General features: G+C 64.7%; 35 protein-coding genes and 1 tRNA gene. 19 read left to right on the top strand and 17 right to left on the bottom strand.

The annotated features are described in order from the left end of the window. Positions 1-93: 93 nt before the first annotated feature. The gene (locus tag GXY33_17750) at positions 94-825 is read left to right on the top strand and encodes a hypothetical protein (protein ID NLX06985.1); all 732 of its coding nucleotides are present in this window, start codon (positions 94-96) and stop codon (positions 823-825) included. Positions 826-902: 77 nt separating this feature from the next. Here the strand turns inward: GXY33_17750 and GXY33_17745 are convergent, their stop codons facing one another. Both GXY33_17745 and GXY33_17740 read right to left on the bottom strand, forming a co-directional pair. Further along, positions 903-1,946, bottom strand: a complete 1,044-nt coding sequence (locus GXY33_17745; protein NLX06984.1) for a phosphotransferase — start codon at positions 1,944-1,946, stop codon at positions 903-905. A 20-nt stretch (positions 1,947-1,966) separates the two neighbouring features. Next, positions 1,967-3,328: an aspartate kinase gene (locus GXY33_17740; protein ID NLX06983.1), complete on the bottom strand. Its 1,362-nt coding sequence runs from the start codon at positions 3,326-3,328 to the stop codon at positions 1,967-1,969. Between the two features lie 435 nt (positions 3,329-3,763). On the opposite strand from GXY33_17740, the gene GXY33_17735 reads away from it, so the two are divergent. Then, complete coding sequence (locus GXY33_17735; protein NLX06982.1) at positions 3,764-4,393, top strand: DUF502 domain-containing protein; 630 nt, start codon at positions 3,764-3,766, stop codon at positions 4,391-4,393. A gap of 9 nt (positions 4,394-4,402) precedes the next feature. Here the strand turns inward: GXY33_17735 and GXY33_17730 are convergent, their stop codons facing one another. The 6 genes from GXY33_17730 to GXY33_17705 form a co-directional block, all read right to left on the bottom strand. Continuing rightward, positions 4,403-5,440 carry a thiamine phosphate synthase gene (locus GXY33_17730; GenBank protein NLX06981.1) on the bottom strand — a complete coding sequence of 346 codons (1,038 nt, stop codon included), beginning with the start codon at positions 5,438-5,440 and terminating at the stop codon, positions 4,403-4,405. Positions 5,441-5,452: 12 nt separating this feature from the next. After that, positions 5,453-6,649, bottom strand: a complete 1,197-nt coding sequence (locus GXY33_17725; protein ID NLX06980.1) for a hypothetical protein — start codon at positions 6,647-6,649, stop codon at positions 5,453-5,455. Continuing rightward, positions 6,646-8,208 (bottom strand): xylulokinase, encoded by a 1,563-nt coding sequence (xylB, locus tag GXY33_17720; GenBank protein ID NLX06979.1) that lies wholly within the window; start codon positions 8,206-8,208, stop codon positions 6,646-6,648. Before xylB ends, GXY33_17725 begins: the two co-directional genes overlap by 4 nt. Before the next feature lie 119 nt (positions 8,209-8,327). Continuing rightward, entirely contained in the window at positions 8,328-8,864 is a 537-nt protein-coding gene (locus GXY33_17715) for a hypothetical protein (protein ID NLX06978.1), read from the bottom strand. 25 nt (positions 8,865-8,889) lie between these two features. Continuing rightward, positions 8,890-9,474, bottom strand: a complete 585-nt coding sequence (amrA, locus tag GXY33_17710; protein NLX06977.1) for an AmmeMemoRadiSam system protein A — start codon at positions 9,472-9,474, stop codon at positions 8,890-8,892. 61 nt (positions 9,475-9,535) lie between these two features. Further along, positions 9,536-12,268 carry an NTP transferase domain-containing protein gene (locus GXY33_17705; GenBank protein NLX06976.1) on the bottom strand — a complete coding sequence of 911 codons (2,733 nt, stop codon included), beginning with the start codon at positions 12,266-12,268 and terminating at the stop codon, positions 9,536-9,538. 252 nt (positions 12,269-12,520) lie between these two features. Here GXY33_17705 and GXY33_17700 point away from each other — a divergent pair, with 252 nt between their 5' ends. From GXY33_17700 to dinB, 3 genes are all read left to right on the top strand, one after another. Next, positions 12,521-12,955 (top strand): hypothetical protein, encoded by a 435-nt coding sequence (locus GXY33_17700; protein NLX06975.1) that lies wholly within the window; start codon positions 12,521-12,523, stop codon positions 12,953-12,955. Between the two features lie 188 nt (positions 12,956-13,143). Continuing rightward, the gene (locus GXY33_17695; GenBank protein NLX06974.1) at positions 13,144-14,493 is read left to right on the top strand and encodes a beta-glucosidase; all 1,350 of its coding nucleotides are present in this window, start codon (positions 13,144-13,146) and stop codon (positions 14,491-14,493) included. Positions 14,494-14,724: 231 nt separating this feature from the next. Continuing rightward, a complete protein-coding gene (gene dinB, locus GXY33_17690; protein ID NLX06973.1) occupies positions 14,725-15,939 on the top strand; it encodes a DNA polymerase IV in 1,215 nt (404 codons plus the stop codon). Positions 15,940-15,962: 23 nt separating this feature from the next. On the opposite strand, the gene GXY33_17685 is transcribed toward dinB, so the two are convergent. Further along, positions 15,963-16,841, bottom strand: a complete 879-nt coding sequence (locus GXY33_17685; GenBank protein NLX06972.1) for a DUF4097 domain-containing protein — start codon at positions 16,839-16,841, stop codon at positions 15,963-15,965. Between the two features lie 423 nt (positions 16,842-17,264). Here GXY33_17685 and GXY33_17680 point away from each other — a divergent pair, with 423 nt between their 5' ends. From GXY33_17680 to GXY33_17640, 9 genes are all read left to right on the top strand, one after another. Beyond that, entirely contained in the window at positions 17,265-19,664 is a 2,400-nt protein-coding gene (locus GXY33_17680) for a PAS domain S-box protein (protein NLX06971.1), read from the top strand. Between the two features lie 120 nt (positions 19,665-19,784). Then, entirely contained in the window at positions 19,785-21,293 is a 1,509-nt protein-coding gene (locus GXY33_17675; protein ID NLX06970.1) for a hypothetical protein, read from the top strand. 35 nt (positions 21,294-21,328) lie between these two features. Next, a complete protein-coding gene (locus GXY33_17670; protein NLX06969.1) occupies positions 21,329-22,702 on the top strand; it encodes a M20 family dipeptidase in 1,374 nt (457 codons plus the stop codon). Positions 22,703-23,079: 377 nt separating this feature from the next. Then, positions 23,080-27,798, top strand: coding sequence for a hypothetical protein (locus tag GXY33_17665; protein ID NLX06968.1), 4,719 nt, complete (start codon positions 23,080-23,082; stop codon positions 27,796-27,798). Positions 27,799-27,998: 200 nt separating this feature from the next. Continuing rightward, positions 27,999-28,964 (top strand): 4Fe-4S binding protein, encoded by a 966-nt coding sequence (locus tag GXY33_17660; protein NLX06967.1) that lies wholly within the window; start codon positions 27,999-28,001, stop codon positions 28,962-28,964. Continuing rightward, the gene (locus GXY33_17655; protein ID NLX06966.1) at positions 28,965-30,755 is read left to right on the top strand and encodes a hypothetical protein; all 1,791 of its coding nucleotides are present in this window, start codon (positions 28,965-28,967) and stop codon (positions 30,753-30,755) included. It begins immediately after the preceding gene. Between the two features lie 53 nt (positions 30,756-30,808). After that, positions 30,809-31,732 (top strand): ABC transporter permease, encoded by a 924-nt coding sequence (locus tag GXY33_17650; GenBank protein ID NLX06965.1) that lies wholly within the window; start codon positions 30,809-30,811, stop codon positions 31,730-31,732. Positions 31,733-31,852: 120 nt separating this feature from the next. After that, entirely contained in the window at positions 31,853-32,923 is a 1,071-nt protein-coding gene (locus GXY33_17645) for a Gfo/Idh/MocA family oxidoreductase (GenBank protein NLX06964.1), read from the top strand. 30 nt (positions 32,924-32,953) lie between these two features. Then, complete coding sequence (locus GXY33_17640; GenBank protein ID NLX06963.1) at positions 32,954-33,793, top strand: RNA methyltransferase; 840 nt, start codon at positions 32,954-32,956, stop codon at positions 33,791-33,793. 66 nt (positions 33,794-33,859) lie between these two features. Here GXY33_17640 and GXY33_17635 read toward each other — a convergent pair. Next, positions 33,860-33,942: transfer RNA gene (locus GXY33_17635), tRNA-Tyr, on the bottom strand. 154 nt (positions 33,943-34,096) lie between these two features. On the opposite strand from GXY33_17635, the gene GXY33_17630 reads away from it, so the two are divergent. The 3 genes from GXY33_17630 to GXY33_17620 all read left to right on the top strand — a co-directional run bounded on the left by GXY33_17630 (position 34,097) and on the right by GXY33_17620 (position 37,032). Continuing rightward, positions 34,097-34,588, top strand: a complete 492-nt coding sequence (locus tag GXY33_17630) for an NYN domain-containing protein (protein ID NLX06962.1) — start codon at positions 34,097-34,099, stop codon at positions 34,586-34,588. A 98-nt stretch (positions 34,589-34,686) separates the two neighbouring features. Continuing rightward, positions 34,687-35,859, top strand: a complete 1,173-nt coding sequence (locus tag GXY33_17625) for an amidohydrolase (protein ID NLX06961.1) — start codon at positions 34,687-34,689, stop codon at positions 35,857-35,859. A gap of 45 nt (positions 35,860-35,904) precedes the next feature. Continuing rightward, the gene (locus GXY33_17620; protein NLX06960.1) at positions 35,905-37,032 is read left to right on the top strand and encodes a YbdK family carboxylate-amine ligase; all 1,128 of its coding nucleotides are present in this window, start codon (positions 35,905-35,907) and stop codon (positions 37,030-37,032) included. 194 nt (positions 37,033-37,226) lie between these two features. On the opposite strand, the gene GXY33_17615 is transcribed toward GXY33_17620, so the two are convergent. The 7 genes from GXY33_17615 to GXY33_17585 form a co-directional block, all read right to left on the bottom strand. Continuing rightward, the gene (locus tag GXY33_17615; GenBank protein ID NLX06959.1) at positions 37,227-38,486 is read right to left on the bottom strand and encodes an ABC transporter permease; all 1,260 of its coding nucleotides are present in this window, start codon (positions 38,484-38,486) and stop codon (positions 37,227-37,229) included. Beyond that, complete coding sequence (locus GXY33_17610) at positions 38,479-39,453, bottom strand: ATP-binding cassette domain-containing protein (GenBank protein ID NLX06958.1); 975 nt, start codon at positions 39,451-39,453, stop codon at positions 38,479-38,481. The genes GXY33_17615 and GXY33_17610 overlap by 8 nt, the downstream gene beginning before the upstream one ends. 23 nt (positions 39,454-39,476) lie before the next feature. Further along, on the bottom strand, positions 39,477-40,946 hold the full coding sequence (locus GXY33_17605; GenBank protein NLX06957.1) for a radical SAM protein: 1,470 nt from the start codon (positions 40,944-40,946) through the stop codon (positions 39,477-39,479). Between the two features lie 160 nt (positions 40,947-41,106). After that, a complete protein-coding gene (locus tag GXY33_17600; protein ID NLX06956.1) occupies positions 41,107-41,646 on the bottom strand; it encodes a hypothetical protein in 540 nt (179 codons plus the stop codon). 22 nt (positions 41,647-41,668) lie between these two features. Continuing rightward, the gene (locus GXY33_17595) at positions 41,669-42,352 is read right to left on the bottom strand and encodes a hypothetical protein (protein NLX06955.1); all 684 of its coding nucleotides are present in this window, start codon (positions 42,350-42,352) and stop codon (positions 41,669-41,671) included. A gap of 174 nt (positions 42,353-42,526) precedes the next feature. After that, complete coding sequence (locus GXY33_17590) at positions 42,527-43,447, bottom strand: class II fructose-bisphosphate aldolase (GenBank protein ID NLX06954.1); 921 nt, start codon at positions 43,445-43,447, stop codon at positions 42,527-42,529. A gap of 26 nt (positions 43,448-43,473) precedes the next feature. Next, the gene (locus GXY33_17585) at positions 43,474-44,553 is read right to left on the bottom strand and encodes a hypothetical protein (protein NLX06953.1); all 1,080 of its coding nucleotides are present in this window, start codon (positions 44,551-44,553) and stop codon (positions 43,474-43,476) included. Positions 44,554-44,725: 172 nt separating this feature from the next. Between GXY33_17585 and GXY33_17580 the strand changes: the two genes are divergently transcribed. Then, positions 44,726-45,874, top strand: a complete 1,149-nt coding sequence (locus GXY33_17580; GenBank protein ID NLX06952.1) for a GntR family transcriptional regulator — start codon at positions 44,726-44,728, stop codon at positions 45,872-45,874. Positions 45,875-45,884: 10 nt separating this feature from the next. Beyond that, on the top strand, positions 45,885-47,864 hold a 1,980-nt coding region (locus GXY33_17575; protein NLX06951.1), incomplete at its 3' end, for a hypothetical protein.

The raw sequence follows: 47,864 nt of genomic DNA, 5'->3' as shown, positions 1-47,864 counted from the left end.
TCGCAGAAGGAGATCGCGGATTTTCTGGAAGTGCCGGTGACCACAGTGAACAACCGTCTTCACGCGGCAAGGGTGCAACTGAAGGAAAGGATGATGACGATGGTGGAAAAGACGATCAAAGACAACGCGCCGGACGAACGGTTCTCCAAACGGGTGATCGAGCAGTTGCTCGCTCGCCCTCGGCCGCTGGAGATTCCGGGCCATCCGGTGCGCGAGGCGTGGGACCTGATCCGCCGTGCGCTACCGGATTATGAGGTGATCGAAGGATCGGAGGTAGTCGATCGGTCCGAACTGGCGGTGGTGCGCGAGGACCTGGACCGGACGTACCATCTGGACGATCAGACGGCGCTTCGAACGCAAATGACGGTGACGACGCTGGCGGCGGTCCGCAGCCGTCAGGCTCCGGTCCGATTGATGGCGGCGGGACGGGTCTTCCGCCCGGATCCTGAGGACGCCACGCATTTGAAGATGCACCACCAGGTCGACGGTATCCGGATCGAAGCGGGTGTGAATGTGCGGCAGCTCAAGGAAACCCTGGAACGGGTGGTGGCGGCGTCGGTCGGGCCGACGGAACTGCGTTGGACCGAGTGCACGTTCGGCGGGTTCGTGCAGGAAGGATATGAGGTGTTCGTGAAGGTGGCGGGAACGTGGCGTGACATCGCCGGCTGCGGACTGCTTCAACCGCAGACGTTGAGGGCGGTTGGATTCGACCCCGGGCGGGTGAACGGTGTGGCCTTCGGCATCGGCTTGGAGCGTCTGGCCATGATCCGGCACAGCATCGACGATATCCGCAAGCTGTACGAGCCGCCGTATGTGGCTGGCTGATTCTCGTTGCAGGAAGTGGACATTTCTGAGCACTTGTTGCCACGGAATGGATGAGCGATGCCCGTGGTTGAGGCTGGTCACTCGGTTGGGTACCAGGTCAGGTCGGACCAGGATTGGGCGGCGATGAGTCTGGGCCACTGGGTGTCGAACCAGAGGTGGTCGGGGATGCGGCGGCCGGGTGGACGGGTGCGGTAGGACAGGAGGGCGTCGGCGATCAGTTGCATCTTGAACGCCTGCAGCGGCGGCCAGCCGCCGTAGCCTTCGTAAAAGGGCTTGCGCCAGGCGAAGGATCGCAGACGCGGAGCGAGGGTGTCCTCGATACCGACCAAGTCCATCAGCGGATTGCCGGCGCGGGCGCCTTCGAAGTCGTAGAAACCGCGAACGCTCCAGCCGGCGGCGGTGCGCTCGACGTGGAAATGGTGGACATGGCAGTTGCCGACGGCAAAGTGCGGCGGGTGGTAGAAGGGTCGGACGATCTGGGCCATGTCGGCCAGCAGGCGTTTCAGACTTGCGGCGGTTTCGGCGGTGAGGGCGCCGGCGGTCTGGGCTTCCGGGACCTTCTGCAGGGCGTCGGCTTGGTCGGCTGCGGCGGGATCGGCGAGAAACGGCCAGGCGTAAACGGGCGGAACGGGTTGGCCCGGCTGGGCGAATTCGGCGTGGGCAGGTTCGATCAGGCCGGGCAGCGAGAATTCGATGGAGTGGAGGCGGCGAAGGTATCGGCCGAGGGCCCGGAGGATGTCGTCGGCCTGGTCGGGATGGGCGAGGATGGCGTCGGGCGCAGCCGTACCGCCCAGATCGCCGCAGAGGAAGACGGATCGCGGCACGATGCCGCGGGTGTACTCACCCCAGCTTGGGTACGGCAGGGCGAGGCCGAACTTCCGCAGCAGGGCGGGCACGGCGCACTCGCGATTGACGACGAAGAACGTGTCCGGCTGATCGGCGTACCAGCGGGCGGTGTGGAACTTGGCGTAGTAGACGCCGTGACCGGCGGTGGCGATGCGGAAGACGGTGTTGATCGATTCGAGGCGTTCGATGGATTCGATCGCGACCGCTCCGATCGGCGCGAGCAGTCTGCGTGCCTGTTCGGCGTTCAGTTCGGCTTTCGTCGTTTCCGCGGCCACGCGGCCTCCCGCAACGTCGGCTAACGGTGATTCTCGAAGAACTCCTGATAGAGGGCGCGGACGGCGTTGTCGGCTTCGTCGGCTTTGACGCCGAACATCATGGAGACCTCGGAGGAGCCCTGGTTGATCATCTCGATGTTGACCTTGGCGCGGGCGAAGGCGGCGGTGGCGCGGTCGGCCACGCCGACGCGGCGCCGCATGCCCTCGCCGACTACCATAATCAGGGCCAGGCCGCGTTCGACGGACACCTCGTCGGCTCCGAGCTCGCCGCGGATGCGGGCAACGACGCGGGCCTCCTTCTCAGCGGTGAACTGCTTCTCGCCGAGGATCACAGAGATGTTGTCGATGCCCGAAGGGGTGTGCTCATAGGAGAGTCGCTCCTCTTCGAGGATCTGGAGGAGCTTTCGGCCGAAGCCGACCTCGCGGTTCATCAGGTACTTGCTGACGAAGATGGAGCAGAAGCCGCGGTCGGCGGCGATGCCGACGGCGGGGCCGTTGCCGTTGTCGCGCTGAGGGACGATCATGGTGCCGGGAGCGGAGGGGTTGTTGGTGTTCTTGATGCAGACGGGAATGCCCGCCTTTACCACCGGCGCGAGGGCCTCGGCGTGGAAGACGCCGAAACCGGCGTACGACAGTTCGCGCATCTCGCGGTACGAGACCTTGGTGATGGCTCTGGGATTATCGACGACGACGGGACTTGCGGAGAACACCGAGTCGACGTCGGTGAAGTTTTCGTAAAGGTCGGCGTTGACCGCCGCGGCCAGGATCGCCCCGGTGATATCGGACCCGCCGCGCGGGAAGGTGACCAGATCGCCGGCGGGCGAATAGCCGAAAAAGCCCGGGAAGATCGTGATGCCCGGCGCGCCGACGAGGGCCTTGCGGAGGTTCTCGTAGGATTGCGGGAGAACCTGGGCGTTGCCGTACTCGTCGGAGAGCAGGAGCCCGGCGTCTTTGGGGCTGACGTAGTGGGCGTCGGTCCCGCGGGAGCGGAGGTAGGCCGCGACCAGACGGGCGGCGTGGTCTTCGCCGGCGGCTTTGAGCTGGTCGGTAAACTTCTCGGGCGAGGAGACGTCGGCGGCGATCCGCTGCCGCAGGTCGGCGGCGATCTCGCCGACGACCGCGTCGTCCATCCGCAGACCCTCGACGATCTCGCGATAGCGGGCGACCAGGTCGTTGAATTCCTTCTCAGCCGATCCGGCGGTCAGTTGGCCCTGGGCGCAGGCGATCAGCAGGTCGGTGACCTTGACGTCGGTCTTCGTGCGTTTGCCCGGGGCCGAGACGACGATCAGCCGCCGCTGGGGATCGGCGACGACGATGTCGCAGACCTTCCGGATCATCTCAGCGGTGGCCAGAGAGGTGCCGCCGAACTTCGAGACCTTCAAACCGTTTGCCCGGGACTGCACGTTCATGTCGTTCTCCTCGATATACCCAAGAAAAAAGCCCAGGGCGAATGTCGCACCTGGGCCTGATCTGCTTTTCGGTTCGTTCGCGGTCTAGGAAGGCCGCAGAGCCGAGCCGGTCGCAGACCAGGCCCGATCCGTCGTCGTTTTCATGCCCGACGTGGTCGATTTGCCCGTCTGTTTGTTCCGGCTCCGCATGGACTTCTCCGAACGCGTATGGATTTACTATATGTTTTTTCGGCAAATCCGTCAAGGAAAACTTAGGCGGATCAGGTGGCGGGAAGGCGGCGGCGCGGGCTGCCATGGCGGGGTGTCCGGATTTGCGATTGAAACGGGGCCTTGGGCGGAGGAAGATTACACGTGGGGCCCGGCTGAGGGTGACAGACGGGGCCGGGCGAATCGGGAAAGGACCGGGTCATGAAAAAGCTCAGCCGTATCTTCATTCGCGGGTTGGTGGCGGTGGTGCCGCTGGCGGTGACGGTGGCGGTGCTGTACTGGCTGGCGGTCAAGGCGGAGTCTTTGTTAGGAGGGTTCCTGCTCCAGGCTCTGGGAGAGAGGTTCTACGTGCGGGGGATGGGGCTGGTGGCGGGGGTGGTGCTGATCCTGCTGGTGGGGCTGCTGCTGCAGGCGTGGATCGTCCAGCGGATGTTCCGGGTGGGCGAGCGGACGTTTCAGCGGATCCCGCTGGTCAAGTCGCTGTACGGGTCGGTGCGGGACCTGATGACGTTCTTCGATTCGTCGAAGAAGAAGGAGTTCAACCGGGTGGTGATGGTGGATTTCGAGAACGGCCGGGCGAGCCTGGTCGGGATGGTCACGCGGGAGGACTTCTCGGACGTGCCGGCGGGGGTGGGCGGCGAGGACACGATCGCGGTGTATCTGCCCATGAGCTACCAGATGGGAGGGTATACCGTGATGGTGCCGCGGTCGGCGGTGCGCGAGGTGGACATGACGATCGAGGATGCAATGCGGTTCACCTTGACCGCGGCGATGTCGAGCAAGAAGGAGCCGACGAATCCGGTACTGCCGGCGGAGCGGGAGCGCCGCTGAGGCGGACGGTCAACCGAGGGCGGCGGCCAGCCGGCGGGCGGCGTCGACGGGATCGGGCGACTTGAGGACGGCGGCGGCCACGGCGATGCGTCGGACGCCGGCGGCCCGAAGCTGATCGAGGTTCTCGAGGGTGATCCCGCCGATGGCGACATGGTCGATGCCCGCGGCGTCGAGACGTTCGACGGCTTGACGAATGAACGCGAGCCCGGCGACTGGTTCGTGGGGTTTGGTGGCGGTGGCGAAGGCGGGCCCGACGGCGATGTAGTCCGGCCGCTGGTCGATCGCGGCGGCGACCTGGTCGAGGTTGTGCGTGCTCAGTCCGATAATCGCGTTCGGGCAAAGCGTTCGGGCGGTCTTCAGCGGCAGATCGTCCTGGCCCAGGTGCAGGCCGTCGGCGCCGACGGCGGCGGCCAGATCGGCCCGGTCGTTGACAATGAACAGTTCGCCCGCGGCGTGGCAGTGTTCGGCGAGGCGTTGGGACAGGTCGTAAGTCTGACGATCCGAAAGGTGCTTTTCGCGAAGCTGGAGGCAATCGACGCCCGCCGCCAGCAGTTCCGGAACCAGCGCGATCATCCGCGGCGGCGGGCAGAGGTCCGATCCGATCAGCAGATAGAGCCGGACGGCTCCGAACCTCGCGGCGGCGGCGGCGGTCATGATCTGCTTTTCCAGGTCGTAGGCCTCAAAACGCAAGCGCGCAGCGATGGCGGAAATCTGCGGATCGATCGGCGCGGCGTATTCCTCGATGGCGCGAAGCGCCTCCTGGAGGCGCTTGAACGAGGCGGCGGCCACCGGGCGCGGCCCGGTGCGCCCGTCGAGACTCGGGCTGGGAATGTCGCGGCCGACGTCGGCCAGCGAGTCGCGGGCGGCCAGCAGTTTCTCACGGCCCACCCGATCGGCGATTTCGTTGAGGGCGTGACGAAGTTGCTTCACGCGGATGGAAACCTCGCGGTCGTCGCGGACGAACCGGAAGAACTCCTCAATGACCCGCAACGCCTCGCGGGCCCGGTTCAGGTTCGCGTCCAGAATGCGGTAGAGCCGCTGTTGCATCCGTCCGTCCGCCTAGTTCCTGGTGGTCGCGCCGGCCGGCGCGGTCGTCGCGGACGGCGGAGGCACCGGCCACTGCGGCAATGCGATGCCGTAGTCCGGCATGGTCAGCGGCAGGAGCTGGAGCCACGCCATCAGGGCCTCGTAACGCGGGTCCTCGGCGCTCTTGAAGAAGGCCGGAACGGGCGTGGCGGTCGGCGGATGGGCCAGCTCGGGCCCGACCTCCGCGGGCGGCAGCGTATAGGTGGCCAGCAGCGAACGTTTGGGATTCGTGTGGTCCAGCAGCCGTCCCGCCTTGGCTGGGTAGGTCTCGAGAACGATGAAATTCTCGTAGATCTGATCGGTCTCGCGCATCGGCGTCACGAGTTTGAACGCCGACGGCCCTTCGCCGCCGTGGCAGGCGGGCGTGGCGCAGGTGCGAGTGAGGATCGGCACCACGATGCTGCGGAAGCCCATGATCAGCGGCGGGTCGTTGACGATCTCGATATCGCCCTGGTACTTGTCGCCCGTGCGAGCCTTGATCACCTGGAGCTGCTCGGCCGGCGTCGAGCGGAGGAACTGGCGGCGGTCCTGATCGGAAAACACCCCCTGCTGGACCATCTCCTCGAGGAAGCGCTCGCGGACCTCATTGCGGAAATTGGCGCGCAGGCGCTCGATCCGCCCCTCGATCGGGATCAGGGCGAATCGGATCTTCTGGATATCCCCCTCGCTGAGTTGGAAGCCCTCCTCGGCGCCGTCGCCGCGGAGGGTGCGGTTCATCTGTTGAATCCTCTCCTGGGCCCACGCCCGGGCGGCGATGGCCTCGCGGGAGGGATTGTCGGGGCTTCGGGCCGCCAGCTTCTCAGCCAGCTTCAGGACCTCTTCATAGAGCTGTTTGTTCTTGGCGTCCGGAAAGAGCTTGACGTATTCGGAGGTCTTGTCGTCCTCCTCGGTCTTGACGTCGCGCATCGCCTTTCGGAATTCAGCTTCGAGCTCAGCCACCTTGAAGACGTTGACGTTCTTGCGGCTGAAGGTGTGCTGTTCGCCTTCGATGTCGATCAGTTCGACCTGGTCGCCCTGGATCTGGGCCCAACCGCGGAGGTACGCCCCGGACTGGTCCTGGACGACGGTCATGGGCTTGCCCCGCATGTACTTGGGCTTGGCCGCGTCGGCGGCAACGGGAAGCACGGTCAGCACAGCCAGTGAGACGGTGATGAGCTTGAAGGCTTTCATGATGGGCTCCTTTTCAAACCGGTCCAGGCCAGCTTTGCCATATCGGGGAAGGCGGGCCTCAGGCATCCGTAGAGCCGGCCGAACATGGCATGATGGTCATTATACAATCTTACCAGGTCCCGTCGCGGTTTTGAAGTATCGACGCTCTTGACGATGGCCTTGCACGCGGCGGGCACCGACTTGTAGGCCCCGGTCCCGACGGCGGCGAGGATGGCCACGCCGAGGGCGGCCCCTTCGGTGACGTTGAGGGTGACCACCGGGGCGTCATACATGTCGGCTTGGAGCTGCCGCCAGAACTCGCTTCGGGCGCCTCCGCCGGAGGCACGGACCTGTTTGACGGGGATTCCCATTTCGCGCATGATCGTGACCTGGTCCTTCATGCCGAACGTCACGCCCTCCAGGACGGAACGGATGACCGCGGCCCGGTCGGTGCGGGCGGTCAGGCCGATGAAGCAGCCGCGGGCGTACGGGTCGGCGTGCGGCGTGCGCTCGCCGGTCAGGTAGGGCAGGAAGAAGAGGCCTTCGCACCCGGCCGGAGCCTGGCGGGCCTGGTCGATCAGGAGCGTGTATGGATCGACGCCGGCTTCCGCGGCCTGGCGGACCTCCTGCTGACCGAGCTGGTTGCGGAACCACTGGAGCGAACCGCCGGCGGCGAGCATGCAGCCGAAAACGCACCAGGCGCCGGGTACGGCATGGCACATGGTGTGGACTCGTCCGAGGGGGTCATAGGCGGGTTTGCTCGCATAGGCGAAAACGACGCCGGAGGTTCCGAGGGTGGCTGAGACGATGCCGCGGTCGACGATGCCGTTGCCGACCGCTCCGGCCGCCTGGTCGCCGGCCCCGCCGACGACGGGAATTCCCTCAGCCAGGCCGGTGGCCTTGGCCGCCACCGCGCTGAGCCGGCCGGTGACCTCGACCGACTCGTGGCACGGCGGGAACCAGCCTGCGTTCAGGTCGAGCTTCCTCATGAGTTTCTCGTGCCATTTGCGCTTGCTCACGTCCAGCAGGAGCGTGCCGGAGGCGTCGGAGACTTCGGTGGCGTAGACACCGGTCAGGCAGAGGCGGATGAAGTCCTTCGGCAGAAGGACGTGAGCGACCTTGCGGTAAGTCTTGGGCTCATGGTCGCGAAGCCAGATAATCTTCGGCGCGGTAAAACCGGTGAGGGCGGGGTTGGCGACCATGGCGATCAGCTTCTTGCGGCCGCCGGCCTTCTTCTCGATGTAGGCGCACTGGTCAGCCGTCCGCTGATCGTTCCACAGGATGGCCGGTCGCAGCGGCTCGATGCCGTCGGCGGGCAGGAAGACCGACCCGTGCATCTGGCCCGAAAGCCCGATCCCGCCGATCCGGTCGCCGGAGATGCCGCTCTGCGTCAGGACGGCGGCGATGCCGGCCACGGCGGCTTTCCACCAGTCCTGCGGGTTCTGCTCAGACCAGCCGGGTCTCGGCGAGGCGATCGGGTATTCCTGCGTGTCGCTGGCGGCAACCGCGCCGTCGCGGGCCATCAGGATCGTCTTGAGTCCGGAAGTGCCGACGTCGATGCCCAGATAGTACGTCTCCATCAGAAAGCTCCTGTGCCCACAATTGCGGAACCTTCCCACGATCTTGGATCGCGGAGTATGCGGGTATTATAAATCCGGCCTGGGGCGGCGACAACGACCTTTCCCGTCCGCGCGTGGCGCTAGTCGGGCAGGTCTTCGGGCTTCAGACGCGGGACGGAAATGAAGGGGCCGAGCGACACGGCGTCGCCCAGGGCCTGCTGGAAGCGCGCCTCATCAAGCCAGAGGACGACGATCCGGCGCTGGTGAAAGACCAGGACGTGGCGGCCCGGATCATGGAGCAGGCCCGTGTGAGACTGGGCGCAGTACGCGACAATGCTCCCTTCGGGAAGCATGGGGCTGCCGCCGAAACCGGCCAGCGGGTACTCGTAGTGGTCGGACCTGTATCGCCCGGAACGCAGGTCCAGAACGTCCAGCAGCGACGGGAGGCGATTCTCCCTGACCCCGTACTGCTCGAGGGCGATCGCCAGACGCACAGCGGCGCGGCGGCAATCGAGCTTCTGCGGCCACGATTTGTACCAGACTACAAAGAAGAGCATGACCGCGGAGACCACCATGACCGCCAGTACGCCGCGATACAGGTTGGTCCGCCGCTGTCGGAGGGTGGTCGGAAGGGTCTCGGGAGCTTTGGCGGTTTCGCTGCTGTTGTCTTGTATCATGGGGTTTTCCGTCGGTCCGGCCGGGCTATTCCTTTCCGAGTTGGCCCTCGGAGAACACCTCGGCGGTGAACAGGTAGACTTCCGTGTCGCGGTCCTTCCAGGCCCCAGCGGCCAGACCGGCCTTGTGCGAGCAGCAGTAGGACAGATACTGCTCGCGGTCCCAGCCGGTTTCGGTGGCGACCTGGGGCAGGAAGCATCCGGTGCGATAGCCGCGGCGGATGTAGATGCCGTGTTTACCCAACTCCAGAGACATCGGATCATCCGTCTTCTCCAGGGGCGAGAGCACCGAGATCTCGATGTCCAGCTCATCCAACTCGACGGTCCGCAGCCGCTGGTGCGTGAACCGCGGATCGGCCAGGGCGGCCTGGGCCATCTCGGCGACCGTCCGGTGCAGCGGCGCGTTGGCCTGGAAGGTGCCGATGCAGCCGCGCAACTGCCCAGCCACGTGCAGCGTCACAAAGCATCCGCACGGCAGATTTAGGACCGGGTCGCCGGGAGGTTCGGCGGGCGCCGGGTCGGTTCCGGCGACCTCGGCATTCACCACGCGCCGGGCCAGAGCCAGGAGCGTCCGCTTCTGCTCGTCGCTCAGTTGCAGTTCCTGATTCGTCATTGTCGCCATCCTGTCGGCCGCACGGGGCAGCCATCAGACGCTGGTCCGATTTCCTGACCAATTATACCGCAATCAGACCCGATCCCGCCACCGGCTGGCAGACGTGGATGAAGGGGTCGGATTTCATCTGGCTGTAGTATTCGCGTTTGAGGGTCTCGACGACCCCAGCGACCGCGTCGGGGCGCGCCAGGATCATGATGCATCCGCCGAGTCCCGCTCCCCCGAGCTGGGCCCCGTGGACCCCATCGATCGGTCGGACCGCGTCGATCATCTTGTCGATCTGCGGCGTCGAACACTCGTAGGCCCCGCCCTGCATGTAGAGCTGGGCGGCCAAAACCCGCTGAGGGTTCTCGCTGGCCAGGTCCTCGCAGAGACGGGCCAAAGCCGGATCGCCGCAGTCGTAGCGAAAGCGGCTGGTCCGCCATCGGCCGTTGGACGACTTCCTGTGAGACGCCACGCGGTCGCCGTCGTGGCTGACCCGCATCAGCCGGCCGAACTCCGCCGTCCGTCCCTGCTCGAGCAGTTCCGGAGCCAGCAGGCTGCGCTCGCACTCGGCGATCCCGTAAAGCAGGACGCCGCGCAGGTCGTAGCACTCCGGGTTGCGGTGCGACCCGAAGACCCGCTCCAGTCGCGGCTGGTGACGCTCCGAGAGCGTCTCGCGGATCGTCTTGGCCGGCATGTACTCGGGCACGGTCAGCAGGTGGCGGTAGATCTGGCTGATCGGGCAGTGAAGCCGCCGAGGATTGATGTCGCGAACGTGCGCCAGCAGATGGTCGAGCTGCGGAACGCGGTCCTTCAGAAGCATCAAGCTCAACTCGTAACTGGCCACCTTCTGATTGAACTTGTCCTTCGCCGTCGCGCTCTTCTTGGCGTCGATCCCGCTGTGGGCGATGATCACGCGGCAGTCGGACGGAAAGTCGTAGATCTTCTCGATCTGGAAGGGCAGGAACCGCACGTGGGCGAGCTGGCCGCGCCGCCCCATGCTGATCGCGGTGTGGTCGGCGGCTCCGCCGCGCGAACCGACGAACCACTCGCCCTCGCCGCACAAATCCACCAGCTCGGTCGGATTGACGTTCAAACCGTTGAAGGCGACCGCGGCCTCAGCCGAGGCCACCACCATCGCCGAACTGCTCGACAAACCCGCCGCCATCGGAATGTCGCCCGCCACCGCGGCGTCAAACCCGGCGATCCGAATCGTCGTGAACTGCTGCTGGAGCCGGACCATCGACGCCTTCACGTAATTGCTCCAGTCGCCCTGCGTCCGCGAAAGAATCGAGCGGACGTGGTCGCTGTTGACGTAGCTGAGCCAGTCCTGCCACTCGATGTCCCCCAGAAGCTCGCGAAGCGAAAACTCGCGGTCGGGGAACTGTTGCGGTTTGTCGTTGCAGAGGGTGACGGTGTCATCCTCGCGAGGAGCGGTGACGAACACCACGTCGCGGTCGATCGCCATGACGTTGACCGCGCCGCCGCGGTGGTCCACGTGCCGGCCCAACAGGTTGATCCGGCCCGGCGCCCGCACGACGATCGCCTTACGCTCGACTCCGAAGCGGCAGATAAACAGCTTGATCGCCCGAACAAAAAGCTTGCGACGGTCGTGAATCAGACCGGCGTCGGGACCGTAGATCTCCGCGAAGCGGCGATTCAAACCCGCAGGCCAGCTCTCAAAAAGCTCGAGCCACTTGCCCGCCGGACGGTACGACCCAGCGGGCAGCTTCGCCACCGCCGCCGACAAAACGCCCGGTGCCTCGTCCTTCTCGGACATCGCCATGCGCCGAAGCGTGTCCTCGACGATCAGCAGCTCGTCCGGCGAATTGAACGCCATCACGTCCGACGGGTCGGACAGCTTGTGCTGCGAGAGCTTCCACGTGCGGTCCGACGCCTCCGCCACCAGTTGGATCGCGTCCGTCAGATAGTACTCCCGCTGGGCGTTCTCGTTGCTCAGAACGGGCAGGAAGCGATACCAGAATTCGCTCCCGCCCAAGTAGACCGAAAGGTTCACGGTCTTGCTCTGACGCTCGATCTGGTCGGCGGCCAGCCGCTTGCCGCCCAGCGAAAGGCTTCCGCCGTGCGGGCCGAACAACTCAATGAGCTTCCGCCCGGTGACCGAACCCGCCTCCTTGATCGCCTGGCCCGCCGGACCGAGGGCCTTGGCCAGCTTGCCCTCGTCGGCGATGTGTTGGCGGCCGGCCCGGATGATCTGCTGATAGCTGAACTGGGCCGACGGCCGGCGGCCCGCCTGTTTGAGCAACGCCTCGACCACCCGGCCCCGCTGAATGTCGCGAAGCTCCACATTGCCGAGAATGCGGCCGACGCCGTTGGTCATGATCCGCCCAGCCGTGCTGACCTGGCCGCCCTGCCGCTTGGCCGAGGTGACGAACGCCATGTCGGACCGCGAACGAAGATACTCCTCCGCCAGCTCGTGAATCACGTGCGGCTGGATGACCTTGTCGCCCGCGGTAATCAAAATCGGCCCGCGGTGATCCAGGTTGCGCAGGGCCTCAGCTGCGATCTGCGCCGCGTGCCCCGTCCCAAGCTGCTCGCCTTGGTAGACGTACAACACGTGCGGAAACTCCCGGCTGACCGTGGCGATCACGTTCTCCGCCATCGCGCCGACCACCAGGACCATCCGCCGCACGCCAAGCCGGTGGAACATCCGCAGCGTCCGCACGATCGCCGGCACGCCGTCGATCGGAAAACAGACCTTGTGGCGGTCCGCCGACCGCATCCGCGTCCCCCGCCCTCCGCACAAGATCGCCACCGCCGTCTCACTCAGAAGATTCTTCGTCTTACCCATGTCCAACCGGTCTCCCAGGATGAGTGCTACTCGGAAATGTAATTATAAATAATGATACAGCCTCCGGCGAAGGTGATTTTCAGCGAAAGCACTAAGCACGTTCTGCTCTGGCATTCTGGAGCCCTCAACCGTCTTCCTGTGATACGATAGCGATCAGGAACTCGTTCAGGACACTCTTGAGGGCGATACCGTGCGGCGGTAGGATGGTCGACGGCAGGGGTGTGGGGGTTTGAATCTATGAGAGGAGCGGTCATGGCGCAGGTTCTTTTGGCGGCTATCGTGGGGCTGATGGCGGTGGGGATCGGGATGACGTTCTATGTCGGATCGGAACTGAAGCAATTCCTGAGCCGAGTGCCGCAGTTGCGGTCGCAAGAAGATTTGGATGAATACCGCCGAATGGCCGGACGGCAGATGTACGCCGCCCTGATCCAGATCGTGGTACTGGGCACGCCCTTTATCCTGTTCATGTACGGCGTATTCAAGGGTTACTTCAACTGCATCCACGTTCTGCTCTACCTCGCTTTAAACGGGGCGCTGTTCATGGTCAGCATGATGATCAAACAGATCGAATTGCAGGTGCGTCAGCTTCCCGCAGCCAATGAGGCCATCGCGGCTGAGCGGGACCGGATCGTGCATATCTGGCGGACCAAAGCCCTGCCGAACTGGAAGACGGATCGCGGGGCGTAAAAGCGGCGTCTGATGGCTTGACGGGCGGTCGAAGCGGGCGTAGCATCATAGACGCCCGATCGCGGGAGGTTAGGGCCGGTGCGGCCGAAAAGGCCGCTTTTTCGATGGAGGCGATGATGACCAAGGGATTGAACTGGGATGTGACGTTTCCGCATGCCGAGCTGCGCCCGGACAAGGCGCCGGCGGGCATGCCGCTGCGATACCGCTTCAGCGACGATTTCCTCTGGGGGGTGGCGGCGGCGGCGGCCCAGATCGAAGGGGCGTGGAACGAGGACGGCAAGGGCGAGAGCATCTGGGACCGCTTCTCGCACACGCCGGGCCGCATCAAAACGGGCGAGACCGGCGACGTGGCCGCCGACCACTACCACCGCTGGAAGGAAGACATCGAGTTGATGAAGGCGTTGCACCTTTCGGCGTATCGCCTGAGCCTCTCATGGCCGCGAATCCTGCCCGAAGGGCGAGGACGTGTGAATGCCGCCGGTCTGGATTTCTACGACCGGCTCATCGATGAACTGCTCCAGGCCCGAATCACGCCCTTTATCACCCTCTACCACTGGGACCTGCCGCAGGCGTTGCAGGACCAGGGCGGCTGGGTCAACCGCCAAACCTGCCAGGCGTATGCCGAGTACGCCCAAACCGTCTTCGACCGCCTGGGCGACCGGGTCGAATCGTGGATCACGTTCAACGAGCCGTTCTGCACGGCGTTCCTTGGCTACGGGTGCGGCGTCCACGCACCGGGCCAGAAGAACATGGCCGATGCGTTCCAGGTCACTCATCACCTCAACGTCGCCCACGGCATGGCGGTGGGCCTGGCCCGCGAGCTGATGCCGGACGCCCAGATCGGCACCACCCTCAACGTCTGGAAGAATCATCCGGCCGACGACTCGCCGGAGGCGGTCGAGGCGGCTCGCATCTACAACCAGCTCTACACCTACTGGTACCTCGAACCGATCTTCAAGGGCGAGTATCCGCCGGACATCATGCGAATCATCGAGCAGAAGGGATGGGCCCCCAAATTCGAAGTCGACGACTCGGAGCTCATCAGCCGCAAGATCGACTTCCTGGGCCTCAACTACTACTGGATCGACTACATCACGCCGCGCGGAAACGACCCGGTAATCGGCACCGGCAAACTCGATCTGCACCACCTGCCCAAAAGCGAGATGGGATGGCCGGTCGTTCCCGAAGGACTCTACGAGACCATCGAGGACATCAACCGCTACTACGGGTCGATCCCCATCTACATCACCGAAAACGGCTACGCCGAAGCCGACAAACCGGATGACAAACAGTTCGTCGCCGACGACCTGCGGATCGGGTACCTGCGAGACCACCTGATCCAACTGAACCGGGCCATCGCCAGCGGCTTCGACGTGCGAGGCTATTTCCTCTGGACGCTCTACGACAACTTCGAATGGGCCGAAGGCTACGCCAAGAAACTCGGCATCGTCCGCCTCGTCCCGCAATCCCTCGACCGGGTGGCCAAGAAATCCGCCCTCTGGTACAGCGCCGCCACCCGCGACGGCGGCTTTGTCTAGTCCGGAACCGGACATTCCGGCAAGATCAAGGGGGCATTTCAAGTGTCCCCTTTTTTTGTTGGTGAAACTCCTAACGCGGTGGGCGGGGCCTTGACGATATGCCTAACAGTTGTTAGGATGACATTGGATGGAAAAGAGGGATCGGAGGCTTGGTCCTGTCGGCTTGGATGCCGGAGTTGGGTGTGACGCCGCAGGTGCGCGCGGAGTGGGACCGATTGGAGGCCAACGTCTGTGGCTCGGGTGATTTTTCACATCGATCTGGATGCGTTTTTCGCATCGGTCGAGCAGCTCTTGAATCCCGGACTTCGGGGCAAGGCGGTGGTCGTCAAGGGGCCGGGCGAGCACCGGACGGTGGTGGCGGCGGCTTCGTACGAGGCGCGGCCGTTCGGCGTGAAGGCGGGCATGCCCGTAACCCAGGCCCGTCGGCTCTGCCCGCACGGGTTGTTCGTGACCGGACGGGCGGGCGTCTACGCCGATTTCTCGGAGCGGGTCTTCTCGGTGTGCCGGAAGTTTTCGCCGTTGGTCGAGCCGGCGAGCATCGACGAGGGGTACATCGACATGACGGGCACGGACCGGCGCTACGACGGCCCGCCGTCGAGTCGTTTTTGGCCGGTGCAAGCGGCCCAGGGGCTGAAGCTGACGATTCGCAGGCGGATCGGGCTCAACTGCTCGATCGGGATCGGGTCGAACAAGCTGATCGCCAAGATCGCCTCAAGCTACGCCAAGCCCAACGGGATCGCCATGGTGCTCGAAGGATTCGAGAAGCGTTTTTTGACTCCGCTGCCGGTCGAGACGCTGCCGGGGATCGGAAAAAAGTCGCTGGCGTGCCTGGCCGCGCTGGACGTGCGGACGGTGGGCGATATGCAGGCCCTTCCGGTCAACCTGCTCAAGGGAATTTTCGGAGCGGTCGGCGAGGACTTCTACTACCTGGCCCATGGTTTGGGATCGGATCGCATCGAGGAACCGGAAGACCCCAAAAGCGTTTCGCGCGGCACCACACTCCAGCGGGACACATACGATATCGCACTGGTCAAACGGGTGATGCGGGAGTTGGTGGAGGACGTCGGCCGCCAGCTTCGGGCTTTGGGATTTTGGGGACGGCTGGTGACCCTGCAGATCCGCTACGGCGATTTCACCACGGTCGGGCATCAGGGTCCGCTGGCGAATCTGACCAACCTGGACCACGAGATCTACCCAGCGGTGTGCCGCCTCTTCGACCGCCTCTACGACCGTCGCCGATCCATCCGCCTCGTGTGCGTGGGAGTAAGCCGTTTGGCCCGCCAGCCGATCCGGCAGATGGAACTGTGGACGCCGGACCGCCACGACAAATACCAGAACGTCTACCAGGCCTTCGACCGCATCCGCAGCCGCTACGGCGAAAAGGCCATCGGTTTCGGCAAAGAAACGGACGAGGCGAAATGCTCCCCCTCGTCCGTCGGTGATTGAGAATAGCTCGCTTCTCGATCTGTCTACATTCCGCTGAAGGTGATCCAGCCGTTGGAGCTTCGCGCCTTGATCAGGCCGCCGCCGCCGTTGAGCGTGGCGGTGACGGACCGCGTGGCGGTCTCCAGGTTGGTGATGGTAAAGTCCTGCAGTTCGGTGACCACGCGGCCGAGCTTGGTGCTCAGGTCCAGATCGGCCTTGGTCGTGGCCGCGGGCACTTCAATGTCGATCGCCCCGTTGGAGGTCTGGACGTCGACGGCCTCGGTTCCGGCGATGGCCGCTTCGACCGTGATCTTGCCGTTGGAGGTCACACCCTTGACCGCTCCGACGATCCCCGTCAACACCAGCTCGCCGTTGGACGAGGTTACGTCGATCGCACCCGTGTTGTCGGTGACGGTGATCTTGCCGTTGGAGGTGACAGCGGCGACCTGGCCCTCATTATCAATGACGGTGATGGCTCCGTTGTCCGTCTCCAGTTCCAGGTCGGCGCCCGCGGGCAGGGTGATCGCAAAATCGACCTCGTCGCGGATCTGGCCGGAGACTTCTTCGAGCAGAGCTTCGATTTCCAGTACGGTGTTGCCTTCGCCGCTGGTCGCAATCCGGATCTCGATGTCGTCCAGCCGCGTCTGGGCGGCGGCGTCGTCCTCGCCGCGGGCGGTCTTGGTGCCGGCGACCAGCACCTCGGTGGCGTTCGGGTCGACGGTCACGCGGATCTCGCCGTTGGCGGTGCCGACCCGGACGGTCTCGACGCCGTCAAAGGCGTAGGTTTCCGAGATCGACTCGCTGGCTTTGCCCAGCCACAGCTCCACGTCAACCACAAAGGTCAGGTCGCATCCGACCAGCGCCGCGGTCAGCACCGCGACCGTCGCCATCCACCGTTTCGCGCTCATCCGCTTGGTCCGCATCTTTGGGTCTCCACAACGCACTTTCGGCCTGGTTGGAAATCGCTATCGGTGATAATCGATTGAGGGCCGGGGCTGCCCGGCCAACCGCCTGGGCCAGACTGCTCCGCATTATAAATCGGGCCGGCTGATCGATCAATCCTTTTGATTCGGCGTCTGCACAGCAACTGACCTACGACCGCATCCATCGGCAGGACAGGCCGGATCGCAACAGGCGGTCCCGAATTTGACATCGTCACACTTAGCCTATAAGATATTTTAAAGGACGTTCGGGGGCGGCCCATGCCGACGGACGGCGATGACAGGGGTGGGAAGTTTCTCTATCAAGCCGATCAGCATCCATCCTGCGATTTCAGGGAACGATCCGACAATCAATCCGGTTGCCGAACCAACGGGCCGACTTGCAGTTCTTAAGGGATGCATCTCATGTCGCCGGTTCGCGGGTCGAGTTGGCCCAGGGGAATACTGGAAATGCTGCTGGTCGCGGTTGCATTCTACGCGGCGGCCAGCGTGGGATATCTTGCCGCCATTCCTCCCGGCAACGTCTCGCCGGTGTGGCTGCCTTCGGGAATCGCCTTGGCGGCCATTTTGTTGTGCGGCTACGTCGTCGCTCCGGGGATATGGCTGGGGGCTTTTGCCGCCCACGCTCAGGCCCTGTGCGGCGGGGGTGCTGAACTATCAGTGGCTTTACTCGCCGGCGGCACGATCGCGGTCGGGGCCACCCTGCAGGCGGTTTTCGGGGCGTTTCTGATCCGGCGTCTGACCGGGACGGCCAATCCATTCGACCGTATCGGCGACGTTTTCGCCTTCGTGGTCGCCGCCATGGTCAGCGTGCTGGTCAGCCCTACCGTCGGGGTTACCAGCACCATGCTGGCCGGTTCTGTCGTGCCGGCACAGTACCTGTACACGTGGTGGACGTGGTGGTTGGGCGATCTGGTCGGCGTCATCATCGTCGCGCCGATAGTCGTCCTGTGGCGTCCGTCGCACCAGCGGTTGCTCTTCGAGCGTCCAGCGGAGTTGGCGCTGGTCCTGCTGCTGATCCTGCTCGTGGGCGATCTGATCTTCGGCGCGCCCTTTCTCGTTCTGGAATCACGCTACCCGATCGGGTTTCTCGTCATCCCGCTGATCCTGTGGGCGGCGTTCCGGTTGGACCAGGGCGGAGTGGTGCTGGCGATGCTGTTGACCACACTGCTGGCGGTCTGGGGCACCTACGAGGGGCGAGGGCCGTTCCGCGGCTGGTCGCTCAACGAATCGCTGTTGCTCCTTCAAACGTTCCTGGCGGTGGTGATGGTGATGGGGTTGGCGCTGGGCGCCAGCCTGTTCGAGCGCAAGCGGGCCGCCGACGCGGCGCGGTACCGGGCGCTGTTCGAGAATTCCCGCGATATCATTCTCCTGGTCAACCCGGATGACGGCCGGATCATCGACGCCAACACCGCCGCGGTCGAGGCCTACGGCTACGACCGCGAAGAGCTGTTTCTACGAACGATCTTCGATCTGCGGACGCAGGCGACGTCGCCTCCGATCGAAACACAGATGCAGACCGCCGACCACGACGGGCTGCTGTTCGAAACGGTCCACCGGCGCAAGGACGGCTCCGAGTTCCCCGTCGAGGTCGGTTCGCAGGGCCAGACGTTCGGCCACCAGCGGATCCTGCTGAGCATCATCCGCGACATCAGCCAGCGACAGGACGCCGAGCGCGAGCTTCGCGAAAGTGAGGAACGGTTTCGGCGGTTTTCCCAAGCGTCGTTCGAGGGGATCGTGGTGTCCCGGGACGGAGTGATCATCGACGCCAACGAGCACCTGTCGAACATCCTCGGCTACTCCATGGACGAACTGCGCGGGATGGAGATCCGCCGGTTCATCCATCCGGAGGACTGGCCGTGGGTGGTGGCCAGCCTCACGGAGAAACCCGGCCTGCCCTACGAGGTCCGGACGATCCATAAGGACGGCCACGTGGGAGTGGCCGAGGTGAGAGGCCTGGATGCCCCGGCTTCCGGCGGCGCCGTCCGCATCACCGCCGTTCACGACATCTCGCACCTGAAGCGCGCGGAGGCCGAACTCCGCCGCCATCGCGAGCATCTCGAGGAACTGGTCGAGGAGCGGACCGCCCAGCTCCAGGCCCTGAACCAGGAACTGGCCTCCTTCTCCTATTCGGTCGCCCACGACCTGCGGGCCCCGCTGCGGTCCATCACCGGCTTCAGCCAGATCCTGCTGAAGGACTACACCGAACGCCTCGACGATCGCGGCCGCGACTTCCTCCAACGCTCGGTCAACGCCGGACTGCGAATGGCCGAAATCATCGACGCCATGCTCGCCCTCTTCCAGCTCAGCCGGGCGGAGATGCAGCGGCGGGAGGTGGACCTCTCAGCGATCGCCGAGCAAATCATCGAAGACCTGGCCAGCCAGGCGCCGGATCGCCGCGCGGAGTTGGTCATCGAGCCGAACGTGACCGCTGAGGGCGACCGGTCCCTCCTGCGGACGGTGCTCGAGAACCTGCTGGGCAACGCTTGGAAGTTCACCGCGGGGCGCGAGCCGGCCCGGATCGAGTTCGGCGCGCTGCGCGGGGCGAGACCGACCGTCTATTTCGTCAGGGACAACGGCGCCGGGTTCGACATGGCCTACGCGGACAAGCTGTTCAAGCCGTTTTCGCGCCTGCACGGCCAGCAGGAATTCTCTGGCGTGGGGATTGGACTGGTCACCGTCGAACGGATCGTTCAGCGGCACGGCGGACGGATTTGGGCGGAAGGCGAACTCGATCGCGGAGCGACGTTCTATTTCACCCTGGCCCCTGAACCGCTTGGCGATGACACGCCGGGGGACGACTAGATCCCCCGATGGATCGTTCGTCGATTGCCAATCGTTTTGGGTGAAACGATCTGGTATAGTGACTCCGTACGTGATGATTCTGGTCCTGGTACGTGAATGTGTGGTAAGGATGCAGGTGCGATGCACGATGGTGGATCTGGATCGGTTGAAGGTTTGCGGATCGGCTGGGCGGAGGCGGACCTGACGCCGGATCAGCCGGTGCTGGTGTCGGGACAGTTTCACGCGCGGGTTTCGGAGGCGGTGGCCGATCCGGTCACCGCGACCGCTCTGGCGATCGAGTCGCGCCGGCCCGATGGGCCGCCGGCCCAGGCGGTGCTGGTTGGTTGCGATTTCGTGTCGATCCCGGATGCGCTTCGCGACGACGTGCGCAGCCGCCTGCGGAGCGTCCTGCCGGACCTGGACCCGATGGCGGTGTTCCTGAACGCCACGCACACGCACACCGGTCCCGAACCGCGGGTGCACGATGACGTGCTGCAAGCCGGTGGCGGTACGGTTGCCGGCTGGACGGGACTCGATCTGCCCGTGATGCCGCCGGCGCAGTACGCCGCGATGGCCGCCGAACGTATCGCCACCGCGGTGATCCGGGCGTGGCAAAGTCGCGAGCCGGGCCGGATCGGCTTTGGCTTGGGTCAGGCGGTGATCGGCTACAACCGGCGGATGTGCTATCGGGGCGGTGAGGCCCGGATGTACGGCGATCCGAACGATCCGGACTTTACCCACATCGAGGGCGCGACGGACCCGAGCGTCAACGTGTTGTACACGCAGGATCGCGCCGGCCGTCTGACCGGCGTGGTGGTCAACGTGGCCTGCCCGGCCCAGGTCGGCGAGATGGACTTCCAGATCAGCGCGGACTACTGGCACGAGACGCGGCGGGAACTGCGCGGGCGGCTGGGCGCCGATCTGCACGTTCTGCCGCAATGCAGCGCCGCCGGCGACCAGGTGACCGCCAAGAGCATGATCCTGATCGGTTGGCCGGCCCAGGAACGGATGTGGCGGTTGTTGGGCCGGACGCAGCGGCAGGACATCGCCGCGCGGATCGCCGATGCGGTGGCCGCCGCCCTGCCGTGCGCGGAAAAGGAGATGGCGGACAATCCGCTCGTCGTGCACCGCCTCGTCACCGTCGAACTGCCGCGACGGATGGTCACCCAGGACGAGGCCAACGAGGCGACGGCGGCGGCCGAAAACTGCCGCCGACAGTACGAGTCGTTGCTGGCCGACCTGGATGCCCATCCGAAAAAACGAAATGAACCGCGATGGTACGTGCCGATCACCAAGGCCTATCGACAGATGCGATGGAACCAGCGGGTGGTGGAACGGTTCAACACGGAGCGGGACCAGCCGCGGGTGCCGATCGAGGCGCACGTGCTGCGGCTGGGCGACGTGGCGATCGCGACCAATCCCTTCGAATACTATCTGGACTACGGCCTGCGGATCAAAGCCCGCAGCCCCGCCATCCAGACTTTCCTGGTCCAACTGACCGGCTCCGGCACGTACGTACCCACCGAACGGGCGGTCGCGGGCAAGGGCTACGGCGCCGTCCCAGCCAGCAGCCCAGTCGGTCCCGAAGGCGGAGCCGAACTGGCGGACCGGACGGTGGCGATGATCCGGGAACTGTGGGGACTCTCGTAACATGCAGAAACACCTGTAGCGTGGAGGAACGAGCGATGACCGATTTTGCCCAACAGGTAAATCAGCGGTTTGAAGAATTCCAAGCGAGACTTCTTGAATTCTTGCGGTTCCGGTCGGTCAGCGCCGACCGGGCCCTGCACGGAGAAGTCGCCGCGGCGGCCAGGTGGCTCGCCGACTACCTGCACGAGTTGCTGGGACATGCGGAGATCCACGATGGGCTGGGGCTGCCGCTGATCTACGCCCAGACGGAGCAGGACCCCGACAAGCCGACGGTGCTTTTCTACGGACACTATGATGTTCAGCCGGCCCACCGTGAGGACGGCTGGGCCACCGAACCGTTCGAACCGACGATGGTGGACGGCCGGATCGTCGGCCGAGGCACAGCGGACGACAAAGCACCGATTATTCTTTATCTTTCAGCAGTCCAACTTCTAAGGGAACAGGGGGCGTTGCCCGTAAACCTCAAGGTGATCTTTGAAGGTGAAGAGGAGTCGACAGGCGAGGCGATCTTCAAGTTTGTCGAGGGCCGACGCGATCATCTGGCCTGCGACCTTCTGATCAGCACGGACGCCGGGGGATTTGCCCCGGGCCGGCCCGCCATCACCTACGGGACGAGGGGAATCGTCTACAAGCAGATCGATGTGACCGGTCCTAATCAGGACTTACATTCAGGTACGTTCGGCGGGCTGGTGCCCGATCCGGGGGCGGCCCTGGTGAGCGTCCTGGGCCGACTGATCGGGCCGGACGGCAGGATCGACGTGCCGGGGCTGTACGATAGGGTCCGGCCGATCGCCTCGGAAGAGCACGAGCAGTTCCTCTCGCTGGATTTCGGGGAGGAGGACCTGTGTCGGCGGCTGGAGGTCGAGGGTCTGGCCGGGGAGCCGGAGTTCCTGCCGGTCGAGCGTCTCTGGTGCCGCCCGAGCCTGACGATCAACGGCCTGGTGGGGGGGTATACGGGTGAAGGGCCCAAGACGGTGCTGCCGTCGAAGGCCTCAGCCAAACTGTCGGTGCGGATCGTGCCCGACCAGACCCCGCAGGAGATATCCGCGCTGCTGGACCGCCGCATCCTGGACCTGGCGGACCGGCGGGTCAGGACGACGGTTCAGACGCTGGGACTCGCTGAGCCGTACCTGGGTCCGCGGACCGGCCCAGCGGTGGCCGCCACGTTCAAGGCGGTACTCGGGGCGTTCGGGATCGAACCAGCCATGGTCCGAGAAGGCGGGACGCTCCCGATCATGCCGTTTTTCGCCCGGAAACTGACCGAACGGATCCTGCTGCTGGGCTTTACCCGGCCGGATTGTGGGGCCCACGGGCCCAACGAATACTTCCACATTGACGACTTCCGCCGAGGAATCCACGCGGTGGCCCTGTTGCTTGAGGAACTGGGGCGAGGCGGGGTGCTTCGATGAGCGGGGGGACGGGTTTTTACCCCTTGGCGACCGGGCCGGAGCATGATATAATGTATTTCAGCCAAAGCTGTTAGCGACAGGCCCCGGCGGAGAGAGAGCGACGAGCATCGCCGCCACAAACGCCCCATAGTGTGCAGGTTGACTCCGGATACCCGATGAGCACCCAGCGAAAACGCCTTCACCTGACGACCCTCAGATGCGGACAGGACCGGTTTTGAGCGTTGAGTTCGCCCGGGTTCCAGTTGCAGCGACAGAATCGCGATCTGGAACCATGCCGGACACGCGGTTCGGCAGTGGCGGTCTCGTTGACGTGCCATTGCTGATGCCAGTATAATGAAAAGGATAGATAGGCCCAGCGAAGATAGGAGAAGCAGGCTATGGTAAGAGGAAGGTCTTGCGCCGAGGCGTTGACCAACACGCATGCCGCCAACCACTTGGGGATTGTTCTTACTGTAGCCTTTCTGGTGGGGAGTTTGCTCGGGCTGGCGATGCTGGTTTCCCTTCCCGGCTGCGGAGGGCCGTTCGACCCCAACACGATCGACCCGAACGTGACTCCCACTCCGACCCCGCCGCCCGAGGGTTACAAGCTGACGGTGGCGACCACGGGCGTGGGCTCGGTAACTCGGACTCCCGACTCCGACGGTTATCAGGTCAATGAGCAGGTGCGCCTGCTGGCAACGCCGGGCGAGGGGTGGATGTTCGTGGGGTGGTCCGGAGCGGTCTACGGGAGCAACAACCCGGAAAACCTGGTGATGAACGCGAACAAGGAAGTGACCGCGATCTTCCAGGAACTGCCGCCGGCCGAGCGGACGCTGACGGTGAACGTGGAAGGCCAGGGCATGGTGGTTCGCGACCCAGCCGGCACCAGCTATCCATTGAACACCGAGGTGACGTTAACCGCGGTGGCGGCCCAGAACTGGACGTTCAGCCACTGGGAAGGCGACCCGGTGGACGGGAACACCAACGCTGAGGTCACCGTTCTGATCGATGAGAACAAGTCGGTGACGGCGGTGTTCCGCGCCAAGCCGCGACTCCTGGTTACGGTGCTGGGCGAGGGCACGGTGGATCCCACCGGCGGCTACTACAACCTCAACGCCCAGGTGACGCTGACGGCGACGCCAGCCAGCGGCTGGCGGTTCGACCATTGGGAAGATGACGCGACGGGCACGTCGGCGACCACCGCGCTGACGATGGATGACGACAAATCGGTCACGGCCGTATTCGTGCGGCAGTACACGCTGACGGTCGAGGTGACCGGCGAGGGCACGGTCGATCCGTCGAGCGGGCCGTATGACGAGGACGATGAGGTGACGCTGACCGCGACGGCGGCCAGCGGATGGGTCTTCGACCATTGGGAAGGCGACCTGTCGGGGACGACGAATCCGGCCACCATCGTCATTGACACGGGCAAGACGGTCCGCGCGGTCTTCAAGGAGCTGTTCTCGCTGACCGTGATGTACGTGGGCCAGGGCACGGTCGATCCCAACGGCGGAACCTACGCCGACGGAACGGAGCTGTCGCTCAGCGCAGCCGGCGCGGTCGGCTGGCGGTTTGACCATTGGGAAGACGACCTTTCGGGCACCGACAATCCCGAGACGCTGACGATCGACGCGGACAAGCTGGTGACCGCGGTGTTCGTCGAGCAGATGACGCTGACGATCACGGTGGTGGGTCAGGGCAGCGTGGAGACCAACCCCTCGGGCACCCAGTTCGACGAAGGGGCCGAGGTGGAGCTGACCGCGGTGCCGGATGAAGGCTGGCAGTTCAGCCACTGGGAGGGCGACCTGACCGGCATCACGAATCCCGAGACGCTCTACATGGATGCGGACCGGGAAGTGACGGCGGTCTTCACCGAGCGTCCGCAGTTGACGGTGATCATCGAAGGGCAGGGAACGGTCGCCCCGCCGAGCGGGTTCTACGACTGGGATGAGACGCTGGAGATGACCGCGACGCCGGCCAGCGGCTGGGTGTTCGACCACTGGGAGGGCGACCTGACCGGGACGGACAACCCGCAGGACCTGGTCATGGACGAGGACAAGACGGTGACCGCGGTGTTCCTGGGCACCTACACCCTGACCACCAGCGTGGTTGGGGATGGCGACGTGGACCTGGATCCCACCGGCGGCACCTACGCCTCCGGAACGACCGTGACGGTGACCGCGGTGCCCGCCTACGGGCGGCAATTCAGCCACTGGGAAAGCGACGACGACGAAGACATCGATGGTAGCGAGACGAACCCCGAAACGGTCACGATGACCGAGGACAAGGCGATCACCGCCGTGTTCATCGAGCCTCCATCGCTGCGGATGAGCATGGAAGGCCAGGGCACGGTGACCATCGTCAACGTGACCACCCCGGACGACCCGAACAGCCCGTACGTGCTGGACAACCCGGACGACGAGCTGGAGATCGAGTTCCCGTTGAACACCGTGCTGCAGATTACGCCGACCGGTGGAGGCGGACTGTGGGTCTTCGACCACTGGTATGACTGGTACCGGCAGAATAGGATTCCGACTCCCACAGCCGACTGGCCGGCGGGCGAGACGGTGCCGGGCCACGAGGAAGCGGACCCGGAAGGCAGCTACTACCTGACGATCGACGGCCGCAAGGATCTGACCGCCCACTTCATCCAGATCACGGGCGATGCCATCACCAGCGTCACCAATTCGGTCGAGTCCACCACGGACGCCCTGATCTTCCGCGACAGCCTCATGGTTAAGGTGGGCATATCCGAATTCTACGGCGGCCTGCCCTACTACGAGTACTACTACACGACCAACGGCTACGAGCCGGACCAGGGCGATACGTTCTACCTCGAGCCGCCGGAGCCGATCGAGATAACCAAAACGACGACGGTGCGGAGCCGGGTCTACGATCCGGTGAACCAGCGCCGCGACGGGCACTCCGTGCAGTTCGTCAAGATCGGGGACGGCGGAGGCCTGCCGGACGACGGTTACGGCGACCCGAACGATCCGAATACCCTGGTCGTCGCGCCGGTGCATATCCCGCCGGCGGACGCCGGGTGGTACCACACGATCGAGGTCCGCGAGGACCGCACGGTCTGGGCCTGCGGCGACAACCAGTGGGGCCAGATCGGCCAGGGCCACCTCGAGGGCATTCCGCTGTTCGGAAGCAACCACTCCAGCCAGATGTTCCCCGAGATGACGCAGGTCAAGGGCGAAGGCGGAGTGGGATTCCTGACCGGCGTGCTCGCCGCGGCGGCCGGTGGGTTCCACAACGTGGCGGTCGATGCCGACGGGAACGTCTGGTGCTGGGGCCTGAACGACTACGGTCAGTGCGGCGACGGGACGTTTACCACGCGTCCATCGCCGGTCCAGGTGATCCGCGAGGACACCGGTCAGCCGCTGACGAACGTCGTGATCGTCGGCGCCGGCGCTTGGCACTCGTTCGCCGTCGATACGGCGGGACGGGTCTGGAGTTGGGGCCGCAACGACCGGGGCCAGCTTGGCGACGGCGGGACCGTCCAGCACTACGGAGCCGTCTGGGTCCGCGATCCGGGCGGTCTGACCAACCTCGGATCGCTGGGCGTGGTGACGTACATCACCGGCGGCTGGTACCACAGCATGGCCATCATCGAGGGCGCCCTGTACACGTGGGGCGGGAACTCGAAGGGTCAGTTGGGCCTGGGCTTCACCAGTCCCGAGTTTCTGCCGGGCAGCAAGTTGCCGCGGCTGGTCAACACCGGCGGACAGGCGGTCGTGTCGGTCGACGGCGGCAACACCCACACGGTGGCCGCCCTGGCGGACGGCACGGTCTGGGCGTGTGGCAACAATGAGCAGGGCCAGTTGGGCGTGTTCGGCCCTGAGCATGAGCCCCCCGGCATTGCCCTGAGCTCAATTCCGGTGCCGGTGACGCAGCACTACAAGTACGATCCGAACGATCCGGATGCTTTAGTGGACCCCCAGACGGGCGATTTCGCCAGTCGGTTCATCGTGCAGGTGGCGGCGGGCAGTTTCCACTCGCTGGCCCTGGAGTCCGTCGGCAGCGGCGCCGCGGAAGAGTACCAGCTCTGGAGCTGGGGGGCCGGGAGTAAGGGTCAGCTCGGCTTCGTTCACACGTACACCGGGCCTTCGGAGTTTGACGCGTTGATCGCGGTGGCGCCGAATGTCAGCACGTTCTACCTGCCGGATGAAGCGGCAAGCCGCTCTCTGCGGGTGTACGAGTTGGGAAGTCATCACCTGGCGTACACGGCGGAAATCGTCTGGCCGGGCGGCACCGCCGAAGAGGACAAATGGGTGCAGATCACCTCGGGCGCGGAAGGCTCGACGCCCGGAATCATCACGTTGGGATTTGCCGCGAACGACCAGCCCAACGATCCGGAGAATCCGGGCGAGATCATCGCCCGCTCCGATGCGACGCTGTCGATCAGCGCGGCGGACGCCGCGAACTCGCCCCAGGAGATCGCGCTCCTGCAGGCCGCTCCCACCGACGATCCCAGAGTCTATGCCGAATGGCAGATCGAATCGTACGAATCCAAGCTGTCCAAGCTTGTCACCCAGGAGATCGTCGGGGCGCCGGTGACCACGTCGCGGAATCTCTACATCTGGAACAACGGTGGCGAGGATCTGAACTGGACCGCCTCGTCGGCCAGTCCCTGGATCAGCATCGGTACGGCGAGCGGGACCAACGGCGCCACGGTCGTCGTGCAGGCCGCCGCCACGGATCTCCTGTCCGACAGCCGGACCGCCACCATCACGCTCGGCGGAAACGGCGGATCGCAGATCCTCGGGCTCAGACAGGGCCGGTGGCTCTCGCCGGCGTCCCTGTCGGGCGGCGGCGGGTCGCGGGATCTGCCGGTTGCGGTCACTCCGTTCGGCGTCTATGATCCCGAAAGTGACAATGCGCTGGCCGGGGTGCTGAGCATTGCCGCCGGCTACGAGCACAGCCTGGCCGTTCATGTCTCGCGCCGCCTGTTGGTCTGGGGCAATGGCAACTACGGCCAACTCGGGAACTGGTCGCGCGACATCAAGAGCCTCCGGGACTGGGCCTACTGGGCGACGGACGCCGAACACGAGGCCAACGAGTGGAACTTCAACGGCAACCGGTGGAGCGACCTCGACTTCTTCCTGTGGTGACCGTCCGGTTGGTCGGCGCTTGAGGAAACCTACGGGACTTGCGGCCGGCACCGCAAGTCCCGTTTGTCTTGCCGCTGGCGGTTATCCGGCCGACGTCAGGAGTCCGGCCGGTTGTTGATCGGCGGTCCGTTGCCTATAATTGCCCTTGCGAACGCGGGAACTGAAAGCGGGAGTTGGGTCCGCATCGATTTCGAGGAGCCATGAACGTACTGAAGCGCAACACGCTGGGTCGAACCGGCCTCGAGGTCAGCGAGCTGTGCCTCGGGACGCTGACCATGAGCTATCTTCAGGCGGGCATCCCGCCGGAGTCAACCGAGCCGGTGTTCCAGAAGGCCCTGGCGATGGGAATCGACTTCTTCGATACGGCCCATCGGTACCGGACGGACGAGCACGTCCGGCTGGGCTTGGGTCAGCGCCTCGCCGACGTGACGATCGCCACCAAGATCTCCGCTGCGACGATCGAGGAGGCCGAGCCCCAGCTTGCCGAGACCTTCACCGGGCTGGGCCGGCAGACCGTCGAGATCATGCTGATGCACCAGGTCGAAAGCGCCGACGCCTTCGAGGCCCGGCGGCCGGTCCTGGATCGGCTGCTGGAACTGAAGCGGGACGGGCGGATCCGGGCGGTGGGTTTTTCGACCCACACCATCGCCGGCTGCGAAGCGGCCCTGGCCAACGCGGACCGGATCGACGTGCTGATGCCGGTGATCAATCGCCGCGGCCTGGGCATCGCCGACGGGTCGCTGAGCCGCCAATCCGAGGTGCTGGCCGAAGTGCACCGGGCGGGCGTCGGAATCTACGCGATGAAGCCGCTGGCCGGCGGCCTGCTGCGCAAGGAAGCGGTCGAGGCCCTCAACTTCGTGCGAGGTCTGGAGTTCGTCGACAGCGTGTGCGTCGGAGTCAAGACGGTGCAGGAGGTGGAACTCAACGCCGCCATCTTCTCCGACGGACAACTGGAGATCAGCCGGCAGGCCCTCGATGAGGCCGCCCACCGCGACCGCCGGGTCTTCGTGAACTTCATGTGCAAACGGTGCGGGGCGTGCGCCGAACGGTGCGATCAGGGCGCGATGACGATGGGCGGGCAGCGGGCTGAAGTCGACCCAAAACGGTGCATCCTGTGCGGGTATTGCGCCGAGGTGTGTCCACAGTTTGCGATAAGGGTGATATAGATGAAGCAGTGGATCGGGATATTCGGCGTCGCCGTTTCTGCCGCATTGATGTTGGGCGGCTGCGGACGTGGCAGGTCGGACGATATTGACGGGCCGGGCAAGAAGGTCCGGTACCTGGCGCTGGGCGCGAAGGTGCGCGGGCTGGACCCGGGCGACATCGGCGATACCACCAGTTCGGCGGTCGGCAGCCAGTGCTACGAGTGCCTCTATCAGTACAGCTACCTGAAACGGCCGTACGAGCTGGAGCCGGGCCTGGCCGCGGCGATGCCGGAAATCAGCGAGGACCGGCTGACCTACACGATCAGGCTCCGTCCGGACGTGCGGTTCGTCGACGACCCGTGCTTTCCCGGCGGCAAGGGCCGGCTCCTGACCGCCCACGACTTCGTCTACGCCTGGAAGCGGATTGCCAACGTTAAATACCTCAGCCGCAACTGGCCGTTCCTCGAGGACAAGATCGTCGGCCTCGACGAGTTCCGCCAGTACACCCAGACCGTCGCGTCGGCCGACCAGGTGGACTACTCGCAGCCGGTCGAAGGCCTCAAGGCCGTCGACGACCATACGCTGCGGATCACCCTCAAGCGTCCGTGTCCGTATTTTCTCTACACCCTCGCCCACCTGCCGTCGGCCCCGATGGCCCGCGAAGCCGTCGAGTTCTACGGCGACCAGATCCAGAACGTCACCGTCGGAACGGGGGCGTTCACCCTCAAGAGCTGGAAGCGGGGCTCCAAGATCGTCCTGGTCCGCAACCCCAACTACCGCGAGGAATTCTATCCCACCGAGGGCGAGCCGGGCGACGATGAAGCGGGCCTGCTCGAGGACGCGGGCAAACCGCTGCCGCTGGTCGACGCGCTGGTCTACACGATTATCGAAGAGGATCAGCCGCTGTGGCTCTCGTTCATGAAGGGCAAGATCGACTCGGCGGGCATTCCCAAGGACTTCTTCAACCAGGCGATCACGCCGGAACGCAAGCTCAGCCCCGAACTGGCTCGGAAGGGAATCGAACTGGTCGTCCAGGAGCAGCCGGACAACTACTGGTTCGGGTTCAACATGGAAGACCCGGTGGTGGGCAAGAACCGGCCGCTGCGCCGGGCGATGAGCTGCGCGTGGAACCGCCAGGAGTACATCGACGTCTTCAACAACGGCCGAGGCTACCCGGCCAAGGGCATCTTCCCGCGCATGTTCAAGGAATACGATCCGGCCATGGAGAACCCGTGGACGGAGTTCAATCTGGACCGGGCCCGCGAGCAGATGAAGGAGGCCGAGGCGATCCACGGCGGGCCGATCACCGTCACGCTCTCGCTGCCCGGCACCGACACCACGGTGCGGCAGTACGGCGGGTACTTCCAGCGGTCGATGGAGAAGATCGGCCTTAACGTGGTGCTCGACTACATGGACTGGCCGACGTTCCAGGACAAGGTGCACCACAAGTCGGTCCAGATCTTCTCGATGGGCTGGGTCGCCGATTTCCCCGACGCCCAGAACTTCCTGTTCCTCTTCTACGGGGCCAACGTCTCGCCGGGCCCCAACAACTTCAACTATCGGAACCCCGAATTCGACGAATTGTACAGCCGGTTCGACACCATGGACCCTGGTCCGGAGCGAGTCGAACTGGCCCGGAAACTGGAGCGGATCGTGGTTGACGACGTGCCGTGCATCTTCAGCGCCCATCGCGTGGCCTTCGTGCCTTACTACAAGTACGTGCGGAACTACAAGCCGCACGCGTTCGGATGGGGCGCGGCGAAGTACTCGGACCTCGATCTTGAGCTGCGCAAGGAGCTGGTGGGCCGGTGAAGGCGTACATCATTCGTCGGCTGCTGAACGTGATCCCGATCGTCTTCGGGGTGATGGTGATTCTGTTCATCCTGTTTCACCTGGTCGGAGGCGATCCGGCGATCGAGATGGCGGGCAAGGGCGCCTCCGCTGAGACGCTCGAACAGGTCCGGCGGGAGTACGGCTTCGACAAGCCGCTGCTGGTGAACCTGCACGCCTTCGAGGATCGCGGGCTTGCCGGCCTGGTCGACTCGCAGTTCTTCCACCACATATGGGACTCCGTAACGTTCGATTTCGGCAAGTCCTACCGCAGCCGACGGGACATCACCGAGATCATCAGGGAAGGCGCGATCCCCAGCCTGAGCCTGACCGTGCCGATCCTGCTGTTGGGGCTGCCGACTGCCCTGGCCGTCTCGCTGATGGTGGCCTACGTGCGCGGGACGCTGGCGGACCGCGGGCTGGTGGTCCTGTGCGTGCTGGCCATGAGCATGCCGTACCTTTCGTACATCCTGTTCGCCCAGTGGTTCTTCGCCTACAGGCTGGACCGGTTTCCGGTCTTCGGCTACGAGGAGGGCTGGGCCAAGATCGAATACCTGATCCTGCCCGTGCTGATCGGCGTGGTCAGTGGCCTCGGCGCCGAGGTGCGGTTCTACCGGACGGTGATCCTCGACGAGGTCCACGCCGACTACGTGCGGACCGCCCGGGCCAAGGGGGCTTCGGCCCACCGGGTGCTCTTCAAGCACGTGCTCAAGAACGCGATGATCCCGGTGATCACGCGGGTGGTCCTGGCCATCCCGTTCCTGTTCCTCGGCTCGCTGCTGCTCGAACGGTTCTTCGGCATTCCCGGACTGGGCTACCTGACCATCGAGGCGATCCACTCACGCGACTACCCCGTCATCAGCGCGATGACCTTCATCGGCGCCCTGCTCTACGTGTTCGGCCTGATCGTCACCGACATCTGCTACGCCCTGGTCGATCCGCGGGTCGAGCTGCGCTAGGCGCTCGAGGGGAACTCGGAATCTCCTTGGTTGACACATCCCACAGTTGGCGATACCTTGACGCGCCGATTGGGTTTCTGCCTGTGATCCAGTTTGGGAAGGGTCTGGAGGAGAAAAGGCATGGCTATTCGTTTCGGCGCTGCGGGACTGCGTCGCGGCAGAGGATTTGCCACGCTGATCAACGTCCGCCGCGATTGCGAACTCGTGGCCGTCTGCGATCTGAACCGCGAGCGGGCCGAACAGGTCGCCCGCGAAGTCGGGTGCAAAGCCTTCGACGACTACGACGCATTCTGCGCGGCCGACCTGGACGCGGTCGTCATCGTCACGCCGCCGTCCACGCACCTTGCGTGCACGCGAAAGGCGATGGCGGCGGGCAAGCACGTGCTCTGCGAGATTCCTGTGGTGATGAGCCTGGAGGAGGCCGACGACCTGCTCGAAACCGTCCGCCGCAGCGGCCGGATTTACATGGCGGCTGAGAACGTCAACTACTTCCCGATCGTCCAGGAAATGCACCGGCTGGTTCGCGAGGGTCGCATCGGCCGGATCGCCTTCGCCGAGGGCGAATACATCCACGACTGCCGGCACATCGTCTTCGACCGCGACGACGGCCTCGGCGGCGGGACGCACGACGCGCCCAGTTGGCGGGGCGAGTTCGAGGACATCCGCTACTGCACCCACGAACTGGGACCGCTGCTGCTGATGATCGACGAGCCGATCGCCTCAGCCGTCTGCAGCATCGGCGCAGCCCCCGCCCAGCGATATCCCGGCGAAGTCCGCGCCGCCGCGGCCACCTTCCAAACCTCCGGCGGGCGGGTCATCCGCGAACTGCGGGCCTCGAGCATCGCCAAACAGCCGGAGTTCCACTTCCTCGGCGTCTACGGAACCGTCGGAGCCATCGAAACCAACCGCTACCGCTGGTACGAGGAGCTGATGCTCTACACCGAAGCCGAAGGCAAGACGCAGACGATCCCGTGCAGCCTGACCCACGCCGACGCTCCGCCCGAAGCAAGCGCCGGCGGGCACGGCACCAGCGAATACTACATGATCGGCGATTTCATCCAGGCTATCATCAACAACGAGCCGCCGTACCTCGACGTGGTCCGAGGCCTGGAAATGACCGTCCCCGGCATCTGCGCCGCCGAATCCGGCCGCCGCGGCGGAATCAAGATCAACGTGCCGACCTACCGCTGATACAGAGCTGACAAACAGGAAGAACTGGACATGGCATCGCAGCCGCCGACTCGAATCGACAGCCGACACAACCCGCTGATCCGCCGCGTCAAGCGGCTTCAGGAGCAAAGCCGGGCGCGCCGCAAGCAGAACGCCTTCGTCATCGAGGGCGCCGTCTTCATCTCGCGCGCGATGGCGGGCCATCGAGGAATCGAAACGCTCCTGTTTTGCGACACGCTGCTCGACGAGGCCGGCCGATCCCTCGTCCGGCAACTGCGGACCGACGGCGTCTCCTGCGTGGCCCTGACCCAGCCGGTGTTCGAGCACGTCAGCGAACTCAACAACCCCGACGGCTTGGCCGCGATCGTCACCGGCGGCCGGACCGACCTGGACTCGCTGGAGGTCAGCGAGGCGGACGTCTTCGTGTGCCTCAGCGATATCTCCGATCCCGGCAACCTGGGGACCATTCTGCGGACCATCGACTCCGCCGGAGCGTCCGGCTGCATCCTCGTCGGGGAAAGCACCGACCCTTACCATCCGCGAGCCATCCGGGCCGGTCGAGGCGCGCTCTTCTCGGTCCGCGTGGTTCACGCCGCCGACATGGACGCGGTCTGGACGTGGGCCCGCCGGCGCCACGTGCAGACGGTTGCCACCTCAGCCAGGGCTGAACGGTCCATCTGGCAGGCCGAACTTCCGCTCCCGCTGCTGTTCATTTTGGGCAACGAACACGAGGGCCTGCCCCAGTCCGCCATCGACGCCGCGGACCAGCGCGTCACGATCCCGATGCGGGGCAGTATGTCCTCGCTCAACGTCGCGGTCGCTGCCGCCCTGCTCCTCTACGAAGTCAGACGTCGCCAAGCCTCCGGCCCCGACGAGCGGGAATCGAACTGATCCCGACCGCTGGTTTTGACCTTGGACGGAAGGCGGCCTCGGACGAGACCGCCGTGTGGATGTGAATGGGCGCGGGTGGATTCGAACCACCGAAGGCTCACGCCAACGGGTTTACAGCCCGTCCCCTTTGGCCGCTCGGGCACACGCCCAGTCCACTGCTACCCGCCTATGGTAGCGATTTCGGCCCGTTTGACAAGAGCCTTTGGCCGAAAATTCTACTGCAATTATAGGGCCGGGGTCGATAATTGCAAGTGTCTGGCCGAAAACTGGTTACAGAATTCTCCAGCCGATGCCAGGAGGCCCGTGAAGGTTCTGATCGACGCCTACAACCTGTTCCACGCCGCCAAGCGCCAGGTCGAGGCCCCGGAGCGCCTGACCGTCGCCGCGCTGATCGCGACGCTGGACGCCTGGACCCGCCAGACGCGCCACGAGGTGCTGCTGGTCTTCGATGGCAAGCCGCCGCCCACGCTCCATGAGGCCGGCGCGCTGTGCCGGCGACTGGGACTTCAATTCGTCGGACCCAAGCTCACCGCTGATGCGGCGATCATCGAGTTTCTCACCACCTACAGCGCTCCGCGCACGCTGCTGATCGTCTCATCCGACCGCCAGATCCGCCGGGCCGCCAAAAAACGCGGCTCTAAAATGATGCCCAGCGACGAATTCTGGACCGAAGTCAGCCGGAAACTCAGCCGCCGGCGCCCGCCGCGGGAACCCATGGAGAAACGCCGCGGCCTCGCCGGCGATCAGAGCATCGACGACTGGATCCGCGAATTCGGCCTTGATGAGCAGCCGTGAAGCTCCGGATTCGCCGATTTCGGTATCCGGAAAAGGGGGGTTTCAGTAAAATAACGAACGAATGACGTAGCGCAGGCACTATAACATAATTATGAATTATGCTTAATAAGCATCAATTTCTTGAGGCGGTCGAGACGTGCTGGGAGCGTGCGGTGGTGCTGCGGCACCGGCTGCATCGGGTTCCCGAACCGGCACTGGGGGAGTACAAGACAGCCGAAATCCTCGCCGAGGAGCTGATCAGCCTGGACCTGAGCCTCCAGACGCAGATCGCGGGAACGGGCATCGTGGCCGAACTGGCCACCGGCCGGCAGGGGCCGTGCGTGGCCCTGCGGGCCGACATGGACGCCCTGCCGGTCGAGGAGGCCAACGACTTTGACTACCGGTCGCAGCATCCCGGCTATTCCCACTGCTGCGGCCACGACGGCAACATGGCGATCGTACTGGGAGCGGCGAGGGTTCTCGCCTCACTCTCGGACCAACTCTGCGGGCGGGTGCGGTTGATCTTTCAGCCGGCGGAGGAGGCCAGCATGGGGGCGTCGGCGATGATCGAGGCGGGAGCGATCGACGCCTGCCCGGATGCCATCCTGGCCGTCCACGGCTGGCCGGGGTTGGCCGTCGGATCGGTCGGAGCCCGGTGCGGCGCGATGATGGCTGCGTGCGACGTGTTTCGGATCACCGTGCTCGGACAGGGCGGGCACGGGGCCCGGCCCGAACTCGCTCGCAACCCGCTGATGGGAGTGGCGCGAGTGATCGAGGCCCTGTCGGACATGAACACCCCCGAGCGGATCGTCAGCCTCTGTCAGGCCGAAGTCGGCGAGCGGCCTAACATTATATCGGATACAGGAGTTCTTTCGGGCACGATCCGGTCGCTCGACACCGGGCTTCGCGCCCAAACGTTGCGGGAGGTGGTCGAGCGGGTCGACGGCACCTGTCACGCGGTCGGCCTGAAGGCCAAAGTGGAGTTCTTGGAGCACACGCCGGTGGTCAGCAACGACAAACGGCTTTACAGCCTGTTCCGCCGGGTGGCGGGTGACCTGCTGGGGCCGCGGAGTTTTGTGGCGATTGAAACGCCGAGTATGGGCTCGGAGGATTTCGGCTTCTACCTCCAGCAGGTTCCCGGCTTGATGTGCCGGATCGGCGTGGGCGCCGACAGCCCGGAACTGCACAACGCCCGGTTCGACTTCGCCGACGGAGCGGTCAAGGCGGGAATGGCGGTGCTGGCGGGAATGGCCTCGATGCTCTGCGCCGACGACGGACCCGCGACGCAGTGACATTCGCGAAGCCACTGAGTTCCAGGAGACTTGACGGGGGATGTCATGGCAAGCCGGATGAAGCCGTTCAAACCGAACACGTATCCGACGATGGGGGTTGAGCAGGAGTTCCACCTGATCGATCCGCGGACCGGACAGCTCGCGCCGCGGATGGAAGAGGTCTGGAAGCGGCTCGAAGGCTGGGCCAACGAGTCGGCCTGCTACGAGCTGATCCTCAGCGTGATCGAGATGCGAAGCCGGGTCTGCCGCACCGCCGACCAGTTGCTCGACGACGTGATCCAGTCCCGCCGCGATCTGGCCGAGGCGTGCCGGCAGGTGGGAGTCCTGGCCGTCGCCGCCGGATCGCATCCGTATGCCGACTGGACCAATCAGCCGATCGTCCAGACCGAACACTACCGCTGGCTGGCTGAGCACTACGTGGACGTCGCCCGCCGCCTGATCGCCTTCGGCCTGCACGTCCACGTCGGCATGCGCAGTGCCGACGGCGCGATGTACGTGATGCGGCAGATGTGCCGCTGGGTCTATCCGCTGCTCGCCCTGTCGGCCAACTCGCCGTTCCTCGACGGCCGGCGGACCGGCTTGGCCTCCACGCGGCAGATGCTGATGAACGCCATGCCGCGGACGATGACGCCGCCCGACTTCCACTCCTTCGCCGAGTTGGAGGCGTACTACGGCAAACTGCACGAGACGGGCGACGTGGCCAGGCCCGGGGATCTGTGGTGGGCGGTGCGCATTCAGCCGCCGTTGGGTACGATTGAGTTCCGATGCTTTGATCTGCCGACCGACGTGCGCCGCGCCGCGGCGCTGGCCGCGGTGATCCAAGCGGCGATGGCGACGCTCCAGGACGACTTTGAAGCCGGACGCGAGCCGGAGCGGCTGGTCGAGCACTACCTGGACCAGAACCGCTGGAAGGCGACGCGCTACGACCTCGACGCCAGGATCATCGAACCGCACACCGGCGAGATCCTGACCGTGCGAGATCAGCTCTTGCGGCTCTTCGATCGGATCGAGCCGAAGGCAAAGGAACTGGAGTCCGACCATCACCTGGCGTTCGCCCGGCACATGCTGACCGCCGAGACCGAGTCGCGGCAACAGGTGCGGTTCTACGAACAAAACGGCCGCGATTTGCGCCAACTGGAACTGGAACTGGCCAGACGAACGATGGACTTCTGATCGAACGAAAGAAAGGCAGGCAGATAGAATGCAGACCGTCAGCGAGCAGCGAAACGTGCCGGTAATCCACGAGGTCGATGTGGCGGTGGCCGGCGCGGGCGTCTCCGGGTTCGTCGCGGCCATCGCCGCGGCCGGGACCGGCGTCAGAACGGTCCTGGTCGCCCCGACGCATTTCGGCGTTCAGAATTCCGTCTTCAGCGGTACCGTATCCACCGGGCCAGTTCCCGGATCGACGCCGGTTTGCCGTACATCAGGATGCCGGTGCGGAAGATCTTGGCCGAGGCCCACATCACCGCTGGAACCGAGACGACCAGCAGCCCGATCGTCGCGGCGATCTGCCCGGCCGCGAGTTCCGGATCGGCGGCCAGGCGAATGACCATGACCATCGGCGTGATCGGCGGAATAAACGAAAGCGCGATCGCGAACGTCCCGTTGGGATGCTGGGCGATGTAGAACCACGCCGCCATCGGCACCACCAGCCCCACCGTCAGCGGCGCCATCAGCCCCTGCGCCTCCTTGAGCGTGTTGCACGCCGCCCCGACCGCCGCCATCAACGACGAGACGACCAGGAACCCCAGGACAAAGTACACCAGAAAATAGAGCATCATCGCCGCGCTGACCACGTCCGAAACGACCATCGCCGCGCCCACCAGATACGCGCCCGCGCCCCAGATCGCCATCAACGTCATACCCGCCCCGACCAAGCCCAGAATCTTGCCCGACATCAACTGGAACGGCGTAACGGCTGAGAGCAGCAGCTCCATCACCCGCGAACTCTTCTCCTCGATGACGCTGGTGAGCATGCCCTGTCCCACGCCGAAGACGCCGGTGAACATCAGAAAAACGAAAATGAACGGCACGAGGATCATCACCGGCATGTCGCGCTGCGCCTCGACCTTCGAACTCAGGTCGATCTGCTCGACCGGAATGCTGCGCTGGAGCCGGCTGACGATCTCGGGACTGACGCCCTGCGCCTCGAACCGCCGCGTGACCACCGCCTCGTTAATCAGGCGATAGACCTTCTCGTACATCTCCAGGTCGGCCACCGTGCGGGCGAAGCTGTAGTACCGGGCCCCGTCGCCGTCGTCCAGCACGTCGTGATCGATCACCACCAGCGCGTCGATCTCGCCGCGGCGGACCTGCTGCTTGAGGTCTTCGATCCGCACGTCCGGGTTCTCGGGCGGCTCCAGAACGTCGAACCGGATCTGACGGTCGGGCCGCGACGCGTTGTACTCCGCCGCCACCGCGGTCAGCGGCTCGGCCACCTGTTCCGACAGGTCGAGCACGGTGATCGTCCTGGGCGGCTGAGGACCGCCCACGCCGCCGTCGAACCGCCCGACGAACAGCAGCATGATCCCGACCAGCAGCGGCGTGAGAAACACGCTGAGCAGAAACGTCTTGGTCTTGACCGTCTCGATGTACTCCCGCTGGGCGACCTTGAGGATCTTACGCATCGGCCCCTCCCACCATGTGCACGAAAATCTCGTGAAGCGAGGGGATCTTCTGCTCGAACGCCCGCACGCGGACCCTGCCCACCAGCGCCGCCAGCAGCTCCTGGCTGTCGGACCCGTCGCGAAGCAGCACGTCCATCCGCCGGCCGTTGCGGATGACCTCAGCCACCATCGGCAGCGCATCGACGAACCGGTCGTCGCTCTCAAGCTCCAGCGACACCGCGTCGGTCTGGTGGCTGGCGCGAACCTCCTGCGTCGGCCCGTCGATGAGCTTCTCACCCCGGTGGATCAGCAGTATCTGATCGCAAAGCCGCTCGGCGTGCTCCATCATGTGCGTCGAAAAAATGATCGTCTTGCCCGACTGGTGGAGCCGCAGCATAATGCCCTTGACGTGGTCGAGGTTGACCGGGTCCAGCCCCGAAAACGGTTCGTCGAGGATCAGCACGTCCGGATCGTTGATCACCGTCGCCGCAAATTGCACCTTCTGCTGCATCCCGCGCGAGAGGTCCTCCACCTTGCGGCCGGCCCACGCCGAAAGGCCGATCTCGCCCAGCCAGCGGTCGGTCGCGGCGCGGGCTTCGCGGCCCGTCATGCCCTTGATCGCCCCGATATACGCCAGCATCGACCGCACCTTCATCTTGCGATACAAGCCGCGCTCTTCCGGCATGTAGCCGATGCGGTTGCCGCGGCGAAGCAGGCTGGACCGGCCCAGAATCTCGATCTGCCCCTCATCGGGCGAGATGATGTTCATGATCATCCGGATCGTCGTCGTCTTGCCCGCCCCGTTGGGCCCCAGAAACCCGTAGATGCTGCCGGCTGGAACCCGCGCGGACAGTCCGCGAACGGCTTCGACCGTCCCAAAACGCTTCTGTACGTTGTCGATGACGATGGCGTCCATGGCGCCCACCACTTTACCCGACGCCCCGCCGGTTCGCAACTCCCGCAGCCGGGCGAGGATACAGCTAATCATAGGCGCAGCGGGCCGAACGCTGCTCAAACGCTGCGAAGTTGCCGAAGAATGTCCCAGTAGGCCCCGCGGGCCCCGTTGCGGATCGCGTCGGTCAGTTCCCGGTTGTCGTTGTAGTTGTGGTCGTGACCCGTCTCGTTCGCCTCCAGGGCCGGTTCGAAGAACCGTTGATCGCCGGCAATAAGGTCGCGAACCAATTGGGCGGGCTGCGGACCCAACTGCGGCGAGATGTAGAACGTCGGCTGGAATAAGTCGATGGGCCCCTCGTACTTGCGGCGGATGCCGGGGTTGGTCTCGGGCGCCGCCTCCGCCAGAACCCGCTGGGCGATCGGCGTGCCCGGATACAGCCGCACGCCCAGCGACGCCCCGGCGCAGTCCGGCCCGATCCGCTGGATCAGGTCGATCGTCTCAGCCGCGGTCTCCGGCGTCTCATCCGGCCCGCCCAGCAGCAGGTCGAACATGCAGCGGATGCCATGCTCGCGGCACAGCGCCACCGCGCGGATGATGTCCTCGCGGCGGTGCGGCTGACGGTAGCGGGCCAGCATCGCATCGTTCACCGAGTCGACGGTAAAGTTGATCCCCACGCACCCGGCCCTGGCCATCTTCGCCGCTAAATCGGGACCGAACGGCACCACAGCCAGGTACGCGTACCAGCGAACCCGCTCGCCCAACCCGCGGCCGATCAACTCGTCGCAGACCGCCGCCGCGTGGTCGCCGGGCACATTGAACTCGCAATCGCACGTGTGCAATACGTCAAACCCTTGGACAGCAAGGGTTTGTAACTCATCGGCGACCTCCGCGGGCCGGCGCAGCCGGCCAAACCGACCCTTGGCCAGCGGATCGGCACAGTACGCGCAGCTCCGATCGCAGCCGCGCTTCGTCTCAAACCCAAGCTGACCGCCGTTTTCGTAGTAGTAGCGGTTGTCAACTTCGCTCCGGCTGGTGGGCAGGACCAGTTCCCGCGGCCAAGCGGGCGGGTTGCGGTGAAACGACGGCTGCGCTGCGCCGCCATCCGCCAGCCGCGATTCCCCTTGCCTGGCACCTCGCCAGATCAATCCGGGAACCCGATCGAACCGCCGCCCGTTTCGCAACTCGCGGACCAATGCCACCAGCGCCTCTTCGCCGTCGCCGTGAATGCCGAAATCGGCCCCGCTCATCGCCATGATCGGCTCAGCGAAGATGGAAAAACCCACGCCGCCCAACACCACCGGCGCATCGGTCAGCGTCCGAATGGTCCGCACCGTCTCGGCCAGGCCCGGAGCGAACCACTGCGCGCTCGGCCAGAAGCAATCATCCGAGTTGCGAAACGACAAACCCACCAGCTCCGGCTGCGCCTTGGCAAAATAGTCCGAAAGGGCGGCCCGCGGATCGCCCGCCATGTTCAAATCGAGAATCTCAACCTCCAGCCCCTCGCGCCGAATGTGCCCGGCGATGTAATCCAAAGCAATCGGCGCGATCGGCGGAAGCATCCGGTTGGTATTAACCAGCGTCAGCATGGAAACCTCGCAATCACCTCGTCGGCGTGCGCCAACCATTATACGGCCGCAAGACCGGACGGTGAAGAGGCCGCCTCTGCCTGTGCCGATATTCTGGCATCTTCACACCATGTCCTGTCGCACGACAGCAGAGTCACTTGTGGTTTGTCGTGGCGAGTAGCTAATCGGACGGAGGGTTCGCATCGCCTTGCGGCCAGTACGCGCCGCTGAGAAAGTCGTCGGAGGTGGCCATTTGAAACTTATGCCAGACGTTGTCCTCTTCTCCGTACAGCATCCGCTTGCCGCACCAGCCGACGGGAAACGACTCGCCCTGCTTCCTCCAATGGATCGGGAAGGTCTTCGGCCCCGCCACCTCGTGGTCTTCGGCCCAGTATCCGCCGTAGGTGCGGCGCAGGACCTCGCCGATATAAGCGCCGAATTGATGGGCGAGAAGTCCAAGTTCGTCATCACTCAGCCGGCCGTCAACTCGCCGTTGGTGCAGGTCGGCCAGCAGCGACTCGACTTGCTCGACGGAGTCGGGGGAATAATCGAGAGTGACGCCGCGATCGGCGGCGATCCTGACCGCCTCATCGGCCAATGCGGCCAGCAGCACGTTTGGATCGCTGTAGTCGGGCGTTGTCGCTCTCCGCTTGACAACCACCACAGCAAGCAGCGCCACAATCGCAAGGATCACAACAGCCGTGATATGATATGCATTCATTTCGGTGCCTCCAAAAACGGCCTCACCGTTCGCGAGTTCCGTCGAGTTCGGATGGCGGGTGAACCTGCGGCTGGGTCGGTTGGGTTTGTGGTGCGGCGTCGAGCATTTTCAGAGCCTCCGCAGCGATTCGGGCGACGGAGGCATGGGGGCTTTCGAGCAGGCTGCGAAGCTGCGGGCGAAACTGCTGGAGACCGAGGTGGCCGGCCATCGTCGCCGCGTAGGCGCGGGTGTTGCCGTCGTCCGGCGCATCGAGCAGACGGCGGACGAGCCATGCCATCGGCTTAAGGTCCAGGTCGTCGGGTCCGGCAGACAGGATCACCACGCGATCGAGATGGTTCGGGTCGCGGCGATTCAACTCGTGATCGACCACCATCTTCTGCAGCGCATAGGCGGCGGTGATGCGAACGACCCGGTCGCCGTCCTCGAAAACCAGCGGCACAATCAACGGAATGGCGTCCACATCGCCGCCGGCGGCGATCACGTGCAACGCGGTGATCCGCCCGTTGGGCTCCTCGCCATCGAGCTGCTCGATGATCTCAGGATGCTCCTGCCGAAACCGCTCAGCGCCCAGCCGCGCGAGAAACTCCCGGTACGCGTCCTCCTCCGCGTCAGGCTCGGCAACCGGGGGCGAGAGCACCTCCGGCGGCGGATCGGCCGTCACCCCCGGATCGTGCCGCGCATTTCCGCAGCCAGGCAGAAACGGCATGCAGAAGACTGAAAAGACAATCGCGCCGGACACCAAATCAAGCCGATGCTTCCCCACCTCACACCTCGCTTTCCCGTATCCAGCCGAACGTCAACGCCAATCTGACACAAACACCGCGGCACGTCAAGGCAAATCATCAGCCAAAGAACGCAATCGGACCAAGCAGCGGCCCGGTTAGGCGATCCTCTCAGCCAGTCTCGCGGCGCTGTTTTCAATCCGGAAGTAGTTGATCAGCATTTCGCGGACGTCGTCAGCCACCGCCTGCTGGGCGGCTGACGGGTCGCGGGTGTCCTTGAGCGTCTTCTCGTACGTCTGGCGAAGCGCGGTGCCGACGTTGATCTTGGTGATCCCGTTCTCGATCGCCCGCAACACCGACTCATGCCGGATGCCCGATCCGCCGTGAAGCACCAGCGGAATCCGCGTCGCCTCCGAAAGCCGGCGCAGGTGCTCGATGTTCAGCCGCGCCTCGACCTTCTTCTGATCCTTGGCCGCCCCGGTGATCGCCCCGTGAATGTTGCCGATCGCCACCGAAAGCCAGTCGATATGGCTCTCCTCGACGAACCGCTGCGCCTCATCCACCCGCGTGAACCCGCGACCGGACTCGAACAGCTCGTCATACGGCGGGATCGGCCCGCTCTCGTGGCCGAGCACCGCGCCCAATTCCGCCTCCGATGCGGCCCCCTTCGCGTGCGCCATCTGGGCCACCTGCCGGGCCACGTCAACGTTTTCCTCGAACGGCAACCGCGAACCGTCCACCATCACCGAATCGAATCCCAGATCCAGCGCCTCGCGCACGCAGCGCGCCCAATCGACCCGCTGGTGGTCCTCGTCGATCACCGGCACATGGTCCTGGTGCAGCCGCACATACCCGCGGTCGGCGTGTTGGTTGAACAGTTCCGCCACCGCGGCGAAGCTCCTGGCCTGAAACTTGGTCGTCTCGAGCAACGCCACCTCGACCAGGGCGAAACTGCCGCATGAGCGGATTGCCTCGACGATCGGCTGAACCATCGGCAGGTGCGGAATGTTGAACGCGGGCACCGGAATGTGCAACTCGTAAGCGGCCCGCATGATCGTGGTCAGAGGAATGTTGTGCATGGTGACTCTCCGTGAAATATGTGAAGCTATGCGTCGAGACGGCCGTACTCGCGGCACGTCTGGAAAAAGGCGTCGATATTGTCCAGCGGCACCTCAGGCTCCAGCACGTGAGTCGGCGAGACGATCAGCCCGCCTTCGCGGCCGTACTTGTCGATCACCTCGCGGACGCGGGTCCGCACGTCGTCGGCCGATCCGAACGGCATGGTCGTCTGCGTGCCGATCGTCCCGTCGAAGGTTAGCCGCCTGCCGAACCGCCGGTGCAGATCATCGAGGTTCACGCACTCGGGCTGAAGCGGATTGAGAATATCGACGCCCGCCTCGATCAGTTCGGGTACGATCGCCGAAACGTTGCCGTCGCTGTGATACCAGACCTTGATCTGAGGATTAATCGCCTTGCAGGTCTGCCAGACCTTGCGCCACCGCGACAGCATCATCGACCGCCACAGGTCGGGTGAGAACATCAGGGCCTTCTGGTTGGCCACGTCGTCGCCGCAGTGGAGCCAGTCGACGCCCGCCCGCGTGGCTGCGACCGCCCGGATCATATTCTGCTCGGCCAGCCGATCCAGCAGACACTCCGCCCACGACGGCCGCTCCACCATGTCCATCAGGAACGGCTCGTAGCCGCGGATCTGCCACGCCGTCTCGTACATGTGCCCGACCCAACTATTGACCACCCTGCCGTCGGCATGGGCCTGACGCACCTCATGGGCCATGTGCGAGCCGGTCCACGCCCGCTGATCCTCCAGCGGGTAGTTCTCGATCGCAGCCAGACTCGTCGCGTTCCGCAGCGGCGAGACGTAACCCTCGAAATGGTAGAACCCGCTCGGCTTCAACGCCACCCCGACCTCGTTGATCGCCGTGCCTTCGGGCAGGTCTTCATCCCTCCAGTACGCCGAGTAATCCGGCGGCGATGCGCCCTCAGGGCGTCTGATGGCGATGCCCACCGGACTAAACATCCCGTAATGACCGGCAATGTCGTCGGTCCCGATCCCCTCGGCCACCCGGCGGCGCAAGTCGGGAACGCACCAGGCATAGTAGAGAATCCGCCCCGGCCGCCGATGCTCGACGGTGGCCCGGAAACACTCCAGATCGGTCCACATGCTCATGACCTCGAACTAGGTTCCGCGACAGGCCCGACCTGCCGTGAAAAGACAGCCTATATCCCAAACCCGCCAAACGCAAGCCGCAGGCGCTAGCGGCTAAGAAAACCATTGACCGAAATTCAGTTAAAAGGTATACTCTTTAGTGTTGTAATAGTGGTATTTATGGACAAGGGATATGACGTATAAACGATGTCGGCTTCGGTCGCTGATCCTGGAGCAGATCGAAAAGGGCGATATCGACGTGGGCGATCAGCTCCCCACCGAAAGTCAGATGGTCCAGCAGTACGGCATGAGCCGGGCCACCGTCCGCGAGGGAATTGCCCTGCTCGTCCAGGAGGGGATCCTGGCTCGCCGACGGGGGGCCGGGACGTTTGTTCAGAGCATTAAGCCGCGCAGTGACAACAAGTTACTGGCAGCCATCGTCGCCTGCCAGCCTGGCGGGTGGGACAATTTCGGCCAGGTCGTCCACGAAATCGAAGCCCGGGTCCACGAGCAGGGCTACTCGCTGATCGTCTGCAATCACGAGAGCAGCCGCGAAAAAACCCAGGCCCATCTTCAGCGGATCATCGAACAGCGGGTCGGCGGGGTCATCTTTTCGCCCATCCAACTGCCCGGCTTCACCGACTTCAATCTCCAGGTCGTCCAGACGCTCGAAGATAAGGGTATACCTTTTGTCCTGATCGCCTCGCCCATTTCCGGCGAAAGCCTCTGCCGGTACAGCTTCGTATCGAGCAACGGTTTCGCCGCCACCCGTGAGATCGTTCGGCACCTGGCCGGGCTGGGCCATCGGCGGATCGCCTATATCCGCGGCCTGCCGGAGGTGTTCTCAGCCGATCAGCGGTTCTCCGGGTTCTGCGAGGAAATGAAGCGGCAGAACCTCGACATGCCCGATGGCTATATCCGCCAGATCGAAGTTGGCCCGGTCGAAGACCAGGGCCGCCGCGAGGTCCGCGAGCTGCTGGCCCAGTCGCCGTCCCCATCGGCTGTGGTGTGCATCCACGATTCGGTGGCCCGGAACGTCATCGAGGAGGTCCAGTCGATGGGCTTGAGCGTCCCAGCCGATTTGGCGGTCGTCGGCTTTGACGATCTGTACTTCGCCGCCGAACTGAATCCGCCGCTGACCACCGTCCGCACGCCGCTGCCCGACGAGGCGGCCATGGACGTGGCCATCCTCTTCAAAAAGATCAACGGAACGCTGACCGGCGAGCGGCAGGAGTTTCTGCCCTGCGAACTGGTCATCCGCGAATCCTGCGGAGCGCCGCCGAAGCTGCGCGCCTCGAAGATCATACGGGCCGCCTCGCCGGCCGTCGCAACCCCCTTGTAGGAGTCGCTGCATGCTCAGATGCGCACTGATCGGTCTGCTGTGGGCGGGAACGGTATCAGCCCAGGTTCCGCAGTTCATCGAGGGCGTGTCCATCGAACCGACCGGCTGGATGAATACCGCCGCCGGGATCGAAATGGGCGTGGACCACTACGGTAAGGACTGGGCCCTCTCGCGCCAGGTGCTGGGGGCGGTAACGACCAAGGGCGAACCAGCCGCAGCCGCCGACCGCTGGTCGCTGACCGGCTCGTTCGCCGGGTTCGACTTCGCTCAGACGATCAGCGCCGCCGGGCCGAACAAACTCCACTACCACGTCGAAGTAGCGAGCGTTTCGGGCGTCCAGACCAGTCAACTGGCGTTCGTGGTGACCCTGCCGGTCAAGCTCTACCAGGGCAAGTCGGTGGAATGCGACGGCAAGACGATCGCGCTGCCGCAGACGTACGGCGAGGAGTTCCTCTACCAGGCCGCTTCGGCACAGACGCTGACCATTCCCACCGAATCCGGCCAACTGGTGATCCGAAACGGCAATGGCATCATCATCCAGGACCCGCGCAAGTACGGCGAACTCTATCAATGGTACACGATCCGCCTGTCGTTCTCGCCGGCCAGCGGCGTTCTCACGCAAAGCGCCATCGATCTGGACATCGAGCTTCAGCCGTACCATACCGAGCCGATTGACATCCGCCGCCAGGCGAATATGGGTTTCGCCGACGAGGAGCCGGCCGACGGGAAGGGCGGCTGGACTGACCAGGGTCCGAACAACGACATCCGGATGCTGCCGGTGGGGCCAAAACGTTTCGGCGGCGTCTTGTTCGATGTCATCGACCCAACCGCCAACGACGGCAAGTCGTGCCTCATCTTCTCCGGACCCGAGCGAGGAGACTTCCTGAAATCGGCAACCATTCCCGTCGCGAACAAGACGTTCGCATACCTCTATTTCCTGCACGCGATCGCCTGGGCGCCGAAAGGATACGCCACGGTCGGTCACGTTCAGGTGGACTACGCCGACGGCAGCCGGCAGACCATCGCTGTGGAATTCGACCGCGACGTGAGCAACTGGTGGAACGTGCTGCCCACCGAGAACGGCGACGTGGTCTGGACCGCCACCAACGGCTCGTGCTACATCGGGCTGTACCTGGCCCGGTTCGCCGTCGAGAACAAACCCATCGCCCAACTGACGCTCGAGACGACCGGCAACGCGGTCTGGATGGTCGCCGGAATCTCCGGCGGCGAGGCGGTGCCGCGGTTGTTCGTGCCCAACCCGGTCTACACCGTCGAAGGCGAGACCTGGACGCCCTACGTCTACGATCTGTCCGTTCAGCCCGACAGCATCATGGATTTTTCGCACATGAACCACACACCGGCCGGCAAATTCGGCCGCGTCATCGCCACGGCGGACGGCCGTTTCGCCTTCGCCGACGCTCCCGAGACGCCCGTGCGGTTCTGTGGGGCAAACCTGTGTTTCTCAGCCAACTTCCAGGACAGGGCGGCCTGCGAGCGCCTGGCTCAGAATGCCGCCCGCATGGGGTACAACACGATCCGGTTCCATCATTTCGACTGCGGGATCGGCAGCTTCAGCGATGCGGTTTGCACGCTGAATCCGGTCGAGCTCGACAAGCTCGACTACCTGCTCTACTGCCTGAAACAGCAGGGCATCTACGTCAGCATCGACCTGTTTTCCGATCGGGCGATTGGGCAGGGCATCATCCCGGAAGCGCCTGCCAGCGTTCATCACGATCTTAAGGCGCTGATCCCCGTCCTCGATTCGGCGATGGCCAACTGGAAGGCCTACACCCGCAGTCTGCTGACTCACGTCAACCCGTATACGCAACTGGCGTGGAAGGACGATCCGACGCTGTTTTCGATCTGCGTCGATAACGAAGACAACCTCACGTACTGGTGGGACGAGTGGCCTTATGTCAGGGACCTCTACGATCAGCGGTTCGCCGAATGGCTGGCGGCGGAAGGGAAGGCCGGCCTCGACGGCGAGGCC

This window comes from Phycisphaerae bacterium (genome assembly GCA_012729815.1).
Taxonomy (GTDB): domain Bacteria; phylum Planctomycetota; class Phycisphaerae; order JAAYCJ01; family JAAYCJ01; genus JAAYCJ01.
Note: the sequence above shows the minus strand (reverse complement) of the source record. Positions and strands in the feature narration are given on the sequence as shown.

What these genes read in the sequence shown, in the direction of transcription:
- GXY33_17750 (NLX06985.1), top strand. Translation starts at nt 94, where the DNA reads ATGACGATGGTGGAAAAGACGATCAAAGACAACGCGCCGGACGAACGG.
- GXY33_17735 (NLX06982.1), top strand. Translation starts at nt 3,764, where the DNA reads ATGAAAAAGCTCAGCCGTATCTTCATTCGCGGGTTGGTGGCGGTGGTG.
- GXY33_17730 (NLX06981.1), bottom strand. Translation starts at nt 5,440, where the DNA reads ATGCAACAGCGGCTCTACCGCATTCTGGACGCGAACCTGAACCGGGCC.
- GXY33_17725 (NLX06980.1), bottom strand. Translation starts at nt 6,649, where the DNA reads ATGAAAGCCTTCAAGCTCATCACCGTCTCACTGGCTGTGCTGACCGTG.
- xylB (NLX06979.1), bottom strand. Translation starts at nt 8,208, where the DNA reads ATGGAGACGTACTATCTGGGCATCGACGTCGGCACTTCCGGACTCAAG.
- GXY33_17715 (NLX06978.1), bottom strand. Translation starts at nt 8,864, where the DNA reads ATGATACAAGACAACAGCAGCGAAACCGCCAAAGCTCCCGAGACCCTT.
- amrA (NLX06977.1), bottom strand. Translation starts at nt 9,474, where the DNA reads ATGACGAATCAGGAACTGCAACTGAGCGACGAGCAGAAGCGGACGCTC.
- GXY33_17705 (NLX06976.1), bottom strand. Translation starts at nt 12,268, where the DNA reads ATGGGTAAGACGAAGAATCTTCTGAGTGAGACGGCGGTGGCGATCTTG.
- GXY33_17700 (NLX06975.1), top strand. Translation starts at nt 12,521, where the DNA reads ATGGCGCAGGTTCTTTTGGCGGCTATCGTGGGGCTGATGGCGGTGGGG.
- GXY33_17695 (NLX06974.1), top strand. Translation starts at nt 13,144, where the DNA reads ATGCCGCTGCGATACCGCTTCAGCGACGATTTCCTCTGGGGGGTGGCG.
- GXY33_17685 (NLX06972.1), bottom strand. Translation starts at nt 16,841, where the DNA reads ATGCGGACCAAGCGGATGAGCGCGAAACGGTGGATGGCGACGGTCGCG.
- GXY33_17680 (NLX06971.1), top strand. Translation starts at nt 17,265, where the DNA reads ATGTCGCCGGTTCGCGGGTCGAGTTGGCCCAGGGGAATACTGGAAATG.
- GXY33_17675 (NLX06970.1), top strand. Translation starts at nt 19,785, where the DNA reads ATGCACGATGGTGGATCTGGATCGGTTGAAGGTTTGCGGATCGGCTGG.
- GXY33_17670 (NLX06969.1), top strand. Translation starts at nt 21,329, where the DNA reads ATGACCGATTTTGCCCAACAGGTAAATCAGCGGTTTGAAGAATTCCAA.
- GXY33_17665 (NLX06968.1), top strand. Translation starts at nt 23,080, where the DNA reads ATGGTAAGAGGAAGGTCTTGCGCCGAGGCGTTGACCAACACGCATGCC.
- GXY33_17660 (NLX06967.1), top strand. Translation starts at nt 27,999, where the DNA reads ATGAACGTACTGAAGCGCAACACGCTGGGTCGAACCGGCCTCGAGGTC.
- GXY33_17655 (NLX06966.1), top strand. Translation starts at nt 28,965, where the DNA reads ATGAAGCAGTGGATCGGGATATTCGGCGTCGCCGTTTCTGCCGCATTG.
- GXY33_17650 (NLX06965.1), top strand. Translation starts at nt 30,809, where the DNA reads ATGGTGATTCTGTTCATCCTGTTTCACCTGGTCGGAGGCGATCCGGCG.
- GXY33_17645 (NLX06964.1), top strand. Translation starts at nt 31,853, where the DNA reads ATGGCTATTCGTTTCGGCGCTGCGGGACTGCGTCGCGGCAGAGGATTT.
- GXY33_17640 (NLX06963.1), top strand. Translation starts at nt 32,954, where the DNA reads ATGGCATCGCAGCCGCCGACTCGAATCGACAGCCGACACAACCCGCTG.
- GXY33_17625 (NLX06961.1), top strand. Translation starts at nt 34,687, where the DNA reads ATGCTTAATAAGCATCAATTTCTTGAGGCGGTCGAGACGTGCTGGGAG.
- GXY33_17620 (NLX06960.1), top strand. Translation starts at nt 35,905, where the DNA reads ATGGCAAGCCGGATGAAGCCGTTCAAACCGAACACGTATCCGACGATG.
- GXY33_17615 (NLX06959.1), bottom strand. Translation starts at nt 38,486, where the DNA reads ATGCGTAAGATCCTCAAGGTCGCCCAGCGGGAGTACATCGAGACGGTC.
- GXY33_17610 (NLX06958.1), bottom strand. Translation starts at nt 39,453, where the DNA reads ATGATTAGCTGTATCCTCGCCCGGCTGCGGGAGTTGCGAACCGGCGGG.
- GXY33_17605 (NLX06957.1), bottom strand. Translation starts at nt 40,946, where the DNA reads ATGCTGACGCTGGTTAATACCAACCGGATGCTTCCGCCGATCGCGCCG.
- GXY33_17600 (NLX06956.1), bottom strand. Translation starts at nt 41,646, where the DNA reads ATGAATGCATATCATATCACGGCTGTTGTGATCCTTGCGATTGTGGCG.
- GXY33_17595 (NLX06955.1), bottom strand. Translation starts at nt 42,352, where the DNA reads ATGCCGTTTCTGCCTGGCTGCGGAAATGCGCGGCACGATCCGGGGGTG.
- GXY33_17590 (NLX06954.1), bottom strand. Translation starts at nt 43,447, where the DNA reads ATGCACAACATTCCTCTGACCACGATCATGCGGGCCGCTTACGAGTTG.
- GXY33_17585 (NLX06953.1), bottom strand. Translation starts at nt 44,553, where the DNA reads ATGAGCATGTGGACCGATCTGGAGTGTTTCCGGGCCACCGTCGAGCAT.
- GXY33_17580 (NLX06952.1), top strand. Translation starts at nt 44,726, where the DNA reads ATGACGTATAAACGATGTCGGCTTCGGTCGCTGATCCTGGAGCAGATC.